General features: G+C 45.8%; 70 protein-coding genes and 2 tRNA genes (2 of these 72 running past the window's edge). 16 read left to right on the top strand and 56 right to left on the bottom strand.

What is annotated here, in order from left to right:
* The 8 genes from OCV59_RS09145 to OCV59_RS09110 all read right to left on the bottom strand — a co-directional run.
* A protein-coding gene (locus OCV59_RS09145) for a hypothetical protein (RefSeq protein ID WP_147594184.1) crosses the window boundary here: on the bottom strand, positions 1-103 show its start. Its footprint begins 242 nt before the window's first position; only the first 103 of its 345 coding nucleotides appear in the window; its start codon is at positions 101-103; its stop codon lies beyond the left edge, outside the window.
* A 13-nt stretch (positions 104-116) separates the two neighbouring features.
* Positions 117-950 (bottom strand): hypothetical protein, encoded by an 834-nt coding sequence (locus OCV59_RS09140; RefSeq protein ID WP_147594183.1) that lies wholly within the window; start codon positions 948-950, stop codon positions 117-119.
* Between the two features lie 10 nt (positions 951-960).
* The gene (locus OCV59_RS09135; protein WP_147594182.1) at positions 961-1,674 is read right to left on the bottom strand and encodes a hypothetical protein; all 714 of its coding nucleotides are present in this window, start codon (positions 1,672-1,674) and stop codon (positions 961-963) included.
* 195 nt (positions 1,675-1,869) lie between these two features.
* The gene (locus OCV59_RS09130) at positions 1,870-3,540 is read right to left on the bottom strand and encodes a hypothetical protein (RefSeq protein ID WP_147594181.1); all 1,671 of its coding nucleotides are present in this window, start codon (positions 3,538-3,540) and stop codon (positions 1,870-1,872) included.
* Complete coding sequence (locus OCV59_RS09125) at positions 3,533-3,787, bottom strand: hypothetical protein (protein ID WP_147594180.1); 255 nt, start codon at positions 3,785-3,787, stop codon at positions 3,533-3,535. Before OCV59_RS09125 ends, OCV59_RS09130 begins: the two co-directional genes overlap by 8 nt.
* Positions 3,777-5,246 (bottom strand): phage terminase large subunit, encoded by a 1,470-nt coding sequence (gene terL, locus OCV59_RS09120; protein ID WP_262584269.1) that lies wholly within the window; start codon positions 5,244-5,246, stop codon positions 3,777-3,779. Before terL ends, OCV59_RS09125 begins: the two co-directional genes overlap by 11 nt.
* Positions 5,247-5,315: 69 nt before the next feature.
* Positions 5,316-5,398: transfer RNA gene (locus tag OCV59_RS09115), tRNA-OTHER, on the bottom strand.
* A gap of 489 nt (positions 5,399-5,887) precedes the next feature.
* Positions 5,888-6,538 carry a hypothetical protein gene (locus OCV59_RS09110; RefSeq protein WP_147594178.1) on the bottom strand — a complete coding sequence of 217 codons (651 nt, stop codon included), beginning with the start codon at positions 6,536-6,538 and terminating at the stop codon, positions 5,888-5,890.
* 623 nt (positions 6,539-7,161) lie between these two features.
* On the opposite strand from OCV59_RS09110, the gene OCV59_RS09105 reads away from it, so the two are divergent.
* The 8 genes from OCV59_RS09105 to OCV59_RS09070 all read left to right on the top strand — a co-directional run bounded on the left by OCV59_RS09105 (position 7,162) and on the right by OCV59_RS09070 (position 10,074).
* Positions 7,162-7,350 carry a hypothetical protein gene (locus OCV59_RS09105; RefSeq protein ID WP_147594177.1) on the top strand — a complete coding sequence of 63 codons (189 nt, stop codon included), beginning with the start codon at positions 7,162-7,164 and terminating at the stop codon, positions 7,348-7,350.
* Positions 7,351-7,411: 61 nt separating this feature from the next.
* A complete protein-coding gene (locus tag OCV59_RS09100) occupies positions 7,412-7,672 on the top strand; it encodes a hypothetical protein (protein ID WP_147594176.1) in 261 nt (86 codons plus the stop codon).
* 10 nt (positions 7,673-7,682) lie between these two features.
* A complete protein-coding gene (locus OCV59_RS09095) occupies positions 7,683-7,868 on the top strand; it encodes a hypothetical protein (protein ID WP_147594175.1) in 186 nt (61 codons plus the stop codon).
* 51 nt (positions 7,869-7,919) lie between these two features.
* Positions 7,920-8,162, top strand: a complete 243-nt coding sequence (locus OCV59_RS09090) for a hypothetical protein (RefSeq protein ID WP_147594174.1) — start codon at positions 7,920-7,922, stop codon at positions 8,160-8,162.
* A gap of 15 nt (positions 8,163-8,177) precedes the next feature.
* Positions 8,178-8,906: a hypothetical protein gene (locus OCV59_RS09085; RefSeq protein WP_147594173.1), complete on the top strand. Its 729-nt coding sequence runs from the start codon at positions 8,178-8,180 to the stop codon at positions 8,904-8,906.
* A 21-nt stretch (positions 8,907-8,927) separates the two neighbouring features.
* Positions 8,928-9,095, top strand: a complete 168-nt coding sequence (locus OCV59_RS09080) for a hypothetical protein (protein WP_262584268.1) — start codon at positions 8,928-8,930, stop codon at positions 9,093-9,095.
* A gap of 93 nt (positions 9,096-9,188) precedes the next feature.
* Positions 9,189-9,620: a Panacea domain-containing protein gene (locus tag OCV59_RS09075; protein ID WP_147594172.1), complete on the top strand. Its 432-nt coding sequence runs from the start codon at positions 9,189-9,191 to the stop codon at positions 9,618-9,620.
* Positions 9,607-10,074: a hypothetical protein gene (locus OCV59_RS09070; protein ID WP_147594171.1), complete on the top strand. Its 468-nt coding sequence runs from the start codon at positions 9,607-9,609 to the stop codon at positions 10,072-10,074. Before OCV59_RS09075 ends, OCV59_RS09070 begins: the two co-directional genes overlap by 14 nt.
* 43 nt (positions 10,075-10,117) lie before the next feature.
* Here OCV59_RS09070 and OCV59_RS09065 read toward each other — a convergent pair whose 3' ends face one another.
* The 23 genes from OCV59_RS09065 to OCV59_RS08955 all read right to left on the bottom strand — a co-directional run bounded on the left by OCV59_RS09065 (position 10,118) and on the right by OCV59_RS08955 (position 20,140).
* Positions 10,118-10,540, bottom strand: a complete 423-nt coding sequence (locus tag OCV59_RS09065) for a hypothetical protein (RefSeq protein WP_147594170.1) — start codon at positions 10,538-10,540, stop codon at positions 10,118-10,120.
* A complete protein-coding gene (locus OCV59_RS09060; RefSeq protein WP_147594169.1) occupies positions 10,533-10,817 on the bottom strand; it encodes a hypothetical protein in 285 nt (94 codons plus the stop codon). The genes OCV59_RS09065 and OCV59_RS09060 overlap by 8 nt, the downstream gene beginning before the upstream one ends.
* An 11-nt stretch (positions 10,818-10,828) precedes the next feature.
* Positions 10,829-11,437 carry a dATP/dGTP diphosphohydrolase domain-containing protein gene (locus tag OCV59_RS09055; RefSeq protein WP_262584267.1) on the bottom strand — a complete coding sequence of 203 codons (609 nt, stop codon included), beginning with the start codon at positions 11,435-11,437 and terminating at the stop codon, positions 10,829-10,831.
* A 205-nt stretch (positions 11,438-11,642) separates the two neighbouring features.
* Positions 11,643-11,855, bottom strand: a complete 213-nt coding sequence (locus OCV59_RS09050; protein WP_147594168.1) for a hypothetical protein — start codon at positions 11,853-11,855, stop codon at positions 11,643-11,645.
* A gap of 122 nt (positions 11,856-11,977) precedes the next feature.
* Entirely contained in the window at positions 11,978-12,385 is a 408-nt protein-coding gene (locus OCV59_RS09045; RefSeq protein WP_147594167.1) for a single-stranded DNA-binding protein, read from the bottom strand.
* Positions 12,385-12,636, bottom strand: a complete 252-nt coding sequence (locus tag OCV59_RS09040; protein WP_147594166.1) for a hypothetical protein — start codon at positions 12,634-12,636, stop codon at positions 12,385-12,387. Before OCV59_RS09040 ends, OCV59_RS09045 begins: the two co-directional genes overlap by 1 nt.
* Positions 12,636-13,394 carry a DUF7666 domain-containing protein gene (locus OCV59_RS09035; RefSeq protein WP_147594165.1) on the bottom strand — a complete coding sequence of 253 codons (759 nt, stop codon included), beginning with the start codon at positions 13,392-13,394 and terminating at the stop codon, positions 12,636-12,638. The genes OCV59_RS09040 and OCV59_RS09035 overlap by 1 nt, the downstream gene beginning before the upstream one ends.
* A complete protein-coding gene (locus OCV59_RS09030; protein ID WP_147594164.1) occupies positions 13,372-13,704 on the bottom strand; it encodes a putative PDDEXK endonuclease in 333 nt (110 codons plus the stop codon). The genes OCV59_RS09035 and OCV59_RS09030 overlap by 23 nt, the downstream gene beginning before the upstream one ends.
* Positions 13,705-13,897: 193 nt before the next feature.
* Complete coding sequence (locus OCV59_RS09025; RefSeq protein ID WP_147594163.1) at positions 13,898-14,164, bottom strand: hypothetical protein; 267 nt, start codon at positions 14,162-14,164, stop codon at positions 13,898-13,900.
* Positions 14,157-14,702, bottom strand: coding sequence for a replicative helicase loader/inhibitor (locus tag OCV59_RS09020; protein ID WP_147594162.1), 546 nt, complete (start codon positions 14,700-14,702; stop codon positions 14,157-14,159). The genes OCV59_RS09025 and OCV59_RS09020 overlap by 8 nt, the downstream gene beginning before the upstream one ends.
* Positions 14,692-15,444 (bottom strand): hypothetical protein, encoded by a 753-nt coding sequence (locus OCV59_RS09015; protein WP_147594161.1) that lies wholly within the window; start codon positions 15,442-15,444, stop codon positions 14,692-14,694. Before OCV59_RS09015 ends, OCV59_RS09020 begins: the two co-directional genes overlap by 11 nt.
* A gap of 1 nt (position 15,445) precedes the next feature.
* Positions 15,446-15,979: a hypothetical protein gene (locus OCV59_RS09010; RefSeq protein WP_147594160.1), complete on the bottom strand. Its 534-nt coding sequence runs from the start codon at positions 15,977-15,979 to the stop codon at positions 15,446-15,448.
* Positions 15,976-16,257, bottom strand: coding sequence for a hypothetical protein (locus tag OCV59_RS09005; RefSeq protein WP_147594159.1), 282 nt, complete (start codon positions 16,255-16,257; stop codon positions 15,976-15,978). The genes OCV59_RS09010 and OCV59_RS09005 overlap by 4 nt, the downstream gene beginning before the upstream one ends.
* Positions 16,254-16,829 (bottom strand): hypothetical protein, encoded by a 576-nt coding sequence (locus OCV59_RS09000; protein ID WP_147594158.1) that lies wholly within the window; start codon positions 16,827-16,829, stop codon positions 16,254-16,256. Before OCV59_RS09000 ends, OCV59_RS09005 begins: the two co-directional genes overlap by 4 nt.
* Positions 16,826-17,143, bottom strand: coding sequence for a hypothetical protein (locus OCV59_RS08995; RefSeq protein WP_147594157.1), 318 nt, complete (start codon positions 17,141-17,143; stop codon positions 16,826-16,828). Before OCV59_RS08995 ends, OCV59_RS09000 begins: the two co-directional genes overlap by 4 nt.
* Before the next feature lie 9 nt (positions 17,144-17,152).
* Positions 17,153-17,722: an ERF family protein gene (locus OCV59_RS08990; protein ID WP_147594156.1), complete on the bottom strand. Its 570-nt coding sequence runs from the start codon at positions 17,720-17,722 to the stop codon at positions 17,153-17,155.
* Between the two features lie 9 nt (positions 17,723-17,731).
* Positions 17,732-18,007, bottom strand: coding sequence for a hypothetical protein (locus OCV59_RS08985; protein WP_147594155.1), 276 nt, complete (start codon positions 18,005-18,007; stop codon positions 17,732-17,734).
* A complete protein-coding gene (locus OCV59_RS08980) occupies positions 18,000-18,149 on the bottom strand; it encodes a hypothetical protein (protein ID WP_262584265.1) in 150 nt (49 codons plus the stop codon). Before OCV59_RS08980 ends, OCV59_RS08985 begins: the two co-directional genes overlap by 8 nt.
* 60 nt (positions 18,150-18,209) lie before the next feature.
* The gene (locus tag OCV59_RS08975; RefSeq protein ID WP_147594154.1) at positions 18,210-18,614 is read right to left on the bottom strand and encodes a hypothetical protein; all 405 of its coding nucleotides are present in this window, start codon (positions 18,612-18,614) and stop codon (positions 18,210-18,212) included.
* Positions 18,611-18,877: a DNA gyrase gene (locus OCV59_RS08970; protein ID WP_262584264.1), complete on the bottom strand. Its 267-nt coding sequence runs from the start codon at positions 18,875-18,877 to the stop codon at positions 18,611-18,613. Before OCV59_RS08970 ends, OCV59_RS08975 begins: the two co-directional genes overlap by 4 nt.
* Before the next feature lie 236 nt (positions 18,878-19,113).
* A complete protein-coding gene (locus tag OCV59_RS08965) occupies positions 19,114-19,341 on the bottom strand; it encodes an excisionase family DNA-binding protein (RefSeq protein WP_147594153.1) in 228 nt (75 codons plus the stop codon).
* Between the two features lie 53 nt (positions 19,342-19,394).
* The gene (locus OCV59_RS08960) at positions 19,395-19,595 is read right to left on the bottom strand and encodes a helix-turn-helix domain-containing protein (RefSeq protein ID WP_147594152.1); all 201 of its coding nucleotides are present in this window, start codon (positions 19,593-19,595) and stop codon (positions 19,395-19,397) included.
* Between the two features lie 365 nt (positions 19,596-19,960).
* A complete protein-coding gene (locus tag OCV59_RS08955) occupies positions 19,961-20,140 on the bottom strand; it encodes a hypothetical protein (RefSeq protein ID WP_147594151.1) in 180 nt (59 codons plus the stop codon).
* Positions 20,141-20,356: 216 nt separating this feature from the next.
* Here OCV59_RS08955 and OCV59_RS08950 point away from each other — a divergent pair, with 216 nt between their 5' ends.
* The 6 genes from OCV59_RS08950 to OCV59_RS08925 all read left to right on the top strand — a co-directional run bounded on the left by OCV59_RS08950 (position 20,357) and on the right by OCV59_RS08925 (position 24,314).
* Positions 20,357-20,776, top strand: a complete 420-nt coding sequence (locus OCV59_RS08950; protein WP_262584263.1) for a helix-turn-helix domain-containing protein — start codon at positions 20,357-20,359, stop codon at positions 20,774-20,776.
* Between the two features lie 24 nt (positions 20,777-20,800).
* Positions 20,801-21,220, top strand: a complete 420-nt coding sequence (locus tag OCV59_RS08945) for an ImmA/IrrE family metallo-endopeptidase (RefSeq protein ID WP_147594149.1) — start codon at positions 20,801-20,803, stop codon at positions 21,218-21,220.
* A 14-nt stretch (positions 21,221-21,234) separates the two neighbouring features.
* Positions 21,235-21,603 carry a hypothetical protein gene (locus OCV59_RS08940; protein WP_147594148.1) on the top strand — a complete coding sequence of 123 codons (369 nt, stop codon included), beginning with the start codon at positions 21,235-21,237 and terminating at the stop codon, positions 21,601-21,603.
* A gap of 60 nt (positions 21,604-21,663) precedes the next feature.
* A complete protein-coding gene (locus OCV59_RS08935; protein WP_147594147.1) occupies positions 21,664-22,149 on the top strand; it encodes a YHYH domain-containing protein in 486 nt (161 codons plus the stop codon).
* Positions 22,150-22,458: 309 nt separating this feature from the next.
* Positions 22,459-22,974 carry a type III toxin-antitoxin system ToxN/AbiQ family toxin gene (locus OCV59_RS08930; protein WP_147594146.1) on the top strand — a complete coding sequence of 172 codons (516 nt, stop codon included), beginning with the start codon at positions 22,459-22,461 and terminating at the stop codon, positions 22,972-22,974.
* A gap of 149 nt (positions 22,975-23,123) precedes the next feature.
* The gene (locus OCV59_RS08925) at positions 23,124-24,314 is read left to right on the top strand and encodes a tyrosine-type recombinase/integrase (protein ID WP_147594145.1); all 1,191 of its coding nucleotides are present in this window, start codon (positions 23,124-23,126) and stop codon (positions 24,312-24,314) included.
* Between the two features lie 145 nt (positions 24,315-24,459).
* Here the strand turns inward: OCV59_RS08925 and OCV59_RS08920 are convergent.
* The 15 genes from OCV59_RS08920 to OCV59_RS08850 all read right to left on the bottom strand — a co-directional run bounded on the left by OCV59_RS08920 (position 24,460) and on the right by OCV59_RS08850 (position 41,327).
* Positions 24,460-24,536: transfer RNA gene (locus OCV59_RS08920), tRNA-Pro, on the bottom strand.
* A gap of 112 nt (positions 24,537-24,648) precedes the next feature.
* Positions 24,649-25,584 carry a bifunctional riboflavin kinase/FAD synthetase gene (locus OCV59_RS08915; protein ID WP_147594144.1) on the bottom strand — a complete coding sequence of 312 codons (936 nt, stop codon included), beginning with the start codon at positions 25,582-25,584 and terminating at the stop codon, positions 24,649-24,651.
* A 17-nt stretch (positions 25,585-25,601) separates the two neighbouring features.
* A complete protein-coding gene (gene truB, locus OCV59_RS08910) occupies positions 25,602-26,552 on the bottom strand; it encodes a tRNA pseudouridine(55) synthase TruB (protein WP_147594143.1) in 951 nt (316 codons plus the stop codon).
* Between the two features lie 21 nt (positions 26,553-26,573).
* Positions 26,574-27,545: a DHH family phosphoesterase gene (locus OCV59_RS08905; protein WP_147594142.1), complete on the bottom strand. Its 972-nt coding sequence runs from the start codon at positions 27,543-27,545 to the stop codon at positions 26,574-26,576.
* Positions 27,542-27,940: a 30S ribosome-binding factor RbfA gene (gene rbfA / locus OCV59_RS08900; RefSeq protein ID WP_147594141.1), complete on the bottom strand. Its 399-nt coding sequence runs from the start codon at positions 27,938-27,940 to the stop codon at positions 27,542-27,544. Before rbfA ends, OCV59_RS08905 begins: the two co-directional genes overlap by 4 nt.
* Before the next feature lie 9 nt (positions 27,941-27,949).
* Positions 27,950-30,802 (bottom strand): translation initiation factor IF-2, encoded by a 2,853-nt coding sequence (gene infB, locus OCV59_RS08895; protein ID WP_262584262.1) that lies wholly within the window; start codon positions 30,800-30,802, stop codon positions 27,950-27,952.
* 17 nt (positions 30,803-30,819) lie between these two features.
* Positions 30,820-31,128 carry a L7Ae/L30e/S12e/Gadd45 family ribosomal protein gene (locus OCV59_RS08890; RefSeq protein WP_262584261.1) on the bottom strand — a complete coding sequence of 103 codons (309 nt, stop codon included), beginning with the start codon at positions 31,126-31,128 and terminating at the stop codon, positions 30,820-30,822.
* Positions 31,118-31,432, bottom strand: coding sequence for an RNase P modulator RnpM (rnpM, locus tag OCV59_RS08885; protein ID WP_147594138.1), 315 nt, complete (start codon positions 31,430-31,432; stop codon positions 31,118-31,120). The genes OCV59_RS08890 and rnpM overlap by 11 nt, the downstream gene beginning before the upstream one ends.
* Entirely contained in the window at positions 31,377-32,663 is a 1,287-nt protein-coding gene (gene nusA, locus OCV59_RS08880) for a transcription termination factor NusA (RefSeq protein ID WP_147594137.1), read from the bottom strand. The genes rnpM and nusA overlap by 56 nt, the downstream gene beginning before the upstream one ends.
* A gap of 17 nt (positions 32,664-32,680) precedes the next feature.
* Positions 32,681-33,154 (bottom strand): ribosome maturation factor RimP, encoded by a 474-nt coding sequence (locus tag OCV59_RS08875; protein ID WP_147594136.1) that lies wholly within the window; start codon positions 33,152-33,154, stop codon positions 32,681-32,683.
* 229 nt (positions 33,155-33,383) lie between these two features.
* Positions 33,384-35,162 (bottom strand): sodium:solute symporter family protein, encoded by a 1,779-nt coding sequence (locus OCV59_RS08870; protein WP_262584260.1) that lies wholly within the window; start codon positions 35,160-35,162, stop codon positions 33,384-33,386.
* A gap of 81 nt (positions 35,163-35,243) precedes the next feature.
* A complete protein-coding gene (locus OCV59_RS08865) occupies positions 35,244-36,473 on the bottom strand; it encodes a M20 family metallo-hydrolase (protein WP_147594134.1) in 1,230 nt (409 codons plus the stop codon).
* 246 nt (positions 36,474-36,719) lie between these two features.
* The gene (locus OCV59_RS08860) at positions 36,720-38,171 is read right to left on the bottom strand and encodes a sigma-54 interaction domain-containing protein (protein ID WP_262584278.1); all 1,452 of its coding nucleotides are present in this window, start codon (positions 38,169-38,171) and stop codon (positions 36,720-36,722) included.
* 112 nt (positions 38,172-38,283) lie between these two features.
* Positions 38,284-39,696, bottom strand: coding sequence for an amidohydrolase (locus tag OCV59_RS08855; RefSeq protein ID WP_147594132.1), 1,413 nt, complete (start codon positions 39,694-39,696; stop codon positions 38,284-38,286).
* A 320-nt stretch (positions 39,697-40,016) separates the two neighbouring features.
* Positions 40,017-41,327 (bottom strand): hemolysin family protein, encoded by a 1,311-nt coding sequence (locus tag OCV59_RS08850; protein WP_147594131.1) that lies wholly within the window; start codon positions 41,325-41,327, stop codon positions 40,017-40,019.
* Between the two features lie 380 nt (positions 41,328-41,707).
* Here OCV59_RS08850 and OCV59_RS08845 point away from each other — a divergent pair, with 380 nt between their 5' ends.
* The gene (locus OCV59_RS08845) at positions 41,708-41,875 is read left to right on the top strand and encodes a nitroreductase family protein (RefSeq protein WP_147594130.1); all 168 of its coding nucleotides are present in this window, start codon (positions 41,708-41,710) and stop codon (positions 41,873-41,875) included.
* Between the two features lie 365 nt (positions 41,876-42,240).
* On the top strand, positions 42,241-42,591 hold the full coding sequence (locus OCV59_RS08840) for a winged helix-turn-helix transcriptional regulator (RefSeq protein WP_147594129.1): 351 nt from the start codon (positions 42,241-42,243) through the stop codon (positions 42,589-42,591).
* Positions 42,592-42,664: 73 nt separating this feature from the next.
* Here OCV59_RS08840 and OCV59_RS08835 read toward each other — a convergent pair whose 3' ends face one another.
* The 10 genes from OCV59_RS08835 to hisIE all read right to left on the bottom strand — a co-directional run.
* Entirely contained in the window at positions 42,665-46,495 is a 3,831-nt protein-coding gene (locus tag OCV59_RS08835; RefSeq protein ID WP_262584259.1) for a PolC-type DNA polymerase III, read from the bottom strand.
* The gene (gene ispG, locus OCV59_RS08830) at positions 46,467-47,540 is read right to left on the bottom strand and encodes a flavodoxin-dependent (E)-4-hydroxy-3-methylbut-2-enyl-diphosphate synthase (protein WP_147594128.1); all 1,074 of its coding nucleotides are present in this window, start codon (positions 47,538-47,540) and stop codon (positions 46,467-46,469) included. The genes OCV59_RS08835 and ispG overlap by 29 nt, the downstream gene beginning before the upstream one ends.
* A 123-nt stretch (positions 47,541-47,663) precedes the next feature.
* On the bottom strand, positions 47,664-48,677 hold the full coding sequence (gene rseP / locus OCV59_RS08825) for an RIP metalloprotease RseP (protein WP_147594127.1): 1,014 nt from the start codon (positions 48,675-48,677) through the stop codon (positions 47,664-47,666).
* Positions 48,678-48,691: 14 nt separating this feature from the next.
* A complete protein-coding gene (gene dxr, locus OCV59_RS08820; protein WP_147594126.1) occupies positions 48,692-49,840 on the bottom strand; it encodes a 1-deoxy-D-xylulose-5-phosphate reductoisomerase in 1,149 nt (382 codons plus the stop codon).
* Positions 49,841-49,889: 49 nt separating this feature from the next.
* Positions 49,890-50,681 carry a phosphatidate cytidylyltransferase gene (locus tag OCV59_RS08815; protein WP_147594125.1) on the bottom strand — a complete coding sequence of 264 codons (792 nt, stop codon included), beginning with the start codon at positions 50,679-50,681 and terminating at the stop codon, positions 49,890-49,892.
* Between the two features lie 3 nt (positions 50,682-50,684).
* Positions 50,685-51,476, bottom strand: coding sequence for an isoprenyl transferase (locus OCV59_RS08810; RefSeq protein WP_147594124.1), 792 nt, complete (start codon positions 51,474-51,476; stop codon positions 50,685-50,687).
* Positions 51,477-51,546: 70 nt separating this feature from the next.
* Positions 51,547-52,104, bottom strand: a complete 558-nt coding sequence (gene frr / locus OCV59_RS08805; RefSeq protein WP_147594123.1) for a ribosome recycling factor — start codon at positions 52,102-52,104, stop codon at positions 51,547-51,549.
* A gap of 16 nt (positions 52,105-52,120) precedes the next feature.
* Complete coding sequence (pyrH, locus tag OCV59_RS08800) at positions 52,121-52,828, bottom strand: UMP kinase (RefSeq protein WP_147594208.1); 708 nt, start codon at positions 52,826-52,828, stop codon at positions 52,121-52,123.
* A 174-nt stretch (positions 52,829-53,002) separates the two neighbouring features.
* Positions 53,003-54,181, bottom strand: coding sequence for a hybrid sensor histidine kinase/response regulator (locus OCV59_RS08795; protein ID WP_147594122.1), 1,179 nt, complete (start codon positions 54,179-54,181; stop codon positions 53,003-53,005).
* 225 nt (positions 54,182-54,406) lie between these two features.
* A protein-coding gene (gene hisIE, locus OCV59_RS08790; protein ID WP_147594121.1) for a bifunctional phosphoribosyl-AMP cyclohydrolase/phosphoribosyl-ATP diphosphatase HisIE crosses the window boundary here: on the bottom strand, positions 54,407-54,744 show its 3' portion. 307 nt of this gene lie beyond the right edge of the window; 338 of the gene's 645 nt are visible here — the last part of the coding sequence; its start codon lies beyond the right edge, outside the window; its stop codon occupies positions 54,407-54,409.

Here is a 54,744-nt window from a genome sequence, read left to right as displayed (position 1 = left end):
ACGGTACAACGAATATATCATTTGCAGCCGCTGTCACCGGTGTTATTTTCACCGGTGAATTAGGCTTTGCAGTTCTATTTACAGTTACAGTCTTATCTGCCATCTTCTATTCCTCCTTATTTCGCTTTCAGGGTAACGATTTCTTTCGGCCTTGTTACTTTGCCATCGTAAATAGCATAGCCCTTTACGGCATCTGCAAAGTAGCCTTCCGGTCTGTATGGCTCCATATGTACATGCGGATTTACAAAGGAAATCGCCCTGTTCGTTTTCACCTGAATGTAGTCATGCGTTCCGTCATTGTACACGTTGTTTGACTCTTTCAGGATCATCCCGCCATATTTTCCAACCCTACCGTTTTTCATCATCTCTGAGTTGTTGGTATCAAGATGTACGTATGCCTGCTTTACCATCATGATGAACCAAGGTGGAGCCGTAAGAGTTATTTCCGTATTTCTTGATACATTGTTTTTCAAAAGCGTTAAAAGCCCTTTATCCATGAAATCAAGAATGGTGTCCTTTGTAAGTGCTGACGAAGCCGTTTCAGCAACCTTTACATTCTTGTCTTTGGCGAAAGCTGCAATGAAGCCATCCATCTTTTCGGCTACAACATCTTTTGCTTCAGACATGTATGCTGACAAAATAGACCCTTTGCCTGCACTCTGTGCTTTGTCCAGATCACCGACTTTAAAGTTGAAATCCGCAACCTGATTGACCGGCATAGTCATTGAAATATCTTCCACATCTTCTGCTGTATCTAACGCATGAAGCTTACCGTCACTCCATGTACGAACCGTTGGCTTTCCGATACCAAGGATCTTGACCGAATCTCCCGGTTCTTTTGCAAGACCTTCATATTCGCTATTAGTGTTTTCCTTGAAGACGCACGCTAAATCGAGGTCTTCCTGGAACTGTGTTGCCCATACTATAGGCTTAAATTTCTGTGTGCCCATTTATTACTCCTTACTTCCATCTTGGCATCGAGTCCAAGATTTTCTTTGCATTAGCTCTTTGCTGCTCCTCTGTCATGGCATCTACTTCTGCTTCAGTAAAGAAATCCTTTTCAGGCGGCTGGTTATTCACCTTGCCTATGGGCTGCGGAGGCGTCGCTTTTGTAGCGATTTCCTCTCCCTTGATGGCAAAATACGCTTGTTTCACCGTAAGCCCCTTGCTTACATAATCAACAAACTCTTTGCCCAGGTCATTTACGTCTTTAATCGACGGATCGAGTTCCTGCAGCTCCTTAATGTTTTCGTTCACCTGCTTTTCTGCCGATAAGTCCGCTACCTGTTTTCTGAGACTTTCCATCTCGGAATTTCTTCTGGCAGCTTCCTGCTCGGCATTTATGCTAGCCATAACATCGTCAGCATCTACTCCCAAAGCTTCAGCGAGTGCGTCTACATCTGCGTTCTCGCTTCCTGCAATGTTTTTAAAAACACTGCGCTTGGCAGCTTCATTCGCCTCTTTTTCAGCCAATGCGCGTTGAGCTTCATCTCGCTCTCTTTCAGCTTCTTGTTTTGCTCTGCGCATTTCTGCAAAAGCGGCGTCTGCTTCTGTCTTTCCACCTTCCGTGGTCTCCTGCGATGTCTGCTCAGGTTCAGCGACTTCCTGATTTTCTGCGCTTTCAGTCGACGGTTCAGCGACTTCCGTCATTTCTACGCTTGTTTCAAATCCCATTTAGAATCTCCTTTCTATAAAAAAACAGGCTATATCGCCTGCTCTTTTGGCTTTATTTGTGATTGTTCTTCTTCGCCCAGCAACGAGTACGCTTTGCCATGCTCCCTGCAGCTTGGATTCATACAAGAGTAATATAAAATCGTTTCTTTACCTTGTGTTCTGACATGATCCAAGAACATCTCTCCATTGCAAGCACTACATCGCCTGTCCACTGTTACCATCTTGTGCCTCCCATGCTGCTGTGGCTTGCGCCATAGCATCTCCTTCGGTTTGCTTTAACATATTTCCTTCTAGTTCCATTTGACGTCTTTGCTCAGCTTTACGCTCATCTAATATCGCCTGCATTTTATTCTTCGGCACGATACCATGTTCTGGCGATGCCTCAATATATTCATCAAACTGGATATGCCCTTTTTCAAGAACATTATCAAGCCAGTTTTGCTCTGCCTCTTTCGTCCATGGATTGTCCTGTGACGTATCAACCCTTATATCCGGACGCATCTCATCGATCTCTTTCTTGGTTATTTTTTCAAGAACCTTGTGCTTTTCGCCCGTCTTTTCATCGATCCTCTCCACAAGCACATCAAGTCCGTTAGGGTTGTATACAGCCCATATCTCTATCCACAACCTTGCCATATCCTCGACAAACGTTTTCATCTTGGCAACCTGTTCATTCAAAGGCAGTGCAGCCTGATCTCTTATGGCAATGATCGCCGACGCGGCAACCCTGTTTGGATTTATATTACCCATCGCAGTTTCACCACTTCCTGATAACTCCTGAGATATGCTCAATAAATCGTCTGCATAATTCTTCGGGTCAGAATTACTTTGTGCCGGATTGAGATAGGCGATCGCCTGATTCACGCTCTGCACTCCTCCGGACTGCATTTCTATCGGAGCACCGACCTTTTCCAGATCTTCTGGGTTTGCTATAACTGTTCCGTCGTACGCTATCCTTGGATATGCGGTGAGTTTTATTATCATGCTTCGTCGGGCAAGCGTTTTATTTATTTCAAGCTGATTCGGTATGAGCTGTTCGACTTCTGATAGCCCTCTTGCCGAGTTAGGAAAATCCTCCCACGATATTTTCAATAAAGGATATAACGTCATACCTCTACCGTCTGAACCATCCGAATTTATCACTCTGATCGCTTTCTCAGGCTGAAATACTACCGTTTTTGTAGCTCTCGCAACATGAACTATCCCGTCTTTTTTCTCGAGGTGTATTATGCATGTCGCTTTTGATTCATCTGAAGTGCTGCTGTCTTCCACTTCATCACGATTCCCGACCATGTGCTCAGTTTCCCGATCCGGAACTATCTGATCGATTTCTTCTTTCGACAAACCATTTTCTTCCGCAATCGCTTTGATTTTTCCAACAGCCAAACGCTCCTGTATTATCACGTATGGCTGCAGCTGTATATTAGGCTGTGACTCATCTCCGTAAAAAACTGATGTGTTCGGCAATCTCTGCATGTCGCCGACATCGGCAGTCCCGAAATACTGTATCCCATCACCTGTAACAGCCGCTTCTTTCATTGTGGACCACAATTCAAGATCTTCATTAGCTCTTTCCCAGCATGCGGAAAACAGTGTATTGCATTTATCATAAAACTCTGCCAGTTCTTCCCTGCCCTCTGCATCCGAGTAGTTTGCCACCATGTTGTTCTGTGATACCGTCGATACCTTATGTTTAATTGTCGGCTTTATGAAATTTAAAAACGGCAGTTCTTCACTACCGCTTTCTATGCCGTCCCACTGTTTTCCCGAATAAAAGTTCCAATTTTTATTCGTTCTATCTATGAGCCGCTTCTTCTGAATGTAATCGAGACCTTTTTCGTATCTTTCCCAAAATTTATTACTCATTTATCTTCCTCTGACCGTTTGATGTTCCGTCATAAGTTGCTATATTCTGAAGTATCGTTAAATCGTTCCTCATTTCATCCGGCATCCTGGGTTTCTTTTTCCGCTTCGGAAGAGAAAAAACAGGCTCCTTGCTTACACTTTCCCCTTCACTTGCAAGTCTGTACCCGAGTTTTATGCCATACACAACGACGACGGGACTAAACACTGCATAAAGCCCCAATATTACAAAAATCACATCATATAACATTGATTTTTTCACCTCTTCCCGTTTTCCTGCGCTTCGGTAATGAAAAATATTTGTCTCCTCGCTTTGCCTTGCGCTCCATTTTTCGCACGGCACGACTAAAAGCAAGCCTCGACACTGCCTGTGTCATGCTATCAACCATATCGTCGTGCTTTCCGTTCGGAAACGATGCGCACTGGTCTACAAACTTAAATGTAAACCCTTTGTCTCGCGGCAAATATACATTGCCCGCTTCTATCACCGGCGCAACGGCATTTACCCTGGCCTCTTTTGATGCATCCGGCGTCACCGGTATGATTCCCATGACATCTTTCTTTAGCATCTGGATGATTCCTGTACCGTTTGCCTTATCTTCTATAAGCGTGATAAACATTTCCGGATATATTGCCTTGACTATGCGTATCTTTCGTATCGTGTCAGGAAAGTTCAAGTGTTCATTCACAAGGTCCACAAGATAAAGCCGCGGGCCCTTTTTCCCCCATACTTCCATAGCTACATAGTCATTCTTTTCTCCGTCCTTAAACGTTGCATCCACCGACAGCAACATATTGTCAAAAGTTAATTTTCCCTCGTCATAATCTGACCTGTTGTAATACTGCCACCACTCTCGTTTGAGCATATTGCCCTCACGAGCCGATGGATGTCCTTGATACAATGCGTTCCATGAGCGCATGCCTTCTTCAGTCATATGTGAAGCTTTAAAGTCCGCAAGCCACGCATCGCCTTTGCCGATTTCCGGACACAATGCCTCACCTATCTTGCGCCCTAAAGGATCATTTTCTTCCGCCTCGCACGGAAGGTTTATCACTGTCGTTCGATCCTCATAGTGTTCCATCAGCCTGCCCGCAAGGTCATCTTCATGCCAACGAGTCATTATCAAGATTATTTTTCCGCCTGCTGATATACGCGACTCAATCGAATCAATATAATCAGCCCACTTTTTATTTCTGTCAGTCTCCGAATCAGCTTCGGCTCTATTTTTTACAGGGTCGTCTATTATTATCAAATCGGCAGGGTTTCCAGTTAAGCCTGAGCCATATCCTGCAGATATCATGACTCCTGTATGCTTTGCTATACGAAACTCCGTTGCATTCGCTTTTTTCCTGTCGAGTGAGACCCCGAAGATCTTGCCATGTTCTTTCACCTTGTCAAGATTCTGCTTTCCAAATCTCTGCGCCAAACTATCACCGTATGATGTCACGATGACTTTGCTGTCTGGATTTTTCATCAGATACCATGCCGGAAATGTCGCTGTTATGGTTGTTGATTTACCGTGCTGGGGCGGCGTATTCAAAATCAGTATCTCATATGCCTTATCTGTCGGCTTTTCTACAAACTCCTGCGCTTTATCACACAAGAACCTGTGGAATCTGCTTGGCTGCCACAGCAAATCATCGTCGCTTCTCCCATTGTTGTGTGCGTGATAGCAGAAAAACCTGTAATTGGCTTGTACGTTCTGCAAATACGCCTCTTGTGCTGTTGCCATGACTTCACCTATATCCCTAAGCTATACTTTCACGTTCAAATTATTCGGCAGCGGGCGGACTCGAACCACCGACCATGAAGATCCCACATAGACCAGACCCTCCGCTCTCCCAACTGAGCTACACCGCCATATACTGCCTCGATTTCGAGGTAATTAAAAAGGAGCCTGTTTCAACTCCTTTTTTATATTCTAAAAAATTTTGGCAAGGTGTCTGGAAATTGGATGTTTTTTATTGGGGTGTGTATGCGAGATACTCCCCCACATCCAATACTCCACTGTATGCCCCGCCGCTCTGGGGCACCGCTTCACGCTTCGACCTGTACGGAAATAGGAAAGCGGATCAAAGCCACTCACACCCCACACCCTACGCCATCACTTCCCACCCGTAGCAGGTGCGGGCCGGTGTGTTATGCATTGGTTATGCAACAAGCATTGTATTTCTTCGGGAATAATTGCACCTTTTGCGTATGTATATACATCGTATTGTATATTATTCATGCGTGCAATGTATACCACGCAACCGCACATCCGCTTCAAAACAGCTTCAACCTCAGTGTTTTCAACGTATTCAGGCGTTTCGTTAACTATTCCGATAATTTGCATTAACGGAAATGTTTCTATTTCAACAGATCTATAGCCTTGCGCGCCTGTTCTTCTGTAGCAATTACAAGTGTTTGATTTACCGTCTGCGGCGCTTGGTCTTCCTGCCATCCGTGCAGTGCTTTCAAGCTGAAGATATCACCCACTCGACCCTTGGAATACAGCCGTTCTTCGGTCTGTTCCTCTACCGCTAGGACGGCTTTTTGCAGTGCCTCTGACCACGTAATAAGCGCTATTCTGTTACCTTCGCCATCAGTTACGACTGTAGTTGTTGTTCTATCTATGGTATTTATATCTATATCATGCATATCACAGTATTCATATAGTCTGTAATCATAGTCACCCCGAAGCATTTCATACCATGTTGCTTTGCTGATGCCCGCCGCCCGAATCATTCCCGATATTGTCAGCGGCTTTTCTGCATCGGTCTGTTCTATTATGTAGTCCTGAATCCGATCCATTGCCCCTGCCAGATCTTCCTGTTTATATTTCTTCGCCCTGCGTTGCTTCTCTGCTATCTCGTTATATTTTGCAATGCGCGCCGACTCCATGCGGCTGATCTCCGCCAGTCCTGCCCCGTTTCGCGGCTGCCCCGGTGTCCGGTTCCCTTTCTTGTGGGCGTTCGGCCCGTTGTTCTTGCTTCCTCTGTCATATTGATTTAATGCCATGCCCTCACCCCCTTTGTAAATGAAAGAAGACCGCCATCGCTGACAGTCTTCTTGATTCAAGAAAAGAAAAGAAATGATAATATGCCTTTTGACTTTTTCCACGATATAATTATATCATTTCTCCATAATAAATTGTTTATTTTTGTTGATATTCCAACGTTTGCAGACTTGTACGAAAATAAATACAAAACAAATCTGCAAAAAGTTCTTGACACTCAACAGTACACAGGTGTAAGATTAAGTCACAGCAAAGGAAAAAGCGAATACAGAGATCACCGGACGCGAGAAATTGGCATTAACTCCGGCGGGCAAGACCCGACAAAACGATGAATGAATAAGACAACAAAAGGCGTGAAGTTCGATGGTGGTTAACCACATCCGATATACCTGCAGTTACAGTGTAAAACCTGAATCGCATATACAGGAGGTGGTAACATTTCTACATATGAAGAATTAATGATTATCTTGACCTTTGGGTTAGTGATAGTTGGAATACTGAATATAAAGAAATAACCGCCCACACACTTCAAACCGGGCGGTTATTCTATAACCCTTGCGGTTAGCCATTTTCAACGGCTCGCCTTTTGTTATATAGATTATAACACACGCCGGGAGGTGATTCAATGGGAAAAAGAGAATACACCCCAGCAAGAGCCGAGGCAAACGCTAAATATGATGCAAAGACATACAAGAAAGTGAATATCGCTTTACGAATCAACGAAGATGCAGACATAATCAAAAGCTTAGAGGAAGCGAAGAAAAAAGGCATAAACAACCGCGAATGGCTCCGGGAGATTTTCGAGGGTAATTAAGCCCTCTTTTCTCTTTTGTACACTCAATAGTGTACAAAGAACAACGAAAGGAGAAAACACAATGAAAAAGAATAACATGACAGTTTATACGGTATATCTGGACGACGGCAGAGACTGCTACAAGATCACTGTTCCAGCTTTCACAAAAGCGGACGCGATCAAGTACGTTGAAGGAAACGGCGAAGTAATCGCTATCAAAGAAAGTGAACTGCAGGATATCAACCTCGACTACCTTGCAGACACGTTGGCAAATAACGCATGGGGGCAGATGGAGATTGACGTTATAACAAGAGTTCTCGAGCAAGTAGGATTGAGGAGATAGGAGGCACACCATGAAAGCACATAACATAACAATCGACATCAACACACTGACAACTGAACAGCTGGAACAGCTCAAAGCAATGACTTACTTCAATGGGCAGACAACCGAGACTAAAGAAATCAATGACAGGATCGCATTTATAGAAGGGCGCATAACTGAGAAACAGGAAGACGCATACATGAGTAAATGGTGCTAGCATCACAGAGAGCCGGAGCATAGCTCCCGGCGGTAAATAAGGAGGTACGAAATGAAATACAAAGGCTATTACATCGAAAAAGAATCTGCAAACGGTTTCCGCAGCAAAGAGGAAGTTGACCACTTCCTCAGGGAACAGGCCGTAAACGCATACATAACATCGGTGCAGATGTTCGCCAGCCATCCAACAATGGAATGCAGCATTTATTCGGCAGAAAAAGCCGACAGACTCGTCAAAGGCTTCGGGTTCACTTGGGAACAGGTCGAAGCCATCGAAATCGAAGCACTTGCATAAGAGAGGAGAAAAACCATGACATACGAAATTAGAGAAAACGCAAAATACAATTCACACGAAGTATACTTTGATGCAATCCCGCCGTTTGAAGTGCGGGATGCACTCAAGGGTTTAAATATGAGATGGAACGGCAAAAAGGCTTGCTGGTATGGATTTGCCAGCGAGTCCGAACTGATCGCAGCCATTCAGGGGCACGATGAAGCGACGGTTGTTACTGATGGGTACATGGGCGGCGGTGCCGTTTATGGCAGCAAGTCCAATAAATCACTGTATGGTGCGGACCTGTCGAAAGCGATCCGACAGGATATTAAAGCCGCTGGGATCAAGGGAGCAACGGTATCATGCAGGACCTACTCCGGCGGTCAGTCAATCCTAGTAAAGGTAAAGATCCACGATGAAGATATGACGGACCTTGCGGAGTTCGCAGAAAGTTACAAAGTAAAGGGCGCTTGGGTCTACGATGGAGCGAATACCATTGATGTTAGTAAATACTATGAGATGGACAGTGCACATCAGAAAACCGTCAGAGAAGCAGTTGCAAAGTACGAGTGGGAACGCTCGCGCAAAGGTATCCAGATAAATAACTACCACTGCAGCAACTACACTGTATACTCGCCGGAGTTTTTGACAAAGCTCGAAGCAATCAATGGCATCGTTGCAGCGTACAGATACGACGAAAGTAACAGCATGGTTGACTATTACAGCACAAACTTTTATTACACAATCGAAACAGTGGGGGCATAAAGCCCCCAGGAGGTACAAGCTATGAACACTTACAGAGTTGAGATTGAGGATGATAATTTTGAAATCATCTTAGCAAACAGCGATGACGAAGCACTGTCTGAAATGTGGAAATTAGAAGAATACGGTCACTCCGTTTTTAACCTATTTCGTTTGGATGATGATTACAACGAGATTGAGACAATATTTTAAACCTTAGTTTTAATTTATCACTTTCAGCCAATACAAATACATGTTATAGTAAAAATATATGGAGACAATAAAACAACGGAGGGAGGTTTTGTCATGGCAAATGTATTTGACACAGCAAAATATATTCTTGAGCAGTCAGGTCCCATGTCTACGATGAAGCTTCAAAAGCTTTGCTACTATGCCCAGGCATGGTCGCTTGTATGGGGTGAACAGCCTTTATTTAATGAAGATTTTCAAGCTTGGGCGAACGGACCCGTTTGCCCTGAATTATTTTTCAAGACTCAAGGGGAGTATTCCGTAAGTGCCAACGACGAGAGCGGAGGTGACGGGGATCTCTCTGATGACCAGAAAGACACAATCGACAAAATACTTGATTACTATGGCAAACATGATGCGCAATGGTTAAGCCAATTAACACACATGGAGGATCCTTGGATCAATGCAAGGAAAGGCGTACCGTTAGGTGCCGGATGTAGTAATGTAATAACAAAAGAAAGCATGGCGATGTATTATGGCGGGATCTAAAAGAGAAAAGAAGATCAGGCAAAAAGCAAACCCAAAAGGACAACATATTGCTCAGGGCGGTGACCCTGAGCAATATTATTCCCAGACACCGGCATGGACATTTTCAAACGCTGATACTGAGAAATGGGCGTTTTCACAAGATCATTTAGGCGACCTTATTTGGACTGAGATATTGCCGAAACTAAGGGGACTTGAAACACAAAAGTGGAGCGAAATACTTGTCGGAAGCAAGAAGCAAAATCACTCACTGGACCTGAAAGATTTAAACAAAGCAGCGCAAGACAGATTAGTTTCTAAGTACATAGAGGCCGAGTCGCTTATCTCCCTGAGTTTATCAGGCAAACAAAGGCTATATGGCTACATGACCGGCAGAGTCTTCAATATACTGTGGTATGATGAAGGGCACGGGGATAACGATACATGCGTTTGCAGATCACGTCTCAAACATACCTAAATTACAAAACGACAGCAACCGCCTTGGTTACTGTCGTTTTGTACTATAAAAATCTCCTTGTTATGATTCTGGATAGGTGGTCAATAGCCTGCCTCCTAAGGCTGTACACGTCAGAGCGGCATATCGCATGTTCAAAGCTAAATTTATCCACACGTGCAGATATATACCCTCTGCCGAAGAAAAACAGCTCTATCACTTCTTTTTCAGCCTCTGTGATGTATCGCATTGCGAAATCCAACGCATGTTCGTAATATTCTATGCGGTCAATATCATTCTGGATCCGTTCTCTTGCGGCCGCCACACTTGACACCGTATCATTGATGCGCCTTGATCGCACGGGTGAGTTATCCTTCCCCTGAATCTCCGTTATACTGTCAAGTTCTTCTTGCAGTTTTTTCTTTTCCTCTTCCCATCCTCTGGATTCCTTTAGAAATTTTATAACATCGAACCCTATGTATCTATTCATCGCTCCACCCTTTCAGTAATATCCCTGTCTTCTTCTGTATCGTCTCTCTGATATCTTCCATCTTGGCTATATGATTGCTTACATACGAAGCATATCTGTCAGTGCGTGACATTATATTGCACAGCTGATCGTCGTCAATACTCAGCTCATCAGCGACAGCCGCAAGCAGTATCAAGCAGGCTTTATCTGTCGCATTCTTGGTGACCTCGCGCTTTAGCTTGTTCAATTCCGACGCTGTTAGCTGTATCTTTTTCTTCTTGATCTTCGCCCTCTGCATATTGCCACCTCTCAGTCTGCGCTATATCCGGCGCATTCTTTCCCGCGTGCCGGATTGCATGATTCATTATGCGACGTACAAAAGCAATAATCATCATTGAAATAACAATCCGTTTCAACGCAGCGAATCGCCATTTCCGGCATCCCCTGCTTGTTCGTGATATGCTCATGCGTCCAGATCAGGCACATGATATTCCAAACGAACGCTCTATCATGTCGCTCATCGTCATCATCCCTCAGCCACTTGAGATAATGTCTGACTGCGCTGTCTATATAACTCGATTCAGGTATTCCTTTTTTCCAGTTATCTTCTCCGTATTTTTTTGCCCCTTCCTCGAAGTGTTTAGATACTTCGAGAATCACATCTACAGCGGTTGCATAATCAGTAGCACAGGCAAACAGGTCAAGTGCTTTGTACAGCAGATAAGTGTTTTCTCCGTTTCTGTACTGTTCAATACATGAAAGAATGTCCAGTTCGCGACTGTCTATCAATTCTGTATATTGCAACCAATTTATTACAACGTCCAAAGGCATCAGATCGCATCTACCTTTGCCTTCCTGAATGTCTCTGACTGCACCACTCTCGTATTCTCGTCTGTTTCCGCTATCTTGTATCATCATTCATCAATCTCCTCTTTTTCCGTTAAGTCTGTACACAATTGGCACACATCGTAAAAACTACCATTACAACTACCCTCGTAATTCAGAAAACAATCGTATTCAGTACATTCGTACTTTTTCGTACAAAATGTATTCCATACGCAATCATATGGGCAATCATCGTGTTTGCATATATCACATGGATGTTCCGTTCTCATTTTTTACCTCATTCATCAACTTCACTATCAAGCCACTCCTCTTTGCAGGGAAAACAATTTTTCCTGCTTATTTTCCCATCTGCGCTACAATGCCCTCTCTCGTCACCAGCGTAATAAGGGCAGTTTACGTTGTAATAGACCATAGCTTCATACGACGCTCCGCCATCATCCACAAAGCCTGAACTTGACAACAAGCCTATCATGTATTCTCTGTTCGTCATTCTATCACCCCGTCTTCTTTCTCAAACAGCTCGCACCGCCCGCAAGCCGTTCAAACGCTTCGTCAGGCGAAAGATAACACAAAATCGCTATGCACAATGCGCTCCAACCATCGTCCGTGATATCAGAATGGTATGTCATCGTCTAATGCTGCAAACCCGCTCGGCACACCGTCTTGTTGATGATCGTGCCCGCTATTCTGGGATTCCTTATTTCCCCATTCCAGAAATTCTACTCTGTTAGCCACTACATCCGTTGTATATACTGTAGCGCCGTCTTTATTGGTATAACTGCCTGTCTGTATTCTGCCCTGGATGCCGACAAGTCTACCTTTTGCCAGATATCTCTCGCAGTTTTCCGCCTGACGGCCAAGCACCGTAACTCTAGGAAAATCTGTTTTCTTTTCTTGCCCGGATCTTACCGGCCTGTCTACCGCCACCGAGAATGTTGCAATGGCCATTGGTTCCTGCCCTGTTGTATATCTAACCTCAGGATCCTTGGTCAATCTTCCAATCAGTACTACCGAGTTCATTATTTCTCCTCTCTGTCAATCTTTTCGATTGCTCGTCTTATTCTGTTTCTTTCTGTATTCGCTCCATCAATAAAACCTTTGCCGTACGAGAACGCATCCACCCCGTTCGTGAGCTTTCCAAGCTTGTTCAACCCAAACTCATCAAATACCAAAGCATTGAAGCCCGCTATCTTATACAATCGCGGCTCACCGTGTCTTTCAATAACTTCACCGATTTCAATTACAAATTTATCTCCCGTGTTGTGAACCATTATTCTACCTCCGTAAATTCTCCATCTTTCAACATATAGAACGTGTTTGCTTTGATTGTTTCTCCGTCCACTACAGCAGACTTTACATCTTTAATGTGCCACTCATAATTTCCATCCTTGCACCACTCGGCAAGAACAATAAAGCATCCTAACGCACCCTTTGCCTTTCCTTCAATTCCTGTAGCGATTGCAATTGATTCCTTACCCTCTACAATCGCGGCGCTTCTGTCGCCCGTATTTGTCGCGGCGCTTCCGTAACCCGTATTTGTCGCGGCGCTTCCGTCGCCCGTATTTGTCGCGGCGCTTCTGTCGCCCGTATTTGTCGCGGCGCTTCCGTAACCCGTATTTGTCGCGGCGCTTCCGTAACCCGTATTTGTCGCGGCGCTTCTGTCGCCCGTATTTGTCGCGGCGCTTCCGTAACCCGTATTTGATTCTTTCGCGCCGTTCCAGTCGACCTTGTCCATGATAAATTTCACGCCAGCTTCAACTATTCCCTTTATTCCAATTTCCGCTCCGATACTGATTTTTCTTGCACACCTTTTGCTATCGTCAGATGTTTTTTCACTCACATCCTCTAATTCAACCTCGCAGTATCTACTGTCCGCAGGCGGATAATAACCGAAAACATCTAGCGGCGCTTCGCATGCGTGGAATCCGCAGTTGCATAATTCCGCTTTTTCTTCCTCGTAGGTTTCCCCTACCTTGTACTGAAATTCTCTGCACTGTAGTTTGTTATTAAACCCTTTGTATGCTTTCATTTCCCTTCTCCTTGTATAACTTCATGAAATCTTCCAAACTTATTGTTACAAGCCATTTTTTACGGTTTTTTCGATGAAATACCGCCGGCATTTCATCATTTTTGCTATCACTGATCGCCTGTTCTATGGCATTGTCTATATTGAGCTTTTCTACTCGTTTGCATTCGATATGTACGCCCGGAAGCCCGACCACATCTGCGTCTCCGTTTGCTCCGCAATATTGCTGACCGCGCCTGGCATCGAATCCGTATTCTCGCAGCACTGCCGCTAGTTCGCGTTCGCCTGCCGCACCTTTATTTCTGCTATTCATACGTCCCCCTAGCGATTCGCCTTCCGTCTTCTTTCGTTGTATAAACTTATTGCGACATCGCTTGCGAGCTTATCACTCGCTTTCGCCTTCCGTATCCGCTCCGCCTTTTCGTTGCGCTGAGCTTTATCCTCTAGAAATCTTTTGCAACTATCCTGACATGCAGGATGTCTCTCTGCGCACTTTATGCACTCTATCATGTCCTCACTCCTGTTTTTCTGAGATATTTAACATCCTCAATTATCTCCCGCAGTTCTTTCAGCACAGTGCTCTTCGTGACCCCTCTGAACCCCTCTGCAATCTCCTCGGCCTCTTCTTCTGAAAACCGCCATACGAACCCTTTTGTGCAGATAGCATATTCACCATCGTTATAAAAATACACGATGCGCGGATCCTTGCTCTCGACTGCATATATCCCTAATGATTCCGCCTTCATGCCTAGAGCAACCAAGTTATTATTCATCGTCACTCTCCACCAGTCGCTGCACGCCCTCGATGTCCTTGCGTTTTCCCTCTTGAAGTCTGGCCAGATTTCGCTTCAGGCTTTCCGGAAGCGCGAGCATCTCTTTCGCCTTACTTTGCTCCTGCTCGTAGACCATTCGGAAATTCGCCCGATCTTGCATGATATTCTCACTCATGCACAGTTCTTTCCATCCCAGACGCTTCACCACTTTCCTTGTGATTTCGTCCATGCTTGCGAACGCTTCTCCTCGCCTGTAATATCCGAATCTGCCTACTGCTTTACGAAAGCTTTCCCAGCCATCCGACCAGTCACGAGGTTTGCTCGTTATCTCTGCGGCTCCGGATCGTATTTCCGCGACCGTCGGCGGAAACTTGTTTGTTGCCATGTGCTTTTGTATAGACACATTCGCTATCTCGTATGGCATGTCTTTCAAAAGCTCGTACCAGATTTTCACGCTGTTCGCATCCGGTAAGAAGCTTTGCGATGTGTAAACCGCCTTCATGCCTTTGACCAGTCTCTTAAATTCATCAAAGTTCATCGATCCAGTCCAGCCTCCCTTCTTGCTGTATTTTCTCTGCGGACTTGCTCGCTCTATTGCGTTCCCAGTTCCGTACTGCTGCCCGCCAATCTTTCATTTTGTTTTTTCCGACCATCCATCCGTTAGACTCATAAAAGTCTATAAACCTCTCTGGGTCGACATCGTTTTTACGCTCGATGCAGTAGGCTTTCACTTCCTGAAGCGTCGGCTTTGTAAATTTAGAAACACCGTCGCCGTGTGATACGCGCGTGCGCGCGCTATTATATATATTATTCTTATCTTTCTTGTCTTTCTTTTCTTTCTTTATACTGGTACTGTCAGTGGTCCTGTTAGTGGTCCTGTTAGTGGTCCTGTCACTGGTACTGTTAGTGGTCTCATAGGTGGCTTCACTGGTGGCTCGCCCCTCTTGGTATCTGCTGTAATTTTCAATGGTTACGATGGTACCGACACTGGCTCCGTAGGTGGCTCGGTCAAACGACGCCATCTGCATGCTTTCAAGCATGGTGCAAAAACGCTCTAGCTTTCCTCTGCTCCAGCCGAATGTCTCGGCAAGCTTCCTCAAACTCACGATCAGCTGACCCGTTTCCAACTTCACGACCTGTCCTTTTATCACCTCCGTTTTTTCGAACCTGCATGCTTTCAGCAGCAGCCATTCAAACGCATGCCAGCGGTCAAATGGCTTCTCGTTGAACAGATCATTTTCGGTAGCTTTCCGAAAAAGTTTTATATATGTATCCGCCATATTAATCACCGCCCCATGCCGCTTTAAGCCTCGAAAGCTCACTCGGAGTCATCGTCTCTATATCGAGCTCGTGACAGTCAGAAATTATCCCGTCTATCAGCCTTGACATATCAGCTGTGTTATAATTGCTGCTTCCCCAGAAGAACTTTATATTTACATATCCTTCCGTTTTTGAATCGCCGATGACAGTGTGCGAATTTCCAAGTCCTTGTTTATCCCACATCGCACACAAATCCTCAGCAACTTCTTTCTTCACCGGTCTGATATCACTGACTCCATAGCTCCTTATGCAGTGCTGATAGATCTCTGTATCTGTGCTCCTCAGGACATCCGCAATCTTCTTGCACAATACCCAGCAGTAGGCATTCGCATCAAGGCTTCGTTTTGCCCTTTTTCTTTTGATTTCAGCGACGTATTCCTTGCCCTCAACGTATTTATCCATCAAAGCTTTTACAGCGTTCATATCGTTCGTATGGAGTATTATTTCTGCACCCTCGCCCCAGCAGGGGCGGCTGTCTATCTTGTCGATTATCATAAATAATTCCTCCCGAATATTCGTATAAATTCGTCTCGGCTGTGTGTTTCCTCGAACTTCTTCTGCCCTAGCCTTTTTAGATACGCATCAACATCTTTATCATTGTGCGGTGTGCTGTGCATGCTGTTTTCGATATGCCTGTCCCATCGAAGCCACACCCACAAACCATACTTTTCCGAATTGTCACGGTTGTAGGCTCCGAAGATATGATGCTTATGCAATCCTTTTGTCGCACCTGTGATGAAGCATTCTTTCTTGTCCTGCATTATACTTTTCATGTTGGCATTCTTCCTTTCCTCAGGCACCTTGCCAGATATTTGAGCTCCGGCAGATATTCGTCTTTGATAAAATGCTTGTCATATTTTATCGGAGTGAATTTTATCCTCGACGGGTCCACCACTATCTCCTGCTCCGTGTAATACTCGTCTGGATAAAGCGGATATGATACTATGTACAGCTGCTTGAAATCATCGTAGCTTTCTTTGTATGCGTACATTTCCACCTGCGCCTGCCGCCAGTACTGCTTCGACACCTCAAATTCCTTTTCTGCCTTGTGAGTCTTTACCTCGTATATAGTGCCTCTGAGGTCTCCATCGTAATTTACACGGAGTTTAAGCTTGTCAATGACTATTTGCCTGTCAAGGTTCATTTCCTCGCTGACAGAGCTCAAAATCAAGTGCTCGTACTTGTTGCCTGCGTCGGTGTAGACGGAGCCTTTAAAATCAGGCTCCTGTTCTCCCATCTTCACCGCCCACCACTGTTTGAACGTCTTCGTGCTGCGATTTTTCGAAACGACCATCGAGGAATCGGAACCGCCGAACCAGCCGCTTCTATCAGTGTTCGTAATCATTTGACCGTGATCCTTATATACTCAGATTTTCTCGTTCTCTTGTTGTATGCCTGTTCTATCTCGTGGTATGAATCCGGATCTTCTGCTCTCCATTTCTTTGTATCAAGCGACACGCTTTCGGACTCCGGAATGTAATTGATCCTCACGATATCGTTGTCTATTGAAGCTATACCGTGCTTCTTCATGCCCTGCAGCAGCATTTCCTTTATTTCCTTTTCCTGCTGCTCCAAAGCCTTTCGCTGTCCCTGTATGAATGAAAGCGTTTCGAACGCCGCCATGTTCTTTCTTTCGAACTTCTCTATTGCTGTACTCATGATTTACTCCTATCTTTTCATTATCCATTCGATACACGCTTCAAGCCTTAACTCGTCCATTTCTGCAAGCTCGCTGACTTTCGCCATTTTACAAACGTCGCTGACTTTCATGCGCTTCGCATCACACAAGGCAACTACTTTGTCCATCAGCTCGTCTTTCGTCATTTTCGGTGCTGAGCGTTGCGGCTTTTCCTGACGTTCCCTGTACTCGTTCGTGTCAGCATCTTTCGTATCGTCGATACAGAACAGACCATTCAGAGCGTATTTTCTGGCATAACTGGATGCCGCTCCTGTAATCTGACTTCCATCCATCCCCTTCTTCGTCTCGTCTTCTCTGGCATATGCGCAGACAGATACGGTCTCCGTTCCGTTTGTAATAGTCGCGGTAGCTTTTATGTAATACCGTTCGCCGATGTTTTCCAACGTGTCTGACAGTGTCAGGATGCAGTTATTTTTATGGCAAAGCGGTTTCACCGCTTCCAGAATGTCCTCGGCACTGCGATAGTTGTATTTTCCGAAACTGTTGTACTGACCCTTAGGTGCTTTCAGCTCCGACTGTATATTTATCAGTTCTTTCATTTCTTCTCCTTACCAGCCAAAATTGTTGGATATGATATCCTCGAAATCTTCCTGTGTCGCTCCGAGTTTTTCTTTCAGTTCCGTGAGCGCCTGATTCACTGTGTCATAGCACTCTTGGCAGAAATCCTCGGAAGTATAGTTCGTATGACATATAGGGCACTCATGTGCTTCTGATATATCATCATCGCCGCAGTACGGGCACGTCCTTTCGTGATAGCCCGTATCTGCTTCGAAGCGTTCTACAGGACTTTCGAATATCTTTCTGCATCTGTTACACTCATTCATCAGCTTCGTCCTCACCTTCGTAAGATACCTCGAATGCTTTATGGAATTTTATGAGTAACTTCGCAGTTTCTTCAAACTCTTCTGCGGTCGCGCAGTTAAATTCTGTTTCGCTGTATCCGACCTTGAGCCTTACGATTATCATTGTTTTTCTATCCTTTCTGTGATATCCTTTAGTTGGTTTATTTTGTGTGTTCCGCCAGAATTACGATTCTGAATGCGGAACATCTTTTTTTATTTGCTCGATAATCACTAAAACTAAATCGTCAACAGCGTCGTCTATTACATCTTCCATAGTCTTAGTTTTGCTGTTCGCATCTTCTGAGTTGTCCTCGTCATTGTCCTCGATGCCATCGTCTGCACTATCTTCGACACTCTCTTTAGCGAGGCGGATTATCAGCTCCATAGTTTCGTTTTTTAGGTCCTTTTCCATTTCTTCCTCACTCATAAGGCCACGTTCAAAGTCCCGCCTTATTTTTTCTTCCGCATGTTCGCCGAACGCATCTTTATACACTTTCTCAAACAGCTCTTTTACCATGCTCGTAAACTCAGCTTCAATCAGCGGAAGTATACCTTTAAATTCAATTTTGTTCTTGTCAACTTTAATCATCTTTCTTTCCTTTCTGCAGCCTTCCAGACTGCAACTTTTCTTTTCGTCGTTTCGTCGTACGCCTTGCCGGTAACCTCTACCAGCCCGGCAGCTTTTAACTCTGTTAAGCGTGGCTTCACAGCATTCAGATCCGTGAATCCCATTCCGTACGCGATCTGTCTCGCCGTGTACTCCTTGTCGCTCATAAACTCCAAGATGTCCGCCGCCCTCGTAACAGGCCTTGATATGTATGACTCTCTCCTCGTCTGTTTAGTTATCTCCATGCCCGCCTCCTAGTACGGCATCCCGTCTCTCGCCCAGAGCGAGAAGATCATCAGCATCGGCAGTGCCATCAAAGCTCCGACTATAATTGTGTTAAATACCTTTTTCATTTTCTTCTCCTTGTCCATCACGCCCTTTACTGGACGGCCGCTTGTATATCATTCAAATTAGGAGGCAATTCAACTTAGAAAACACATCGATTGCGCAGCCGCCCGGTACAGGGCGTGATATTCAATTGTTATTTCTTAGATTCGTAAATCCGCTTTCGCTCTTTGGATTCTTCTATCGCCCAGCCTTCGACCGTGGACTTTAACAAATCAAGCGGGATCTTCCAATTCGTTCCCTCGCGGTATGCTTTGAGCTCACCGCTCTCCAACTTTTTATGTATGACGTTATTGTCAGTCTTTAAAAGCCTTGCCGCCTCTGCAGCTGATACAACTAATGCCGCTGTTTTCGCTTCTCCCATGTTTTCACCTCCTTAATCCTTACTTCTATTAATCAAGGTAGTGACCTTGATTCCTAATACATCTGCTCATCGTCCAAGAAATACTCGATCGTTACACCAAAGTAATCTGACAGGATTTTCAGCTTGTCTAACTTCGGCTTGCTCCTTCCTGTCTTCCAGTCGGAAAGGCAACTCTGCGGAATGCCGGTCTCTTTCGCAAGAGCCCACTGAGTCAAGCCTTTCTCTTGCATTAGCTTCTCTATTTTCTTGTACATTCTTCACCTCCTCGTCTTATCGTTTTTGTGGTATAATTTGTAGTGCCTAAACGGCAGAAATGAGGTCATTATGTTTCTCAAATATAAAGTTATGAAACAAATTAACAACGTTGGATTTCCTAACACAATAACTCTTGATGCCCTTATACGAGACCTTGATGCTGATAACGATAAAATGCTCATCGCCTTAGATATCCTCGGATGCAAAGGGTACGTTTACTGCGATGCCTCCCAATACCCCACAATGCTAATATCACTGCGAAATTTATCGTCGTTCGTCCGATACAAGCATGATATGAAGATATGCGCGCTCGAATGGATTATAAAAATCGGTTCATTCCTCGCCGTTATCGTCTCTCTGTTGTTTACTGAGGCATTGCAATCAGCATTATTAAAAGTGCCAAACCTGATATCACAAATGCTATCCCTGCTATAAGCTGCATCGTCTCCCGTCGTTCTTGCCTTTTCCGCAGTTCGGCGGCTTTTTCTTTCCCAAAGAGCAAATCTCTTTGCGCATCCCATTCTTCGTTGAACTCCTTTTTCACTTTCTCATCTCCTCTCTTTCATCTTCGCTTTATTTCAAACGCATTTGCGATTGACACCATATCGCATTTGTGATACTATGAGCTTGTTTAAAGAGTAAATTAAATACGACGCTACTGTTTTATCGCTTTCGCGTTTTTGTATCTTCATTATAAATCGCATTTGCGATAATGTCAATGATTTTTTATTGTGTTTGCGATTTTTTATGTGAGGGAACTATGAACGAGATATTGCAACGTATAGAAGCTTTGCGAAAAGCAAAAAAGAAAAATGTCACACAATTATGTAAGGAAGTTGGAATTGCACAAAGCACATATGCAACATGGTTAAGGGGCGACAGGATCCCACGATCTGATAAGATTCAGTTGTTTGCAAAATATTTTGGTGTCGATGCAAATTATATAATGACTGGAAAAAAAGACTGGCAGCCGAAGCTCACCAAGAAAGATGAAAGAGATATAAAGAATGCCATTGAGGCTATAAAGAATCAGCTATCAACCGGCACTGGACTCATGTACGACGGCGAGCCGCTAGACGAAGAATCGCAAGAAGCTATTCTCGCCGCTATAGAAGTGGCTGAAAGAACTGCCATTCTTGAAGCAAAGAAACGGTATACGCCCAAAAAGTATAGGGAGTAATCACACCAAGGAGCGTGCGAACAGATGGATATTAAATTACATATAAAGCGGCTGTTCAAACAGCACAAAACGCTCAATCCATATGAACTTGCCAATGCGCTCGGTATAATCGTTCACAGGATGGATTTAGGCAATACGCGAGGATTCTGTTATAACACGCGCCGTGTGAAACAGGTATTCCTGAGCGATAGTCTTTCGGACTGGACTGAAAAATTCGTGTTGGCGCACGAGATAGGGCATCTCATCATGCACCCTAAACACAATGCTCCATTCTTGCAATCGACTTTCTTTTCTATGGACAGATACGAAATAGAAGCGAATAAGTTTGCTGTGGAACTTATAATCACCGATGCAGATTTGCAAGAGCATTGGGAGTATACCATTGATGAATGGGCAATGTATTACGGATTGCCAAGAGAAATTATAGAGTTGAGATTTAGATAGGGAAAAATATGAATATGCGTACAAAGGAAAGGATTCTGCTTACGCTCTTTTTCTTGATAACACTGTCTTGGACGGTAATAATTGTAAGCAGAAGTGCATTTTACGGGCATTTACACATGAGTTTAGACAATGTAGTTTACGCAACATTTGTTCTGCTTTTACTAGACGGATTCGTTCTTTATTGTATTCTAGGGTTGATTGCAGCATTTTTCGCAATTGCTTGTCAGCCAAAAGGTCGGTCCAGAAAAGAAATGGCAACCTCTTGCGATTTTGATGACGTCACAGAAAAACTTCCATGGTTTGCATTTCCGATAAATATATTATTTGCCGCACTCCATATGTCCGGGATAGCTATGATAATGTCACCATTTATTCCGGATTGAAACGTATTATGGATTGTAGAGAGAAATTATCGAATTGAGATTTAGATAGGAGAAGAAGTTATGAAGAAGTACATTCCTTTGATTTTGTTCGTTCTATTCATTCCGACAGTTGCTTTTGCTCACAGTGGTGGAACCGATTCAAATGGTGGACATCACGACTATAATAACGTGAGCGGCCTAGGAAGCTATCATTATCATCATGGATACGGACCTCATTTACACGAGAATGGAATCTGTCCTTATGATGACAACTCAAGCTCAACGTCGGCGGTTTCTTACGCCTCAAACGATTCGTCAGGGGAAGTGTACACCATGACCGAAACCGAGCTCCATGACTATGTGGTTGACTGCGTTGACAGAGACCCAAGTGAGTATGGCATGGTCAGAGAATCGGAATATATAGAATTACAAAGAAAATATGACACCTTAGAAGAACACTCAGTCAATAAAGAAGAAAGCTCAGAAGATATGATGTACGGTATCGGCATAACCGCCGCAATAGGCGCCGGTTGCTGCTACGGCATGTATAGAAAATACAACAAATAACCTTGCGAGCATTACAGGAGTCGTGGTTGAGATCAAAAGAAAGGTATACAGAATAGAATAGCAAGGAACAGTACGGAATAGAAAAAAACTTAATAAATAATATTGATTTTTTGAAGTCCATCGCATATAATAATATCACAGATTAAGTTCTGTTCGCCGATCATTGCGGCAAGAATACAATGAATGTGTAAGCGGTTAGATTGTCCAATTAAAACAATCGTTTAAAAGCGGTTAGATTGTCCAATTAAAACAATCGTTTAAAAGTACAGGATGGATTCTTCCATCCTGTTTTATTTTTAGGAGAGATTTATGAATTGGTATGTAGTAGATAAAGATTATGTAAAGCATTTATCCGAAACAGATCCGAAAGTTGGTTATGTAGAATATGGAGATCGCTTAAAGCTCCACATAGGCATCCTTTTAGATATAAATGGAATAAACTATTATGTTCCTGTGTCATCACCCAAGGAAAAGCACAATAGAATGAATAATTCCATCGATTTTCACAAACTTGTAGATGCGCATACGGGACAATTGTATGCAGTGATCAACATAAACAATATGATTCCCGTTCCTGAGAAATATGCTGTGCAGTTAAAATACAATACGATCGACGATTTCAGACTTTTCGCCGATGCTACGGAACGAACTAATTACATATATTTGCTACAAAAAGAAAAAGCGCTCATAGATGCCGCAGAAAGGACGCTGAAAGAAAAAGCACGGAAATTATATGCAAAATGCACAAAAAACCCAGATTCTAAACTTGCTAAGCGCTGCTGTGACTTCATAGCACTCGAAAAAGCATGTAGAGAATATAAATAAAAAATGCGCCCTCGCCGCACAGCAGCAGAGGACGACTTTGCCATACAGTGCCTAGGACACGATATAGCTTACCACCAATTTGATTATATCATAAGTCCTTCGCACCTGTACAGGTGTATTTTTTATACCCAAAATCAAAGGAGGAGCATATGGCAACCAAAAAGAACATTGCAATCAAAAGTGGCGACAAAGAATACGGATATTTTAAAATAACTCGAACCATCGGACATGAATTTAAGGATGGGAAAAAAATCGCCATAAAGAAACAGTTTTATGGTACTAGCAAGGGAGATGCTGAGAAGCAGTTCCGAGCATACCAGGATGAACAGTTACGAAAAAAGTATGAAAAGGAGCGCGCCGCAACCGAAGCGCAGCTTAAAACCTTTGGGGAATACGCGGAAGAATATACTTACGAAGTCTTCATGAACAGCACTTATGCAAAAGGAACAAAGCGCAGATACGAGCAAAGCTACCGGGTACACATAAAAGATTCATGGATCACTTCTATCCCAATCTGCGAAGTGGACGCAAAAACGATACAGGACTTCTATATGTGGCTTCCCGTATCAAAACAAAATTTAAAATCGATAAATAAATGGATGTCGGCATTTTATAAATGGCTCACACTGAATAAAGTGTCCGGAAACGTCCTCAGTGCGGTAACCATGCCGGAGAAGTACGACAACAGGAAAAAAGATGAGATAATAGTATGGGAGCCAAGCGAAATCCATACCATTCTCACGAGCTCCGGCAGGCACAGACTGCGTTTTATGATGTTTCTGATGAATTACTGCGGTCTTCGTATATCAGAATGTCTGGGGCTAAAATACAGCGATATCAGGTCTGGTTTCGTGCATGTCGACCGGCAATATTATCAAGGTGATATCGTTCTGCCAAAACACGATTCCTACAGAAAAATTCCGATCCACCCGGAACTGGAAAAGGCACTGCTGGTCCATAAGGAGCGATTCGAGACTGAAGCCAGACGCAACAAATACAAAACGGAATTTGTGTTCACCAGCGACTCGGGAGAACTCTTGGAGTACGGCAACGTACGCAGATCACTGAACCGATATTACGATAGAATCGGCGTTCCAGAGAAAAGCCCCCACACCTACCGGGCAACATTCTGCACTGAGCTGTGCCGGGCAGGCGTGCCGCTTGAGGTGGCATCTAAACTCATGGGACACAAATCAATCGAAGTCACTGCCAAACATTACGCTCTTGTAAAACAGGATGTGCAAATCGAAGCTATAAATAAACTGCCTGGCATCCATCGCGAAACCAAAAATAAACTTACCGTCGTTAGACCAAAGAAAAAACCACAAAGGATCAAATGATGGCTCAAAAATTTAACTACTTTTTAACTACTTTTGCACAAGAAACACCCATAAAATCCAATAGAATCGCACACTTTCCCATAGAACAAACCGCATCAAAAAACCCTCTGAAACGTTGAAATTTCAAAGGGTTTTTCGTTCATACTGGTCGGGATGACAGGATTCGAACCTGCGGCCTTTGCGTCCCGAACGCAACGCTCTACCAAGCTGAGCCACATCCCGCTCTGTGCTAATATATATTATATTACTTTTATTTCAAAATGCCAGTATTTTTTATGTTTTTTCCAATGTTTTTTATGCTTAAAGTTCTGCCGGCTTTGTCGCCATCAAAAGCTTACAGCGAACCGTGTTCGCGATGGTATGCCTTCGCCATGATGCAGTCGTGCTCTATACGCTTGCTCAGTTCCTCGACACTTGCGAATTTTCTCTCCTCGCGCATGCGTTTTACAAACTCCACGCGGATCTGCTTTCCGTACAGTTCCTTGTCAAAATTGAATATATGCGTCTCGATGTTCTTGTTGTAAGTGCCGACAGTAGGCTTCACTCCTACATTCGTGATGCTGGGATACCTGATCCCGTTATAAGTGCAGAATGTCACGTACACTCCGTTAGGCGGAGCCGCCATAGTCTCGTCGAGCATTATGTTCGACGTCGGGAACCCGATGGTCCTTCCAAGCTTGTTGCCTACTACCACCTCTCCGCCGATCGAATACATCCTGCCCATGAACTTAGTGCACTCCTCCATCTTGCCATCGGCGATAAGCTGCCTTATATACGTGCTGCTCACAACCACCCCATCGATCATATACGGCTCCTGTACGTGGATGCCGAATCCGTGCTTCAGACCTTCATGCATCAGCACTTCCGGTGTTCCCATAGCCTTGTATCCAAAACTGTAATTGAAACCGCAGTAGGCCTCCCTTATCCTGAATCTGTCCACGAGGATATCCTTCACAAAAGCCTCAGGTGACATAGTCAGTATATCCTTGGTAAAAGGTATGTTGAACAGGTAATCTATGCCCATGCTCTCCATGATCTCAGCCTTTTCCTCAGGATATAAAATATTTTTCACCGCAGGAAGATTTTTCAGCAGAGTCCTCGTATGATTCGAAAACGTGAACACCGCGCTCTTCAGGCCTGCCGCCTCGGCGCTCTTGACCGTTCTCTCTATTATCTGCTGATGCCCTTTATGGACGCCGTCAAAATTTCCAAGTGCTATGACCGTAGGCTCTATGCCTTTGATCTCGTCAAGTGAATTAAAAATCTTCATATCTATCGCCTCTTAAATCATATATCCGCAAATATCTTGTCTGCCTTCATAGCATTTTCTTTCCGGCTGTAATAGCCGACTCCCAGAAAATTCCCCGTGCCTGACTCGTAGACACCGTAAAGCTCACTGTATTTCCTGCCTCTGCTGTTGTATTTCTCATGCTCGTACTCCGCAGGCTTTCTCAGCACTCTGACCTGCTTCCATCTTATACTGTTGCCGTTGCAGAAATACTTCGTCCTGTCGGGCGCCATCTCAGCCTTTCCCAGGTGAGAAAGCGGCAGATCGATGTCCAGCAGGCGTTCCTCTATATCTTCAGGCGTCATGTTCTTGAGCTCGTACGGTGTCACTGCATTCTCCAGTGTAAAGGCTCCGCTTTCCGTCCTGCTCAATGACTGCATGGCTCCGCCGCATCCGAGAGCATCTCCCAGATCGCTGCATATCGTCCTTATGTAAGTGCCCTTTGAGCACGTCACATCGAATGTCACCGTATGCTCATCCATGTCTATGTCTGTCACCGCCAGTTCTTTTATCTCTACATCTCGCGGTCTTATCTCCACTTCTTCACCGTCTCTCGCATATTCGTAAAGCCGCTTGCCGTTTATGCGTACAGCCGAATATTTCGGAGGCAGCTGAGTGATCCTGCCGCGGAAAGCCTGCAGCTTTTCCATTATCTCAGATTCTGTAACACCTGCAGGGCTTTTCTCTTCGAGCACCTCGCCCCAGACGTCCTGCGTGTCGGTCGTGATGCCGAGCTTTGCAGTGCATCTGTACGTCTTGTAGTCAAGATCCAGATATTCCATTATCTTCGTGGCTTTTCCTATAAAAACAGGCAGCAGCCCTTCTGCCATAGGATCAAGAGTTCCTCCGTGACCGACCTTTTTCACGCCCGTCACTCTGCGGCACACAGCGACACAGTCGTGAGAAGTCCAGTCCTGAGGCTTGTTCAAAATCAGTATGCCGTCTTTCATCAGGTTCTCCAATCAAATTAGTTATATATCATTCCAGTAATCTTCTAGCTCGCTTTTTATGAGTGCCAGCGCTTCGTCCATAGGCATATCGAGAGTGCAGCCTGCAGCCTTTACATGACCGCCCCCGCCGTATTTCACAGCGATGCTGTCGACACGTCCGTACGATTTCGCACGCATGCTGACCTTTACCGCACCGTTTTTCTCCTTGAGAAAGGCAGCGATCTCGACTCCCTTTATATCTCTGAGACGGTCGATCACAGCCTCGCAGTCCCCGAGCTCTGCACTTTCCGCCTCGAGCATCGCCGAGGTGACATATGAAACTGCCGCCTTTCCGTCTGCGATCAGCTCCATCTTCTCGAGTATCGCGCTTTCCATTCTCGTCTGCTTGTAGCTGACGCTGTTATAAAGGTTTATCACCAGCTTCTGATGATCGATGCCGCAGCCGAACAGCTGCGAAGCTATCATATGTGTCTCGGCAGTCGTATTGGAATGTCTGAAACTGCCGGTGTCTGTGCTTATTCCCACGTAAAGTGACTCTGCGATGGTCTTTTCTATCTCGATATCCATTTCACGCAGGAGTTTATATATTATCTGCGCAGTCGCGGCTTCACCGCCGTCGATATAGTAAAAATCACCGAAGCTGCCTGCCGTGACGTGATGGTCTATGCAGAGCTTTGTCTTTCCTTCTCTGAACTTTTCCGCACGGCCGCTGAAGCGATTTTCCTCACTGCAGTCGACACATATGCAGATATCCGGCATGCTCACGCAGTCTATGTCTGTCGTACAGTATTCCGTATCCATGAATTCGAGATAGCCTCTGATCTCCTCGTCAAGCAGCACCCATGCGTCCTTCCCCTCATTTCTAAGAGCGCGGCAAAGCGCCGCACACGAGCCCAGAGCGTCTCCGTCAGGGCTCTCGTGAGGGAAAATAACTATAGACTCTGCCGATCTCAGCAGATTTCCCATTTCGCGCAGTGAAGAATTGCTTATCATAGTGAATTTCCTTCGTCATCGCTGTGATCGATGTCCAGCTCATCGATGATCTTCGATATATGCCTGCCGTATTCCATCGACCTGTCGATCTTGAACACCAGATCAGGCACATGTCTGAGCTTTATCTGATGTCCGATCTCTCTGCGGATGAAGCCCTTGGCATTGTTGAGCGCATCAAGAGTATCCTGCTGCTGCTCCTTTGCAGTCTCGCTCGAAGGATCCTGCCCCAGGACGGAGAGATACACCGTAGCGTAGCTCCCGTCACTTGTGACCTCAACTGCCGTTATGCTTATCATCGCTGATAATCTGGGATCCTTGAGTTCTCTCAGGAGCATCGAGCTGATTATCTTCCTGATCTCTTCTCCAAGTCTGCCCTGTCTGTATCCTTTGCCCATACCGGCCTCCTATTTTCTATCTATTTCTTCCATAGTGAAGCACTCTATGACATCGCCTTCCTTGATATCATTGTAGTTTTCTATGCCGATACCGCATTCGTAGCCCTGAGTGACTTCTCTTGCGTCGTCCTTGAATCTCTTGAGTGACGATATCTTTCCTTCGTGGATCACTATGCCGTCTCTTACAAGACGTATCTGTTCGTTGCGGACTACCTTGCCGTCAGTTACATAAGCTCCGCCTACGATGCCGACTCCAGGTACCTTGAACGTATCTCTTATCTCTACTGTTCCCAGGATGACTTCCTTGAATTCAGGATCGAGCATACCCTTCATAGCATTCTCTACATCATCGATGATGTCGTAGATTACTCTGTATGTTCTGATCTGTACGCCTTCACGCTCTGCGATAGCGCTCACTGCCGCACTCGGTCTTACATTGAATCCGATTATTATCGAATCCGACGTGCCTGCCAGCATTATATCCGATTCATTGACCGTACCTACACCTGTGTGTACGATCTTTACTCTCACCTTGTCGTTCGAAAGCTTTTCAAGCGATGATACGATGGCTCCTACAGAACCCTGAACGTCTCCCTTGATGATAAGGTTGAGCTCCTTTACTTCGCCTTCCTGTATCTGACTGAAGAGTTCCTCCAGTGTAGTGCTTGAATTTCTCGCGAGCACTTCTTCTCTCAGCTTGAGCTGTCTGTTCTCTGCGATCTCTCTCGCAAGCCTGTCGTCCTTTACAGCATTGAACACGTCACCTGCATGCGGCACTTCTGTGAGACCCAGGATCTCTACTGCTGTAGCCGGTCCTGCTACTCTGAGCTTTTCACCCTTGTGGTTCGTCATCAGCCTGATCTTTCCTGAGCATGTTCCTGCGACAATACTCATACCCGTCTTAAGCGTGCCGTTGAGTACCAGCAGACTTGCCACAGGACCCTTTGCCTTGTCAAGGCGAGCTTCGAGTACTGTACCGAGAGCCAGTCTGTCAGGGTTTGCCTTGAGCTCGAGCACTTCTGCCTGAAGAAGTATCATCTCGAGCAGATTCACGATACCCTCACCTGTCTTTGCAGATACAGGCACGCTGATAACGTCTCCGCCCCAGTCTTCTACCAGTACACCGTTGTTTGCCAGGTCTGACTTTACGAGATCAGGATTTGCTCCCGGCTTGTCGATCTTGTTGATGGCAACGATCATAGGAACACCTGCAGCCTTTGCATGGCTGATGGATTCGAGCGTCTGCGGCTTTACACTGTCATCTGCGGCAACTACGAGCACCGCGATATCAGTAGCGTGCGCTCCTCTTGCTCTCATCGCTGTGAAAGCCTCATGTCCCGGCGTATCCAGGAACACGATCTTCTGTCCGTTTATTTCTACTTCCGACGCACCAATGTGCTGTGTGATACCGCCTGACTCCTGCGCCGTAACGTTTGTCTTTCTTATAGCATCCAGGAGTGACGTCTTACCGTGGTCTACGTGACCCATAACGGTGATGATCGGTGCTCTAGGCTTGAGATCTTCTTCCTTGTCCTCAAAATCTTCGATTCCCTCTTCCTGAGCTTCCTCCTGCACTCTGCCTACCGCGATCTGTATACCCATTTCCTCCGCGAGGAGAACTACTGTGTCTTCGTCGAGATTCTGGTTGATGTTCGCCATAACGCCCATCTTCATCAGAGTCATGATTATCTGTGAAACCGTCGTCTTAGTCTGTTCTGCAAAACCTGCAACTGTGATCGGCACGTTTATCATGACTGTGCCTACCGGAAGTTCAACTTCCTCAATCTCCGGCTCCGGTGCAGTCTTCGGCTTGTTGTGCTTCTTGTTCCTTACCTGCTTTTCAAGGGATCTCGGCTGAGATTTCATAGACTTCTTGCCGTTGCCTCCGCGTTCGAGCTTTGAGAACTTGTCGTGCTCCTTGTCCTTGTCCTTGTTCTTCTTCTTTGTACTCTGAGAACCCGGTTTTGTTGCCATTACATCGACGCCTTCGTCTTTTCTAGGCGCAGTGCGCTGAGGTCTTTCCTGGCGCTCGCCTCGATCGTTCTTCCTGTCCTGAGGCTTGCCGCCTTGTCTCCTGTCGTTCGATCTTCTGTCGCCCTGCTTCCTGTCGCCTCTTTCACTTCTGTCGTTTCTGTCGCCGCGGTCGCTCCTTCGCTTTCTGTCGTCAGCCTTCTGCGCTGTCTTTCGCTCCGCTTCACGCTTCTCCGCTTCTTTTCTTGCAGCTTCGCGCTTTGCAGCAGCTTCTTCTTCCTCGCGCTTTACGTCCTCTGCTCTCTTGATGACCTTGAGTCTGCTCTGTCTTCTCGGAGCTTCCGGCTTCTTAGGTTCAGGCTTTTCTGCCTTTGCTGCGTTCTCTGCAGGCTTCTGATGCTCTGCCGCCTTTACCTCCGGCTTCTTTTCTTCCTGAACAGGTTTCTCAGCCTGCTTTTTTTCTTCCTTTACGAGTCTTTCCTCTACCGCTGCCTTTGCTACCGGTTTCCCTTCAGGCGGCTTCATCCTGCCTTCTACCTCTTTGGAAACGATCGGCTTTCCTACCGGCGGTTTTGCAGCAACTGTCTTTGCGGAGGACTTTGCAGTGGTCTTTGCCGCTTTCTTGACTTCCGGAAGCTTGATCTTGGCGGCTTTTACAGTTACCTTGGGTTCACCATCCTTCTTCTCGCTGTCGGATTTTTTCGTTCTCACTCTTACCACCTTCGTCTCGGCGTGAGTCCCGCTTTTCATGATGGTGTTTCTTACTGCTGTCGTATCGATATCTGACAGCTCATCATTTATGCCTGACACTTCTATTCCCATAGTCTTTGCTTTTTCAAGCACTTCCTTGCCGGTCAGGCTGAGTTCTGATGCCAGCTCCTTTATTTTCATACGCACTTCCTCCTTTATTATAAATCCCTGTTTATCTCATTCAGAATAACTTTAGAAAAGTTATCATCACACACGGCGAACACGCTTCTTCCCGATGTTCCTACAGCATGGGAAAGCTCGTCGCTGCTGCCGTATCTGACATATGCGACACCGTGCTTTCTGATTTCTTTCATCATTTTCTTCTCGCTGTTTTCAGAGATGTCATCTGCCAGGATCACGAGCTTTACCTTGCCCTTTGCCATGCCGAAAATGCATGTATTGCTTCCTGACATAAGATTACCTGATTTCTTTGCAAACCCGAGATAGCTTTCGACCTTACTTCTCATAGTTCTCGAGCTCCCTGAATACAGCATCCATATCGTCGTCGGATATCTCCACTCCGAAGTTCCTCTGGAAAGCGCGCTTTTTCTTCGCCTTGGCCATGCACTCCATGTCCGGGCAGACGTAAACGCCTCTTCCCTTTGCCTTGCCTGCAGGATCTATGCTTACCTTTCCTTCATAGCAGGCTATCCTTATCAGGCTGCTCTTGGGCTTCGATTCCATACATCCTACGCATCTTCGCATAGGCACCTTCTTAGTCTTCAATCTCATCGCCCCTGTCTTCAGCAGTTTCTGTGATCTCTCCGTCATCCCCGATATCCTCCATGTCTTCGATATCTTCAGGGATCTCCGTGATCTCTTCGTTCATATCCTGATCGTCCTCGTCATCGATATACTCTATCTCGTCTTCATCATCGTCGATATATTCGATGCCGTCCTCGTCGTCTACATACTCGATATCGTCTTCCATGTATTCATCCTCGAGCAGTTCCTCATCCTCCGGATCTCCGAAGTACTGACTATGGCTCTTGATGTCTATCTTCCAGCCGCAGAGCCTTGCCGCGAGTCTCACGTTCTGGCCTGACTTGCCGATAGCGAGAGAAAGCTGATAATCCGGAACTACTACAGTTGCAGTCTTTTCTTCTTCATCTATAATGACTTCCTCGACCTTTGCCGGACTGAGAACGTTCTTGATCAGGATCTTCGGATCCTCGTCCCATGTCGTGATGTCTATCTTCTCTCCGAAGAGCTCGTCAACGACGTTCTTTACTCTCGATCCGCCGGTTCCGACACATGCGCCTACAGGATCCACATTCTCATCCTCGGTGTATACCGCGATCTTGGTTCTCGATCCAGCTTCCCTGGCGATGCTCTTTATCTGTACTGTACCGTCCTCTATTTCAGGCACTTCCAGTTCGAACAGTCTCTCAACGAATCCCGGATGAGTCCTTGAAAGAAAGATCTGAGGTCCTTTCGTGCTCTTGCGCACATCCATGATGTATGCCTTTATCCTGTCGTTGACCTTGTATCTTTCACCTGAAGCTCGCTCTCCTGCGACCAGGATACCTTCGGTGTTTCCCATGTTCACGAATATCGTATCATTGCTTATCCTCTGCACTACACCTGTTATCAGGTCTCCCTGTCTGCTGATGTAGTTGTCGAAGATCATGCCTCTCTCGGCTTCTCTGATCCTCTGCACCACGACCTGCTTGGCTGTCTGCGCAGCTATACGGCCGAAGTCCTTAGGCGTCACCTGATATTCGACTACATCACCCGCCTGATATCTCGGATCGATCTCCAGCGCATCTTCGAGTGATATCTCTGTGAATTCGTCCTCGACTTCATCCACTACGTCTCTTCTCATCAGCACGTCTACATCTCCGGTCTCTCTGTCGATATTGACTCTGACGTTCTGTGATGTTCCGTAATTCTTTTTATATGCTGAAACAAGTGCTGATTCTATAGCCTCGATCAGAACATCCTTTGAAATGCCTCGTTCTTTTACCAGGTCATCTATAGCAGCTATAAACTCTTTATTCATTTTTCATACCCTCCTAATTAGAAAATAACAGCCAGGTTCGCCTTGGCTATCTCCGACAACTGAAGCTCCCACACCTTGCCGCTGTGATCTGTGACCGTTACTGAATCTCCGTCTATGCTGTCCAGCACGCCCTGTATGTTTTTCGTTCCGTCTTTTCCCTTGTAAAGCTTTATCTCGACTTCACTTCCTGTGTATCTTTCGTAATGCTCGCGCTTTATCAGCGGTCTGTCCATGCCGGGTGAGGAAACCTCGAGATAGTAGTTCTGTTCTATCAGATCCTCCTCATCCAGCTTTTCGCTCAGGAACCTGCTGACCTTTTCACAATCCTCCGTACCAACATATTCATCCGGAGCCGTCTTGTCGATATAAACGCGCAGGAACCAGTCTCTGCCTTCCTTTATATACTCGCAGTTGTAAAGCTCATAGTCTTCGTCTTTCAGAAATCCGGCAAGAAGTTCTTCTACTGTATCGGTTATTTTCTTTTTCGCCATAAAAATCTCTCTTTCGATTTTATAATACAACAGGTTTTCTCCTGTTTACAAAAGTAAAGAGTGGGCGTTTCACCCACTCTTACTAAGTTCATTAGTTATACCTTTATAAGGATAGCATATGGATATTGAAATTTCAAGGGATATTTGCAATTTCATTCAGAATTTAATTCAGCGAAACTGCTCTACCCGTCCGGACTTCCTGACAGATCACAGGATAACTTTACTTTTATTATTCCTGCTTTCTGCTCTTGGCTGTCGTTTTAAACAGTCCGACTATATCCTTTCCACCTAAAACAGCCATCATAAAAATCATGAGAGTTCCTACAACTATTGATACCCATGTCATTGCAATGCCTACATGCATATTCGCATAGGCAAATGACAGAATATAATGAGCTCCGAAAATAATAGTTAAACATACCCAGAAAGTTTTCCACCCACTTGTATCAGCACCCAGATATCCATAGAACCCTTTTCCGAAATTCCGCTCTGACTCCGGAAGATCCGTAGATGAATACATTTCTCTTCCAAGGCGTTTCCAACTGGTTATCTCCGCCCGATCATAATCCGGTTTAGTGCACAGACTTACAATGATCATCAATGGTATGGATGTTATAAAACCCACATGAACAGCATGAAATCCTCCAATCAATGCTCCAGGGCTTCCCTCACTTATCCATGCATACACGGCCCACAAAAATGCAGCTGCTGCTCCGCCAACAGTAGATGCCATTGCGCCCGCAGTTGTAGAACGTTTCCAGAACCAGGCGCTCATTGACGTAGCAAACAGTCCTGACAAAACAATTGCCTGTGCGAGTACCCACAGCGGAACAAGGATCGGCAGCCACAATGCACTGGCTATACCGATACCTACAACTATCAGTACGGATACCCTGCTGGCCCGGAGCACCTGTTTATCCGTGGCATTCTTATTTATAGCTTTGTTATAGATATCCCTCGTTATTATAGTTACTCCATTCATAGCAAATGAAGAGCCGCATGAAATTATAGTCATAAGCAGTCCTGCAAGAACCAAAACGCCTATAAATGTTCCCGAAAACTCAAGAGTGAACCATGTATACATACTGTCACCTGCAAGACCTTCAGGAACTGAAAATACACCCTTTAGTGCACCTGTGAGAATTGCCATTCCTCCCAGGAACGGCAGAACATTGTAATATGAACCGCCAAGAACTGCCAGCATGCCATTAGAGCTTACTTTTGGGGTTTTTCCTACATATGCCCACATGTACATCCATGGATCAGCAAGATAAAACAATCCGAGTGTCAGCAGATATGTGCTGAATACTGAGAATGGCAGATTGAAAAAATTTGTAAATCCTTCAGGCAGTACCGTATAAAAAGCTTTTGTTACCTCGGTAGGCTCTCCTATAGTTTTTATTGCTACCAGTGTGAACAGCAATATACCTATTGATTGTAAAATCGCCTGGAACCATTGAGTGACCAGTGCCGAATACTGACCTGCGGTTATCAGATACAGGAGTATTATCAGAGAAGAACTCAAAACCCCAAACCTTATGCTGGTTCCAAAAACAACAGTCATTGCTGTAGATATAGCTAAAAACTGCATGCCGGTCAGAATTGCCGGTCTCATCAGTGCTACTATACCTACAGGCAGACGCATTACCTCGCCATATCTTGCGCATATGAAATCCGAGATTGTAACGGCTTTGGTTGTTCGTCCAAAATAATTCAGTCTGCGAGCAAACAGTAATATAAACACAACACTGCCGGTTACTACAAACAGTGATGCCCACATCTGTGAAATACCATCCTGATAACCGTACCCTACATATCCGGAAACACTTGCGCCGCCTACATAACCACCAAGAAAAGCCGTTGCCATAAGCCAGAAAGGTGCACCTCTCCCGGCAAGCAGAAAATCATCTGCGGTAACTGCTACTTTTCTCAGATATGCCCCTGCAAGAATAAATGCAATTACCAGCACGACAATTACTATCAATGAGATGAAAACTGTAGTATGCATAAACTTACCTCCTCTCAACTTGATTAAAACAACCATCTGTAATGATTTAAGCAAAAACAAAATCACTTAATATCAAGCATCTCAGACATCTGCTTTATCTAGTTTAAGCAGAACGTCTGCTGTTATCTCTACTCCTTTAACAATATCTTCCCAGCGCGTATCTTCCTGCGGGCAATGACTCATACCTTTTATGCTTGGCACAAATAACATACCTGTCGGCATGACTTCGTTGATAAAAACAGCATCATGTCCGGCACCTGAGATAATTCTGATATAGTTCATGTTGTTTTCACGAGCCGCATCTTCGACACAGGATATTATCGATTCATTGAAAGATGCTGGATCTGCTCTCCAATACCGCGCAATGTCAACTGACACGATATATTTGCTGCATATCTCCATAATAATCTGTTTTGTCTGTTCTTCAAGTTCCGTCATCCCTTCATCAGTATGATATCTTAGATCCACACTGAAATACACTTCTCCCGGTACGATGTTTTTGCTGGCAGGCCTTGCATTTATAACTCCCACCGTCAGAACAGCAGGGTCTCCGAAATCAATACAGTTCTGCCTTATTGCAGATATTGCCTCTGCTGCTGCGGCGGCCGGATCTTTCCTGTGGCTCATAGGCGTTGTCCCTGCGTGATTTGCCTCACCCTTTATGGTAACATCAAGGCCTGTTATCCCTAACGCACCTGTTACAACACCAAAATTTTTTCCTTCGGCATCCAGTACCGGTCCCTGCTCGATATGCGGTTCAAAGTAAGCTTTTATGCCCTTTAGCCTGTTTTCTTTCTGCCCTTTATAACCTATACGTATCAGCTCATCTTCATACCTTATTCCATCAACGTCTTCTTTGTCATATACCCATTGAGAATCAAATTTGCCGGAAACCACTCCGCTTGCCAGCATAGGCGGAACGAATCTCGCACCCTCCTCGTTTGTCCAATCTACAAGTATAAGGCTGCTTTCAACTCTTTTGCCGCTCTCTTTTATTGAAATAATAGCTTCAAGCCCTGCCATTACGCCGAATAAGCCATCATATTTACCACCGTTAGGCTGTGTGTCAGCATGAGACCCAACACAAATCGGCTTTGCATCAGGATTGGTTCCTTTTAAAATCCCGTAAACAGATCCCATGTCATCAATCTTTACTTCCATTCCGGCTTCTTCAAGCCATGATACTATCAGATCCCGAGCTTCCTTATCAGCATCTGTCAAGGCAAGCCGCATCATACCGGATTCTGCTGTAACTGCAATACTGTTGATACGATTCATTCGTTCTTCAAGCCTTTTCTCGTTTATTTTCATATACCGTTTCACTCCTTTCTCTTATCCCACATGAAATAATAAATTGCGATTTCGAAATCCTTAAGGGTTTTAAAACAGCCGCAGTCAATATCAACAACTGCTACTCAAATAAAACGCAACTTTTATGCCAAAGAGCATAGAAGACAGTAATTCTTTGAATCATTGAAATTTAAGCACGGGCGCAGTTTATGTAAAAAATCAGTTTTTTCTGTCGAATCGTTCAAGTCGCTTTCTAACTCAAATCATTCATTTTGAGTCATTCATATATTTTCGTATTTTTCTGTATGCAGTTGACTGGCTTATACCCAGTTCTTCTGCAACCTTGTAACTGCTTCGGTGCTTTTCGTATAACGCAATAATTCGTTCTTTCTCGTCGGGAATCCTTTTAATAGAAAATTCATGATCGTTATTCAGAAGCATATCATCTTTACTCAGATTTATGCACAGGTTAATGTCATTGGTTATAACAAGACGCTCAATGTAATTTTCTAATTCCCTGACATTTCCCGGCCATTTGGTGTTTGTTATGAATTCCTTTATTTCTTCGGTCAAATTTATTTCTTTTCCATACTTGTTGCTGTAAAAATCCAGAAAATATTCCGCCATTTCCACAATGTCGTCTCTACGTTCTTCAAGAGATGGTATGTGTATAGGTATTACGTTTAATCTATAATAAAGATCCTGCCGGAAGGTTCCTTTTTTTACCTCTTTATCTAGTCGTTTGTTACTCGCAGCAATTACTCGAGTATCAACACTAAGCTCTGTTATTCCGCCCACTCTGGTGATTTTTTTTGTTTGCAGGAAATTCAGAAGCTTGACCTGAAGAAACAATGGCAATTCAGATATTTCATCCAAGAAGAGGGTCCCTCCTGCACTTGCTTCTACAAGACCTTTTTTACCTTTCCTGTCAGCTCCTGTAAATGCACCTTTCTCATACCCAAACAGTTCAGATTCAAGAAGCTTTTCAGGGATAGCTCCGCAATTTACACTTATCATCTTTTGAGCGCCCCTTATACTTGTTTCATGTATATAAGATGCAATTACATTTTTTCCTGTACCGGTTTCTCCAGTTATCAGAATATTTGAGTCAGTGTTTTTTACAATATCCGCCAGCTTTAGAATGCTTTGCATAGAGGCACTGCGGGCAATTATTTTTTTCTGTTTGACGTCTTCCGGTGTCTGAAGTTTTGTTATATATTCGTTTATTGCTTCCACCTCGTCCGCTTTTACGGCATTGGTAAACACTCTGAATAGATTTCCTTCCTTATCAAAAACAGGAACCCCTGTTACAACCATGTTTTTTATATCCTTGATTTCCTGCAGAACAGAAACCGGTGCTCTTGCCTTCAATGTCAGCCAGCATACCGATGGCCTGAATATTTCTTTTTCATGCATTTCCTCCATATTGGCTCCGACTATATCCTTTTGTGAAATTTTTACCATTTTTTCAAAAGCCTTATTCACTCTGATGCAGATGGCATTTTCATCACTTACAACGAAACTGTTGGGAGCTTCATCAAGAATATAATTCAATTCAATACTTGAGTTTATTATGACATCAAGTGCATCCAGCAGTTCTTTTTCATCTTCTGGCATTTTTATCCGCGACAACTCATATGCGGCAAAGCCTACATTCTTCAAAGCACTTTTATAGTCTTCCAGTTTGTTTATAAGCTCCCTGTAGAAATCGTCTTGCATATTCAATAATCCCTACCCCCTTCCTGAAAAACATGACAGCATTTACACTTCCGAACCTGATCATCATCATACACAAACCAGCATGTTGTCTTGTATTTACATTGTATACAGTTTATCTGTATTTGTACATCGTATCTTTGTTCAGGTTAACGGGCGGCTCCATATCATCAAAAAGCAGACTTTGATATTGTTTTCCTTCCATTCTTTCCATCCATTCCGCATGTGCTTTTGCCAGGATTTCCGGAGAGTACAAAAGATCTGCTGCAGTCATTGAAATAACCTTTGCGGCGCAGTCCATACTCTTCTGTCCCATGGTATCTCCTGCGCATCTTGTTACTCCCCAATGGTGCCATCCGCAGTCCTTCATCCCCATAGCTATCCAAGCCGTTGCATAAGGTGCATTCCAGCTGTATTCAGGTGTATCGCACAGAACCGTGTAGCCACCCTCAAACGGTTCTATCTCTGTTGGCATACCGGTTTCAGGCTGTCCCAGTTCACGTTGTATAGCTTTGGCTTTTTTGTGTTCTTCTGATGAAAAGTCAGGAGCGCCCACCTGCACCATATTGCTATACATGCACTCTGCCAACACTCTGTTGGGGATTTTATGATGTGTCGCTGTAACAAGTTCTCTCTCAACTTCTGTCTCCGTTGCCATTGCGGCTGCCTCCGCACACTTTGTTATTCTTTCGAGCGCTTTTTCCATGTCCTCTGTAGTAATAAACCTTCCTATATACCATGCAGTCGTATAATCCGGAACCACGCTTGGAAATTCAGGTCCTGTGGTGACAAATGTATAATTTATCGTGTTCGCTGCATCTGGTGGGCATCCCGGATACATGTGCTCTCTCATGATTTCCACTGCATGTCCCTGCAGCATAGCCGCATCCAGTGCACTTCTGCCATGCCATGGAGAATTGCCATGGCATGTTCTGCCTGTAAAATGATATTTTACACTCATGTATGCCTGACAACTATCATAATTTACCTTCGTATAATTCCAGGGGTGCCAGTCAAGAAATGCATCGTAACCTGACAGGTATCCGGCCTTGCCAAGAAAAGGCTTTCCCAGACACAACTCCTCTGCAGGAGCACCTATAACTTTCACAGTACCCGGCAGTTTGAATTTTTCTATGACCTCTTTAATTGCAGTTGCAGCTTTCACACCGGCAGTTCCAAGCAGGTTATGTCCACATCCCTGTCCGGGAGCGCCCTGTTTTACCGGTGCTTTTTCAAGCTTTTCTCTATCCTGAGAAAGTCCCGGAAGGGCATCATATTCGCAATTGATTCCTATAACAGGTTTTCCGCTGCCATAGCTGGCAATAAATGCCGTAGGCATGCCAGCAACAGCTTTTTCCACTTCAAAGCCTGCTTTTTCAAGCAGATTAATCAATGTTTGTGATGATTTATATTCCTGCATGGACAGTTCCGGGTTTTCCCATATTTGGTCTGAAGCTTCATAATAATCCGCTGTGTTAACTTCATTCCATTCAATAATAAACTCTTTTATCTCTTTTAAATCTGGCATTCTCTTCTCCTTTCCTCTGCTTTTAAAAGCTTAAGTCATGACCTCATCCTTTGCATTTATATAGAGCAAGCACTATGCCAGATTTCTGCAGTTTTCTATAAGAACTCACCAAAGCCACTGTTTTCAATGTTCTGAAAGTTTTTACCCGTTTGAGGAAAATAGCTTTTCAGGTCGTTCCATCCAAGTCACCTATATACAAAACGACTTATTTGAAGTCATTCCGATTCAAGATAAGTCGTTTAAGTCACTTTCTATTCTGTTTTTATAACATAAGGTAATGATGATCACTTTTTTAATTACAAATGCGATTTCATAGTTTTTTATTCTATGATTTCTATGATTGCATGTTCAACTTGATGCTCTTTTATTTTATCGATGATTATATGCATATTTTCTATTTCTAATTCTATTTTTGCAGCTCCATCCTTTGGTACCATACTGAATTTTTGAAATAGAAATCCGGTAAATGTGTCACAGTCTTCTGCTGCAAATGTAACACCTGTAGCGTCTTCAATATCACTTAATCGTATATTTCCTTTCACTTCCCATTTATTATCACTTATTCTTACAACAGTTTCTTCCGGTGATACCGGTCCGATATCATTTAAATCGCCAACTATTTCTTCTAATAAATCAATAAGTGTCACTATTCCGACCACTCCACCATATTCATCTAATACGATCGCCATAGATTGCTTCGACTGTTTCATATTTTTAAAAAGCACATCTGCTTTTGTAGTTTCCATAACAAAGTAAGGTGCAGAAATCGCAGAATCAATGACCGTATCCTTATTTTTTTCTTTTAATCTAAAATAGTCTTTTGCATTTAAAATACCAATAACACGATCTATCGAATCTCCACAAACGGGATAAAGTGTATGTCGTGTATTGTGGATCGTTTCATCCCACTCCTTCACATCATCAGACATCCATAATATTGTAACATCTGTTCGATGTGTAGCAATCGTACCAGCCATAACATCATTGAATTCAAAAACATTTTGAATAAATTCTTTTTCCTGATGATCTATTGTTCCTTTTTCACTTCCCGCATCAACAAGCATACGTATTTCTTCTTCACTTACCCGGTCTTCTGTTTCATTTGGATCGATGCCAAAAATCTTCAAGACAGCATTTGTTGAGATCGAGAGAAATGATACGATCGGCTTAAAGAATATAGAGATTCCCGTAACCAGTCCCGAAACCCCCATTGCCAGCTCATCAGATTTTTTCATTGCGATCCGCTTCGGAACTAATTCACCAAAGACCAACGTGAAATATGATAAAATCAATGTAATCAATATAACAGCTACAGTATCTAAAGTAGAACGTGGAATATCCACGCCCATTCCAGCAACCCAGTCAACTAAAGGTTCTGAGAAATTATCCGCTGCAAAAGCACTTCCCAAAAATCCTGACAATGTGATCGCCACCTGAATCGTCGCAAGAAATCGTGCCGGCTCTTGTGTTAATCGTACTAATCGCTTTGCCCGACTATCACCTTGTTCTGCCATTCGTTCTAACTTTGTTTCATTCATTGATAAAACAGCAATCTCTGCACTTGCAAAAATCGCATTCAATGCAATTAAAATAATCTGTACTAATAAAAGAATATAAATCGATGTACTCATAAATAAAACCTTTCTACAATAAAATCAACTAAATATCACACTTGCTTAAAAGCAACCAAAAACATGGCCTATATTCTGAATACATAGTCCATGCCTTGCGATATATGAATTAAAATCCTATTGAATCGGTTCGCTTCAGAATCACTATCGCTTTCATCCATGTTAAATTTCCCCTCCTCTCAAATGGTATTATTGCGAAGTATAACAAAAGGGCCTGACCTAGTCAATCCGAAAGCAGTAAAAGCTATGTTAAATTTATGTAAACAGGAGTTTAACACGCTCCAGCTGACAATATAGTATGATTGCGTTGCCATCTGCTTGTACTTTTGCATTCAAGGGACTATAATATCAGCAGAATATTTCAGAAAGAAGGCGATACTATGAACGAAATAATAAAATCAATAGAAACCAGACGCAGCGTCAGAAGCTACAAGCCTGACATGATACCACAGGAAATCATAGACAGGATATGCGAGGCAGGCACATACGCCGCTTCAGGAATGGGAAAGCAGTCGCCGCGAAAAAGCGACTATATCTATCATATATAACTGTGCTCGATCATTCGACGATCAGCGATACGATACAGAAAGTAAGACAAAAATATAGCCTTCTATGGTAAATCCACAAATACCATAAAAGGCTATTTTGATATTCGCGACACTCATATCGATGCCGCTGCCATAACGTTATGCAAAAGTGCCGGTCTCTGACCGTCTGCGCTTTGCATCTAACCCTGACCACTCCTTTCTCTGTTCTTATCATAAGCTGTAATTTATAAGTGCGGTTTGTTTAACCACTTGAAATTTGACCTTAACATAATTATACTATAATAAAAGCTTCAAACAAGAACGCACTTTTTAAACAGATACTAACCAATATGACAGGTACTAACCAAAAGGAAAGGAACGAACTAATGAAAGAAGATTGCCAAGTTACATTTATCTGCCCGGTCGAAGCTACAGTAAAACTCATGGGCGGAAAATACAAACCGGTGATACTCTGGAATCTCATATACGGCCCTATGCGCTACAGCGAGATCCACAGGCTGGCGCCGAATGCCACCGACAAAGTCCTTTCACAGCAGCTCAAGGAACTGGAAAGTGACGGACTGATAAATAAAAAGATCTACCCGGAAGTCCCGCCGAGGACAGAATATACTCTCACAGAGTTCGGAAAGAGTCTGTTCCCAGTGCTCAATGCCATGTGCGACTGGGGCAAGGAATACATCAAAGAAAACAATCTCTCATACGGATGCAGTGTATAGACAAAACTGCTGTGCCTGATCTCTCACGATCCGGTACAGCAGTTTTTTATGTATGGCTGAAGCTCTGCAATGCCTACCCGAACAGACTTATCTGCGCCGTCTCCGGCAGTCCGTCAAGCACGCCGTGCTGGCGCAGAGCGTCGATGGCCGACTTGTTGACCTTGCCTCTGTCGCTGACTTCCTCAACTGTCTCGTACGGCCTCCTGTTGTACTCCTCTACGAGAGTCTTCGCTGCGTTCTCACCCATTCCGTCGATGGCAACGAACGGCAGCAGCACCTTTCCATCATGTGCCAGAAAATGCAGGCTGTCCGAGATTCCCAGTCTTGCCGGTTCGAACTCGTAGCCTCTCGCGTACATCTCGTATGCGACCTCTAGGATCAGTATGTCATCCTGCTCCTTTGCAGAAGCGTTGTTGCCCATCGCGACGATCGCGTCGATCCTGTCCAGGCACGCCTTTGGTCCTCTCAGTATCGTATCCGTATCGAAATTCGCCACCGTACTCGAAAAGTAAGTCGCATAGAATTCCACTGGGTAGTATACCTTGTACCATGCCATTCGGAACGACATCATCACATATGCCACCGCATGAGCACGCGGGAACATGTACTGGATCTTTATGCACGAATCTATGTACCAGTCGGGAACGCCGTGCTCTTTCATGACCTTGAGCTGTTCCTCTTTGAGCGGCCTGTTTTTACGCACGTCCTCCATGATCTGGAACGAAGTCTTGTTCTCGATGCCCTTGAGTATCAGATAGTTCATGATGTCGTCTCGGGTCGAGATAACTTCTCTCATCGTAGCAGTTCCGCTTCGTATATAGTCCTGCGCATTGTTCAGCCATACGTCCGTTCCGTGCGAGAATCCCGAAATACGCACGAGATCCGCGAACTTGTCCGGTTTCGTATCGTCGAGCATCTGGCGAACGAAGCCCGTGCCGAATTCAGGGATAGCGTAGCTCCCATGTGTGAATTTGTAGTCCGGATCCTTGATATCCAGCGCCTCTATGCCGTTGAATATCGACAGTACCTTTCTGTCCGTCAGATCGGCCTTCATCGGATCTATGCCTGTCATATCCTGCAGCTGACGTATCATGGACGGTATGTTGTGCCCCAGTATATCCAGCTTGAGCAGGTTCTCATCTATCTTATGGTAGTCGAAATGTGTCGTGATGATATCACTCTTCACGTCATTCGCAGGGTGCTGCACAGGGCAGAACTCATATATCTCATGGTCGTCAGGCACTATGATTATGCCTCCCGGATGCTGTCCCGTCGTACGCTTGACTCCGGTGCATCCCTTCGTCAGACGATCCGCCTCGAACTTGTTTATCGGACGATTGAACTCCTCCGCAAACTTCATCACGTATCCGTATGCCGTCTTGTCCTTTACAGTACCTACGGTACCGGCCTTGAACACGTTTTCTTCTCCGAAGATCTCACCTACGTACTTGTGAGCAGTCGCCTGGTATTCCCCTGCAAAGTTCAGGTCGATATCAGGCTCCTTGTCTCCGTCGAATCCCAGGAACGTCGCGAACGGTATCGTATAGCCGTCTCTGTTCATCGGCGTGCCGCAGTCCGGGCAGTCCATCTCCGGCATGTCTATACCGCAGTCGTACTGCTGCATATCTCCCCATATCAGCTTCTTGCAGTTAGGACAGATATAATGCGGCTCCAGCGGATTTACCTCTGTGATGCCCGCCATCGTGGCCGCAAACGAGGACCCTACCGAACCTCGTGACCCGACCAGATATCCGTCCTGCATCGACTTGTTCACCAGCATCTGTGCTGACACGTACATGACCGCGTATCCGTTGTCAATGATCGACGAAAGCTCCTTTTCGAGTCTCTGTCCGATCTCCGGCGGCAGCGGGTCACCATAGATGCTGTGCGCCTTTTCCATGCAGGTCTGCCTGAGAGTCTCCTCAGCGCCGTCGATCTTCGGCGGGAACTTGCCCTTGGGCACCGGCATGATGCCGTCGTCCACCATATCCGCGATCTTGTTCGTGTTCTCTATCACTACTCTCCTGGCGGTCTCTTCGCCCAGATAGCTGAATTCCTCCATCATCTCATCGGTGGTCCTCAGATAAAGGCCCTGCCCGTTTTCGGCGTCCTTGAAGCCCATGCCCGCCATCAGGATATTCCTGTATATCGCTGCCTCAGGCTCCTTGTAGTGAGCATCAGTGGTCGCAACGACCGGCTTTCCCATCTTATCTGCCAGTGCGACTATCGTCCTGTTGTGTTCACGCAGCTCCTCCTGACCTTTGACCATTCCCTGATCTATCATGAACTGGTTGTTGATGAGCGGCTGTATCTCCAGGTAGTCGTAAAACGACGCGACCTTTTCGAGCTCTTCCTGGCTCTTTCCTGCTGTGACCGCGCGATACACTTCTCCAGCTTCACATGCCGAGCCGATTATCAGCCCCTCTCTGTGCTGCTCGATCACGGATTTCGGCAGTCTCGGCCTCTTGTAAAAATACTGCAGGTGCGAGTACGAAACGAGCTTGTAGATATTCTTCAGGCCCTCCTGTGTCCTCGCGATCAGGATTATGTGGTTCGTCGTTTTTTTCTTGTACTCTATCGTGCCGTCTTCATTGTGACAGTCGGCATCGTCGAACACATATCCTTCCATACCGTATATTATCTTGATGTTCACAGGATTTTCCTTGTCGCCGGCGAGCTTCTTCGCCGTCTTGGCGGCGTCAGGGAAGCTCTGCACCACACCATGGTCGGTGATCGCAACTGCCGGCTGCCCCCACGCGGCTGCAGTCTTTACGAGATCCGCGACCTCGTTGAGACCGTCCATCGCGCTCATCTTCGTATGCGCATGCAGCTCTACGCGTTTCTCAGGATAAGTGTCCTTTCGCTGCTTCTTCGCAACCTTTTCTATGCTGTCGGCCATGATAGTCACGCAGTTGTCGAATCTGTCCCACTGGGCCATTCCCTGTATGCGGACTCCGTCGCCGTCCTTGAGATGCTTCTCTATATCATCCCACTTCTCGTTGAGCACGAACGCCTTGACGCATATGCTCGTGCGCTTGTCCGTGACGAAAAGGCTGGCGAGCTTGCTGTCATTCTTGGTCGTCCTGCAGTCCTTGTTGAACAGCTCTCCCTCTATCACGACATTGCCGCTCTCTGAAGTCACTTCTCCTATCGGTATAGCTCTGTCGGCAACCGGCTCACCCATTATCAGGTTGCCCTTCACAGGCACATAGACATTGCGCCTCCTGCCTCTGAACGGCTTGCCGCCATTGCCTGCCGCGCCATTTGCAGGAAAACCGCCGCCAAAGCCTCCGTCTCCGGAAGACGCCGCAGGTTTTTCCGGTCTGCTGCTCTTCCTGGCCGCCGCGATCTCCTTGTGCTCCTCGTAGACGGTGCGTTCCTTTTCCTCCATCTTCCTGCCGACAGACTTGTATTCCTGCGTATTGTTCTCGAACCTGACCTCCAGATCCATATCGAGGTCTCTTTTCAGCAGCCTGCGGAATTTGTCTGCCACTTCCTTGTTGAGCACATCTACAGACATCTGACCCAGTGCATACACTGTGAGCCTGTCATCCTCGAGCTCCCACCTGTCCGTGTATATCGTCTTGGTGACATGCGCATATCTGCCGTTTACGAGAGCTATCATGTGCCCTATGTACGGACCGATCGCCTCCTCAGGCTTCTGTATCAGATCCTTATATGAAATACTGAGATCTATGCCTTTTATGTCCGGCATCCTGCCCTGCAGCGACCGCCTGAACCTGTCGACCGATTCGTACGGTAGCACAAAATTAAGCTCCGATTCCAGCGACAGCCTTCCTGTTTCGCTGGAGATCACAGCTTTTTTCATCTCAAACCTTATATCTTCTTTTTTATAGTTTCCTATCTTGGAAAAGTCAATCGATTCTTCCAGTATTTTTTTCATATTCCTCCGCCAGTTTTATTATCTCGTCCGCTATCTCTTCTTCGCTGACTGTCTTCAGTATGCTGCCGCCTGCAAAGATCACGCCCTTGCCTTTTCCACATGCGACGCCTATATCCGCACCTTTAGCTTCTCCCGGTCCGTTCACCGCACAGCCCATCACTGCGATCTTGAGATCCCTGACGCCTCTGTCCTGGAGCAGCTCCACACGTCTCTCTATCTCTCCGGCTATGACCTGAAGATCTACTTCGGTACGCCCGCATGTCGGACACGAAACTATCTCTATGCGGTCCTTTCTTATGCCGGTCGCCGCCAGCAGCTCTTTTGCAAAGATCACTTCTTCGACCGGATCGGCAGTCAGCGACACGCGCATCGTGTCTCCTATCCCGCAAAGCAGCAGCGCACCTATTCCTGCAGCTGACTTTACTTTACCTCTTCCGACAGTGCCGGCTTCTGTGACTCCGATATGCAAAGGATATGGCGATCTTTCATCGACGATCCTGTACGCGTCGAAATTCATCTTCACGTCAGAAGATTTAAGAGATATCACGATATCGTCGAAATCGTATTTTTCCAGCAGCGCCACGTTTCTGAGCGCGCTTTCGGCAAGTCCCTCTGCTGTGACTCTGCCGTAATGCTCGAGTATATCTTTTTCCAGTGAACCGGAATTCACTCCCACTCTTATCGGTATCCCGGCTTTCTTCGCCTTTTCCACTACCTGTCTCACGTTTTCTTCAGATCCGATATTGCCGGGGTTGATCCTGATCTTGTCAGCGCCCGCATCTATCGCTCTGAGCGCGAGCCTGTAGTCAAAATGTATGTCGGCAACGAGAGGCACCTGCGCTTTGCGCCTGATCTCGGCAAAAGCGTCAGCTGCATCCTCGTCCGGGACAGCAAGTCTCACTATCTCGCAGCCGGCATCCTCGAGCCGCTTTATCTGATCTACACTTGCATCGACATCAGATGTCGACGTATTCGTCATCGACTGTATCGAGACCGGACTTCCTCCTCCGATCCTGACACCGCCGCAAAATACACTCTTTTTCATGCTGCACCTTCCTTATAAACCGATCCTGCCGGATCGTGACCGGGTGATCGACCGGGTCATCACTTCAGCACCATCTGCTGCTTCCACACGCCGCCGGTGATGGTTTTACCTGCACTGCCGACACTACGAAAACAGCGGAACTATGAATTTCACTATGTCGTTCCACGTCACGAAGACCATCAGGAGCATCAGCAGCACGATGCCGATGAAATGTATCCTTCCTTCCATTTCATCTGTAACACGCTTTCCTGTGATCTTGCGTATCAGCAGGAACAGCAGACGTCCGCCGTCAAGCGCCGGCAGCGGCAGCATGTTCATTATCGCAAGGTTCAGGCTGAGCAGCGCTGACAGATATACGACATAAATGACTCCGGCCTTCGCCGTATCGTTCACCGCGTACACTATACCTACAGGTCCGCTGAGTTCCTTGACTGACACGTCGCCTGTTATCAGCTGTCTGATCGTGTCATACATCATAACCGTCATCCGTCCGGTGTTTTTCACCCCGGTGCCGAACCCGGCTATGACATTGTGTCTTATCTCCGGCTTTATCCCGATCTTCGCTCTTCCTGATTCCTCATCATATTCGGCTGCCGCGGTGATCGAAAGCTCACTGCCGTCTCTAAGCAGTGTTATCTCGACCGCTTCGTCTTTCTTGCCGCCGATCGCTGTCAGTATATCGTTCCAGCTGTCTGTTTTCTTTCCGTCAACAGCTGTTATCTCATCTCCTGCCTGTATCCCGGCCTCATATGCCGGCGAATCATCGAGTACCTGATCGATCACCGTTGTCGCCTGTCCCGACCAGCATGCTATTATGATCATCAGCACTACCGCAGTGACCAGGTTCATGAATGCCCCTGCCGCAAGCACGATGGCTCTCTGCCATGCCGGTTTATTGTTAAAGGCTCTCTCGTCCTCTGAATCCTCGTCCTCACCTTCCATCGCGCAGAATCCGCCGATCGGGAATATCCTCAGCGAATACTGAGTCTCGCCTTTCTGTTTCTTGAAAAACGCAGGCCCCATTCCTATCGCGAACTCGTTTACCTTGATCCCGCAGGCCTTTGCAGCAGCAAAATGCCCGAACTCATGGACAAATATGAGAACGCAGAAAATCAGAATCGCATATATCACAGTCATAAATCATCCTCCTGCTAAAACATATTCCTCATTTTCTCTCTTATTCTTGAGTCTTCCTCCAGTATCCCTTCTATATCGAGATCCTGCACCGGTCTGTGCTCCTCCATCACTTTCACGAGCGTATCCTGGATATCCGTGAATCTTATCTTTCCTTTCAGGAACATGTCGACGAGCACCTCGTTCGCACCGTTCAGCGCTACAGGATAGCTTCCGCCGATCCTGCATGCCTCGTATGCAAGCCCTATCGTCCTGAAGACCTCCGCGTCTGCAGGATAGAATGTCATGCCGTCTTTGAGCGAAAAGAAATCAAGACTCTTCATCGATGACGTCATTTCCATGCGCTCAGGATATGAGAGCGCGTACGCGATAGGCACTCTCATGTCCGGCAGTCCCATCTGCCCTATCACGCTGCCGTCGCAGTATTCGACAGCAGAATGCAGTATGCTCTGCGGGTGCACGACGATCTGTATCTTTTCTGCAGGTATATCGAACAGCCACTTTGCCTCGATCACCTCAAGGCCTTTGTTCATCATCGTGGCCGAATCCACCGTTATCTTCTTTCCCATGGACCAGTTCGGATGCGCCAGAGCCTGCTCCAGCGTCACGCTTTTTAGCTGTTCCGCACTGTATCCTCTGAACGGACCTCCTGACGCTGTTAATATCAGTCTTCTGATCTCATTGCCTGCGCTCCCCTGGATACACTGAAAAACCGCACTGTGCTCGCTGTCCACCGGCAGCAGCTTCACTCCTCTGCGCTTTACAGCATCCATCACGAGCTGACCGCCTACCACAAGCGTTTCCTTGTTGGCAAATGCTATGTCCTTTCCGGCTTCTATCGCAGCCATCGTAGGCTCCAGTCCCCGCATCCCCATAAGGGAATTGACGACCATATCACAGTCCTCCATCGCTGCGATCGCCCTGAGTCCCTCGTCCCCGTGGAAAAACTCGATGCCGCTGTACTTTTTCGAAAGCTCAGCCGCATCCGCCTCCTCGGCCACGCATACGGCAGCCGGAGAAAGCTCCTCTATCTGCCTGCACAGCAGCTCTATGCTCTTCGAGCACGAAAGCGCCGCTACAGAAAATCTGTCTCTGTTTCCTGATATAACATCAAGGCACTGGGTCCCTATCGAACCCGTACTGCCCAAAATCGAAATCCTTTTCATAAAAAGTCCGCCTCTGCAATAAACACATCAATACCGGGCAGGCGCTGTTTTACGCCATGTATCCCATCACAAGCACTATGTAGTAATAAACCATAGGACCTGTGAACAGCACGCTGTCGAATCTGTCGAGTATGCCGCCGTGTCCCGGGATCAGATTGCCGTAGTCCTTGATACCCATCTTTCTCTTGAATATAGACGCTGTAAGGTCTCCGAACTGTGAAACTGTGCCGCCGAGCACACCTATAACCAGACAGTGCACCAGCACGTCCGGCATGAAGAACCAGCCAAACAGTCCGCTCAGTATAACGCTTCCGAGTATGCCGCCGATCGATCCCTCGATAGTCTTTTTAGGGCTTATCTTCGGGCACAGCTTGTGTTTTCCGAGAAGGTATCCGCTGAAATACGCCATGATATCGGTCCCGAATGCCGTGATGACTATCAGCCATACCATGAGGCTGTAGTCAGTCCTGTCGACTAGCGTCACATGGAACGAAAAGAACACGACATAAAATATGCCGGTGATCGTCGCCATCGCATCCTCGAGCTTCCTCTCCTCTATCTTAAAGAGGTACAGCAGGCTCGCCAGAACGACTCCGAAGAACCACAGCATGTACCATTCCCTGTGATCCCCGCCGAAAAGCTCCACAGCATAAAGCGCTACAGCCGCCACGCATGCCACGGGATAGCTCGGCTTTACACCTATCGCATGGAATCCGTTATAAAACTCTCTTACTCCCATAAGCCCTATACAAAGGCATGCCGCGAACAGCACATACCCTCCAAAGTACAGTATCGCCAGTAGCGGGACCATCACCAGTCCCGATAAAACTCTGGTTTTCATATCCTATCTACCTCCGAATCTTCGTTCTCTGCTCTGATAGTCGGCGATAGCCTTTTCATACTCTTCAGGAGTAAAGTCAGGCCACATCACCTGAGGAAAAACAAGCTCGCTGTACGCGCTCTGCCACAGCAGGAAATTGGAAAGGCGCAGTTCTCCGCTCGTCCTTATGATGAGCTCAGGATCCGGAACGTCTGCATGCAGCTTTCCGGTCGTCAGTTCATCGGATATCATCTCGTCCGTGATATCCTCCGGCGCGAGCTCCCCGCACTGCACTTTCTCGCTGATCGCCTGCACAGCTCTCCTTATCTCGTCTCTGCCGCCGTAATTCAGCGCGATGTTGAACTGGAGTCCCGTATTGTTCTCCGTGTCCTTCAGCGTGCGCTCAAGACTTTTCACCGCGTCTGCCGGCAGCTTCGTATAATCTCCGAGCACTCTTACACGCACGTTGTTCTCCACCAGCTCTCTGAGATCGCTGTTCACGTACGTCACCAGCAGCTTGAATATCCCGGACACCTCTGCTACCGAGCGTTTCCAGTTTTCCGTGGAAAAAGCGTACACAGTAAGATATTTTATCCCCAGCTTGTCCGAATGATCCACTATTTTTTTCATCGCCTTCATTCCGGCATTGTGTCCTGCCAGTCTCGGCAGTCCTCTTTTCTTTGCCCATCTGCCGTTGCCGTCCATGATTATCGCAACGTGCTGAGGCATTCTTTCTCTGTCAAGCATATCTAAAAATCCCGTATGTTTCCTGTTTTTCGTAAAAATTTGCAAATAGATGTGACTGTTCGGCCACATCTATTGTCTCTCTTCATTATACTTAAAAGCTAAAAGCTGTCTGCGCATGCATCTGCACCGCGCGCCGCCTTTACACTTCCATGATTTCCTTTTCTTTTGCTTCAACGATAGCATCGATGTCTTTTACAGCCTTGTCGATGATCTTCTGGATCTCGTCAAGAGTGCTCTTTGCATCGTCCTCTGTAAAGTCGCCGGCTTTCTCCATCTTCTTTACCTTGTCGTTGGCTTCTCTTCTGAGGTTTCTTACAGCTACCTTGTCATCCTCACCGAGCTTCTTCACTACCTTTGTGAGTTCCTTTCTTCTCTCCTCTGTTACCTGAGGGATCTGAAGTCTTACCACTTTACCGTCGTTTGCAGGTGTGATACCTATGTTTGCCGCATTTATTCCCTTTTCGATCTCAGGGATGCTCTTCGGATCGAAAGGTGATATCAGCAGAGTTCTAGGTTCAGGGACCGATATGTTAGCGAGAGCCTTGAGCGGTGTAGGTGTTCCATAGTATTCCACCATCACTTTGTCGACCAGCGCTGCATTGGCACGGCCTGCTCTTACTGTTCCCATTTCTTCTTTCAGTACGTTCAAACTTTTTTCAATTTTGGCTTCCAGGTTCTTTAAGTCAAAATCACTCATTTTCTTTCCTCCAATTTTATTTAACGATCGTTCCTATTTTTTCGCCGCATACCGCTTTCATGACATTTCCCTCGTCAGCCAGTGCGAACACGTGGATGGCGATGTTGTTGTCTCTGCAAAGCGATGCAGCTGTGGAATCCATTACTTTCAGGTCCTTCTCGAGCACTTCGCGATGTGTGAGCGAATCGAACTTCACTGCATCCGGATTCGTCTCCGGATCATCTGAATATACAGCGTCGACTTTCTTCGCGAGCAGTATCACTTCCGCGTCTATCTCAGCTGCTCTTAGAGCGGCTGTCGTATCTGTCGAGAAGAACGGATTCCCCGTGCCTGCACCGAATATCACGACTTTGCCGTGATCGAGGTGGCTGATGGCTTTTCTTCTCACGTACGGTTCAGCGACCTCACGCATCTCTATCGCGGACTGCACTCTCGTAGGTATGCCTTCCGCTTCAAAAGAATCCTGCAGCGCCATAGCATTCATCACCGTAGCCAGCATTCCCATATAGTCCGCTGTAGCTCTGTCCATGCTCTTGCTGGTCCTGCCGCGCCAGAAGTTGCCGCCTCCGACTACTACTGCGACCTGTACGCCCATCTCTGTTACTTCTTTTACCTGAAGGGCTACTTTTTTCAGCATGTCTTCATTGATCCCGAAATGATCATCGCCCGCTAAGGCTTCTCCGCTGATCTTAAGCAGCACTCGCTTATATTTTGCCTTCATAATCAACTCCTAATAAAGCCCATACTATCACCGGGCAGTCTAATAAATCATATCATGCATAGTATAACACAAATCACTGCGCTGTGCTACAATCAATGGCACAAAAAACAGACTGTCCCCGCAGACCGTGATGCGTTCGCGGCCATCCGGCAGGTACAGCCTGTCTTCTCATCTTTTCTATTTTCTGTCGTCTATCCATGTCTTCAGGACATCCAGCAGCTTTTCTCTTTTAAGCGGCTTGGTGACATAATCGTTCATCCCGACCTTGTCAGCCTCTGCCTTATCATCTGCGAATACGTTTGCTGTCATTGCGATCACAGGTACATCACGATCCGTACGGTTGAGTCCGCGTATCATCATAGTAGCCTGATATCCGTTCAGCACAGGCATTTCGATATCCATCAGTATAGCTTTGTAAAATCCCTCTTCCGAATCCATGAACATGTCTACTGCCGTTTCTCCGTTGTCGGCAGTCCGCGTTTCGTAGCCGAGCTCTTCCAGATATGTAACGAGTATCTCGCGGTTGTCCAGTCTGTCTTCAGCCACAAGAACGATTTTCTTTTCCCTGAGCTTCATCCTTGCCTGCTGCCTGAATTCCTCTATGTTATCTATCTTCTTGCTGCCTTCTGCAACCTTGAACTCGAGTTCAGCCGTCACACACGTGCCGGCACCCTCCATACTGCTTATATGTATCTCTCCGCCAAGCGCGTCCGTGATCTTTTTCACTATCGACATGCCGAGACCGGATCCGAGGATGCCCTTCGCCGCCGCTTCTTCTCCTCTGACAAACGGTTCGAAAACATGCTCCAGCAGTTCCGGAGACATCCCTATACCGTTGTCTCTGCACAGGAACTCGTACGTTACCGCATCAGGGTCCGGATTTTCCTTTTCGCACACTCTGACCTCGACAAAACCGCCGTGCGGAGTATACTTTATCGCATTGGTACCCAGATTTATCATGATCTGTATCACACGGCTGTAATCTCCGATTATACAGCGGTTCATCACCTCCTTGTCAGATACCCTGAAAACTATGCTCTTTTCAACAGCCATAGGTTCCAGCATATCGTTCAGTTCGACCATGAGGTCTCCTATATCGAACTGCTTCTCGTGAAGTGTCAGCTTTCCCTGCTCTATCCTGTTTATGTCCAGGACCTTATTGACCATTTCGGTGATAAGATCCCCGGCCACACTTATTTTGTAAAGGCACTCCGCGACTTTCTCCCTGTCGTCTATATGATGTCTTGCGATGTCGCACATGCCTACTATCACATTCAAAGGCGTCCTTATTTCATGTGACATGTTTGAAAGAAATTCGGTCTTTGCCATATTTGCTCTTTCTGCTTCATTCTTCATATGTATCCCCAAACATCAGCTTTGTTCAAAACTATAATTGATTCCAATACATATTTTATATTCAAAACCGGATTTATACAGGGGGTTTTAGTCGACATCCTGTGCCACATTGCACTAAAATATTTTACACTCTGACATGATTCGACAAATTATTTCAATTTTTATCGCTTCACCTTGTGATATGTAACATGTATATTTGTCAGATCTGCCGTGGGAATCCGACAGCTATTTCATTCTCTCCTGCTTCACCTTGTGGTCTATGACATGTCTCTTCGTCAGTTCTGCCGTGACGTCCTGCAGGGTTATGCCCTGTTCCACCATCATCACCATAAGATGGTACGCCAGATCAGCAACTTCGTATATCGTCTCTTCTTTGTCGTTCTTCGCGCCTGCGATGATGACTTCTGTCGATTCCTCGCCGACCTTCTTGAGGATCTTGTCCATGCCCTTCTCAAACAGGTATGTAGTGTAGCTGCCTTCCTTCGGCTGAGTCTTCCTGCCTTCGATCATCTTGTACAGACCTTCGTATGAAAACGGCGTCATTCCCTCGCCGATGTATTCGA

The sequence above is a fragment of the Brotomerdimonas butyrica genome (assembly GCF_025567305.1).
Classification (GTDB): Bacteria; Bacillota; Clostridia; order Peptostreptococcales; family Anaerovoracaceae; genus Lentihominibacter; species Lentihominibacter butyricus.
The sequence above is the reverse complement of the archived record's forward strand: the minus strand, read 5'-3'. Positions and strand labels throughout refer to the sequence as shown.

Excerpts from the sequence above, each read along its gene's own strand:
- OCV59_RS09140 (WP_147594183.1), bottom strand. The coding sequence starts at position 950 with ATGGGCACACAGAAATTTAAGCCTATAGTATGGGCAACACAGTTCCAG.
- OCV59_RS09135 (WP_147594182.1), bottom strand. The coding sequence starts at position 1,674 with ATGGGATTTGAAACAAGCGTAGAAATGACGGAAGTCGCTGAACCGTCG.
- OCV59_RS09130 (WP_147594181.1), bottom strand. The coding sequence starts at position 3,540 with ATGAGTAATAAATTTTGGGAAAGATACGAAAAAGGTCTCGATTACATT.
- OCV59_RS09125 (WP_147594180.1), bottom strand. The coding sequence starts at position 3,787 with ATGTTATATGATGTGATTTTTGTAATATTGGGGCTTTATGCAGTGTTT.
- OCV59_RS09110 (WP_147594178.1), bottom strand. The coding sequence starts at position 6,538 with ATGGCATTAAATCAATATGACAGAGGAAGCAAGAACAACGGGCCGAAC.
- OCV59_RS09105 (WP_147594177.1), top strand. The coding sequence starts at position 7,162 with ATGGGAAAAAGAGAATACACCCCAGCAAGAGCCGAGGCAAACGCTAAA.
- OCV59_RS09100 (WP_147594176.1), top strand. The coding sequence starts at position 7,412 with ATGAAAAAGAATAACATGACAGTTTATACGGTATATCTGGACGACGGC.
- OCV59_RS09095 (WP_147594175.1), top strand. The coding sequence starts at position 7,683 with ATGAAAGCACATAACATAACAATCGACATCAACACACTGACAACTGAA.
- OCV59_RS09090 (WP_147594174.1), top strand. The coding sequence starts at position 7,920 with ATGAAATACAAAGGCTATTACATCGAAAAAGAATCTGCAAACGGTTTC.
- OCV59_RS09085 (WP_147594173.1), top strand. The coding sequence starts at position 8,178 with ATGACATACGAAATTAGAGAAAACGCAAAATACAATTCACACGAAGTA.
- OCV59_RS09080 (WP_262584268.1), top strand. The coding sequence starts at position 8,928 with ATGAACACTTACAGAGTTGAGATTGAGGATGATAATTTTGAAATCATC.
- OCV59_RS09075 (WP_147594172.1), top strand. The coding sequence starts at position 9,189 with ATGGCAAATGTATTTGACACAGCAAAATATATTCTTGAGCAGTCAGGT.
- OCV59_RS09070 (WP_147594171.1), top strand. The coding sequence starts at position 9,607 with ATGGCGGGATCTAAAAGAGAAAAGAAGATCAGGCAAAAAGCAAACCCA.
- OCV59_RS09065 (WP_147594170.1), bottom strand. The coding sequence starts at position 10,540 with ATGAATAGATACATAGGGTTCGATGTTATAAAATTTCTAAAGGAATCC.
- OCV59_RS09060 (WP_147594169.1), bottom strand. The coding sequence starts at position 10,817 with ATGCAGAGGGCGAAGATCAAGAAGAAAAAGATACAGCTAACAGCGTCG.
- OCV59_RS09055 (WP_262584267.1), bottom strand. The coding sequence starts at position 11,437 with ATGATGATACAAGATAGCGGAAACAGACGAGAATACGAGAGTGGTGCA.
- OCV59_RS09050 (WP_147594168.1), bottom strand. The coding sequence starts at position 11,855 with ATGACGAACAGAGAATACATGATAGGCTTGTTGTCAAGTTCAGGCTTT.
- OCV59_RS09045 (WP_147594167.1), bottom strand. The coding sequence starts at position 12,385 with ATGAACTCGGTAGTACTGATTGGAAGATTGACCAAGGATCCTGAGGTT.
- OCV59_RS09040 (WP_147594166.1), bottom strand. The coding sequence starts at position 12,636 with ATGGTTCACAACACGGGAGATAAATTTGTAATTGAAATCGGTGAAGTT.
- OCV59_RS09035 (WP_147594165.1), bottom strand. The coding sequence starts at position 13,394 with ATGAAAGCATACAAAGGGTTTAATAACAAACTACAGTGCAGAGAATTT.
- OCV59_RS09030 (WP_147594164.1), bottom strand. The coding sequence starts at position 13,704 with ATGAATAGCAGAAATAAAGGTGCGGCAGGCGAACGCGAACTAGCGGCA.
- OCV59_RS09025 (WP_147594163.1), bottom strand. The coding sequence starts at position 14,164 with ATGAATAATAACTTGGTTGCTCTAGGCATGAAGGCGGAATCATTAGGG.
- OCV59_RS09020 (WP_147594162.1), bottom strand. The coding sequence starts at position 14,702 with ATGAACTTTGATGAATTTAAGAGACTGGTCAAAGGCATGAAGGCGGTT.
- OCV59_RS09015 (WP_147594161.1), bottom strand. The coding sequence starts at position 15,444 with ATGGCGGATACATATATAAAACTTTTTCGGAAAGCTACCGAAAATGAT.
- OCV59_RS09010 (WP_147594160.1), bottom strand. The coding sequence starts at position 15,979 with ATGATAATCGACAAGATAGACAGCCGCCCCTGCTGGGGCGAGGGTGCA.
- OCV59_RS09005 (WP_147594159.1), bottom strand. The coding sequence starts at position 16,257 with ATGAAAAGTATAATGCAGGACAAGAAAGAATGCTTCATCACAGGTGCG.
- OCV59_RS09000 (WP_147594158.1), bottom strand. The coding sequence starts at position 16,829 with ATGATTACGAACACTGATAGAAGCGGCTGGTTCGGCGGTTCCGATTCC.
- OCV59_RS08995 (WP_147594157.1), bottom strand. The coding sequence starts at position 17,143 with ATGAGTACAGCAATAGAGAAGTTCGAAAGAAAGAACATGGCGGCGTTC.
- OCV59_RS08990 (WP_147594156.1), bottom strand. The coding sequence starts at position 17,722 with ATGAAAGAACTGATAAATATACAGTCGGAGCTGAAAGCACCTAAGGGT.
- OCV59_RS08985 (WP_147594155.1), bottom strand. The coding sequence starts at position 18,007 with ATGAATGAGTGTAACAGATGCAGAAAGATATTCGAAAGTCCTGTAGAA.
- OCV59_RS08980 (WP_262584265.1), bottom strand. The coding sequence starts at position 18,149 with ATGATAATCGTAAGGCTCAAGGTCGGATACAGCGAAACAGAATTTAAC.
- OCV59_RS08975 (WP_147594154.1), bottom strand. The coding sequence starts at position 18,614 with ATGATTAAAGTTGACAAGAACAAAATTGAATTTAAAGGTATACTTCCG.
- OCV59_RS08970 (WP_262584264.1), bottom strand. The coding sequence starts at position 18,877 with ATGGAGATAACTAAACAGACGAGGAGAGAGTCATACATATCAAGGCCT.
- OCV59_RS08965 (WP_147594153.1), bottom strand. The coding sequence starts at position 19,341 with ATGGGAGAAGCGAAAACAGCGGCATTAGTTGTATCAGCTGCAGAGGCG.
- OCV59_RS08960 (WP_147594152.1), bottom strand. The coding sequence starts at position 19,595 with ATGTACAAGAAAATAGAGAAGCTAATGCAAGAGAAAGGCTTGACTCAG.
- OCV59_RS08950 (WP_262584263.1), top strand. The coding sequence starts at position 20,357 with ATGAACGAGATATTGCAACGTATAGAAGCTTTGCGAAAAGCAAAAAAG.
- OCV59_RS08945 (WP_147594149.1), top strand. The coding sequence starts at position 20,801 with ATGGATATTAAATTACATATAAAGCGGCTGTTCAAACAGCACAAAACG.
- OCV59_RS08940 (WP_147594148.1), top strand. The coding sequence starts at position 21,235 with ATGCGTACAAAGGAAAGGATTCTGCTTACGCTCTTTTTCTTGATAACA.
- OCV59_RS08935 (WP_147594147.1), top strand. The coding sequence starts at position 21,664 with ATGAAGAAGTACATTCCTTTGATTTTGTTCGTTCTATTCATTCCGACA.
- OCV59_RS08930 (WP_147594146.1), top strand. The coding sequence starts at position 22,459 with ATGAATTGGTATGTAGTAGATAAAGATTATGTAAAGCATTTATCCGAA.
- OCV59_RS08925 (WP_147594145.1), top strand. The coding sequence starts at position 23,124 with ATGGCAACCAAAAAGAACATTGCAATCAAAAGTGGCGACAAAGAATAC.
- OCV59_RS08915 (WP_147594144.1), bottom strand. The coding sequence starts at position 25,584 with ATGAAGATTTTTAATTCACTTGACGAGATCAAAGGCATAGAGCCTACG.
- truB (WP_147594143.1), bottom strand. The coding sequence starts at position 26,552 with ATGAAAGACGGCATACTGATTTTGAACAAGCCTCAGGACTGGACTTCT.
- OCV59_RS08905 (WP_147594142.1), bottom strand. The coding sequence starts at position 27,545 with ATGATAAGCAATTCTTCACTGCGCGAAATGGGAAATCTGCTGAGATCG.
- rbfA (WP_147594141.1), bottom strand. The coding sequence starts at position 27,940 with ATGGGCAAAGGATACAGACAGGGCAGACTTGGAGAAGAGATCAGGAAG.
- infB (WP_262584262.1), bottom strand. The coding sequence starts at position 30,802 with ATGAAAATAAAGGAGCTGGCATCAGAACTCAGCCTGACCGGCAAGGAA.
- OCV59_RS08890 (WP_262584261.1), bottom strand. The coding sequence starts at position 31,128 with ATGAGAAGTAAGGTCGAAAGCTATCTCGGGTTTGCAAAGAAATCAGGT.
- rnpM (WP_147594138.1), bottom strand. The coding sequence starts at position 31,432 with ATGACGGAGAGATCACAGAAACTGCTGAAGACAGGGGCGATGAGATTG.
- nusA (WP_147594137.1), bottom strand. The coding sequence starts at position 32,663 with ATGAATAAAGAGTTTATAGCTGCTATAGATGACCTGGTAAAAGAACGA.
- OCV59_RS08875 (WP_147594136.1), bottom strand. The coding sequence starts at position 33,154 with ATGGCGAAAAAGAAAATAACCGATACAGTAGAAGAACTTCTTGCCGGA.
- OCV59_RS08870 (WP_262584260.1), bottom strand. The coding sequence starts at position 35,162 with ATGCATACTACAGTTTTCATCTCATTGATAGTAATTGTCGTGCTGGTA.
- OCV59_RS08865 (WP_147594134.1), bottom strand. The coding sequence starts at position 36,473 with ATGAAAATAAACGAGAAAAGGCTTGAAGAACGAATGAATCGTATCAAC.
- OCV59_RS08860 (WP_262584278.1), bottom strand. The coding sequence starts at position 38,171 with ATGCAAGACGATTTCTACAGGGAGCTTATAAACAAACTGGAAGACTAT.
- OCV59_RS08855 (WP_147594132.1), bottom strand. The coding sequence starts at position 39,696 with ATGCCAGATTTAAAAGAGATAAAAGAGTTTATTATTGAATGGAATGAA.
- OCV59_RS08850 (WP_147594131.1), bottom strand. The coding sequence starts at position 41,327 with ATGAGTACATCGATTTATATTCTTTTATTAGTACAGATTATTTTAATT.
- OCV59_RS08845 (WP_147594130.1), top strand. The coding sequence starts at position 41,708 with ATGAACGAAATAATAAAATCAATAGAAACCAGACGCAGCGTCAGAAGC.
- OCV59_RS08840 (WP_147594129.1), top strand. The coding sequence starts at position 42,241 with ATGAAAGAAGATTGCCAAGTTACATTTATCTGCCCGGTCGAAGCTACA.
- OCV59_RS08835 (WP_262584259.1), bottom strand. The coding sequence starts at position 46,495 with ATGAAAAAAATACTGGAAGAATCGATTGACTTTTCCAAGATAGGAAAC.
- ispG (WP_147594128.1), bottom strand. The coding sequence starts at position 47,540 with ATGAAAAAGAGTGTATTTTGCGGCGGTGTCAGGATCGGAGGAGGAAGT.
- rseP (WP_147594127.1), bottom strand. The coding sequence starts at position 48,677 with ATGACTGTGATATATGCGATTCTGATTTTCTGCGTTCTCATATTTGTC.
- dxr (WP_147594126.1), bottom strand. The coding sequence starts at position 49,840 with ATGAAAAGGATTTCGATTTTGGGCAGTACGGGTTCGATAGGGACCCAG.
- OCV59_RS08815 (WP_147594125.1), bottom strand. The coding sequence starts at position 50,681 with ATGAAAACCAGAGTTTTATCGGGACTGGTGATGGTCCCGCTACTGGCG.
- OCV59_RS08810 (WP_147594124.1), bottom strand. The coding sequence starts at position 51,476 with ATGTGGCCGAACAGTCACATCTATTTGCAAATTTTTACGAAAAACAGG.
- frr (WP_147594123.1), bottom strand. The coding sequence starts at position 52,104 with ATGAGTGATTTTGACTTAAAGAACCTGGAAGCCAAAATTGAAAAAAGT.
- OCV59_RS08795 (WP_147594122.1), bottom strand. The coding sequence starts at position 54,181 with ATGAAGAATGAAGCAGAAAGAGCAAATATGGCAAAGACCGAATTTCTT.